The organism is Nonomuraea endophytica (genome assembly GCF_014203235.1).
Taxonomy (GTDB): domain Bacteria; phylum Actinomycetota; class Actinomycetes; order Streptosporangiales; family Streptosporangiaceae; genus Nonomuraea; species Nonomuraea endophytica.
Genome location: NZ_JACHIN010000016.1, coordinates 114330 through 170679, shown reverse-complemented (window position 1 = coordinate 170679; position 56350 = coordinate 114330). Strand labels below are relative to the sequence as shown.

50 protein-coding genes (2 of these 50 only partly in view) are annotated in these 56350 nt (G+C 71.0%); 31 read left to right on the top strand and 19 right to left on the bottom strand.

Features of this window, described 5'->3' with window-relative positions:
- The 5 genes from HNR40_RS43415 to HNR40_RS43390 form a co-directional block, all read right to left on the bottom strand.
- Positions 1–20, bottom strand: partial view of a potassium-transporting ATPase subunit C gene (locus tag HNR40_RS43415; RefSeq protein WP_184972251.1) — the beginning only. 835 nt of this gene lie to the left of the window's left edge; only the first 20 of its 855 coding nucleotides appear in the window; its start codon is at positions 18–20; its stop codon lies beyond the left edge, outside the window.
- Complete coding sequence (gene kdpB, locus HNR40_RS43410; protein WP_184972249.1) at positions 21–2126, bottom strand: potassium-transporting ATPase subunit KdpB; 2106 nt, start codon at positions 2124–2126, stop codon at positions 21–23. It lies immediately after the preceding gene.
- Positions 2123–3769: a potassium-transporting ATPase subunit KdpA gene (gene kdpA, locus HNR40_RS43405; protein WP_184972247.1), complete on the bottom strand. Its 1647-nt coding sequence runs from the start codon at positions 3767–3769 to the stop codon at positions 2123–2125. The genes kdpB and kdpA overlap by 4 nt, the downstream gene beginning before the upstream one ends.
- The gene (gene kdpF / locus HNR40_RS57615) at positions 3769–3858 is read right to left on the bottom strand and encodes a K(+)-transporting ATPase subunit F (protein ID WP_184972245.1); all 90 of its coding nucleotides are present in this window, start codon (positions 3856–3858) and stop codon (positions 3769–3771) included. The genes kdpA and kdpF overlap by 1 nt, the downstream gene beginning before the upstream one ends.
- Before the next feature lie 328 nt (positions 3859–4186).
- Positions 4187–5131, bottom strand: a complete 945-nt coding sequence (locus HNR40_RS43390) for a slipin family protein (protein ID WP_184972243.1) — start codon at positions 5129–5131, stop codon at positions 4187–4189.
- Between the two features lie 332 nt (positions 5132–5463).
- Between HNR40_RS43390 and HNR40_RS43385 the strand changes: the two genes are divergently transcribed.
- The 5 genes from HNR40_RS43385 (at position 5464) to HNR40_RS43365 (ending at position 12217) form a co-directional block, all read left to right on the top strand.
- Positions 5464–6441, top strand: coding sequence for an endonuclease/exonuclease/phosphatase family protein (locus HNR40_RS43385; protein WP_246510301.1), 978 nt, complete (start codon positions 5464–5466; stop codon positions 6439–6441).
- A 70-nt stretch (positions 6442–6511) separates the two neighbouring features.
- A complete protein-coding gene (locus HNR40_RS43380; protein WP_184972242.1) occupies positions 6512–8143 on the top strand; it encodes a dynamin family protein in 1632 nt (543 codons plus the stop codon).
- A 50-nt stretch (positions 8144–8193) separates the two neighbouring features.
- Positions 8194–8685 carry a hypothetical protein gene (locus HNR40_RS43375; protein ID WP_184972239.1) on the top strand — a complete coding sequence of 164 codons (492 nt, stop codon included), beginning with the start codon at positions 8194–8196 and terminating at the stop codon, positions 8683–8685.
- The gene (locus tag HNR40_RS43370) at positions 8682–10514 is read left to right on the top strand and encodes a dynamin family protein (RefSeq protein WP_184972237.1); all 1833 of its coding nucleotides are present in this window, start codon (positions 8682–8684) and stop codon (positions 10512–10514) included. The genes HNR40_RS43375 and HNR40_RS43370 overlap by 4 nt, the downstream gene beginning before the upstream one ends.
- 17 nt (positions 10515–10531) lie before the next feature.
- The gene (locus HNR40_RS43365) at positions 10532–12217 is read left to right on the top strand and encodes an Hsp70 family protein (RefSeq protein ID WP_184972235.1); all 1686 of its coding nucleotides are present in this window, start codon (positions 10532–10534) and stop codon (positions 12215–12217) included.
- Here the strand turns inward: HNR40_RS43365 and HNR40_RS43360 are convergent.
- Entirely contained in the window at positions 12168–13097 is a 930-nt protein-coding gene (locus HNR40_RS43360) for a GNAT family N-acetyltransferase (protein WP_184972233.1), read from the bottom strand. The genes HNR40_RS43365 and HNR40_RS43360 overlap by 50 nt on opposite strands.
- Before the next feature lie 35 nt (positions 13098–13132).
- Here HNR40_RS43360 and HNR40_RS43355 point away from each other — a divergent pair, with 35 nt between their 5' ends.
- The 4 genes from HNR40_RS43355 (at position 13133) to HNR40_RS43340 (ending at position 17773) form a co-directional block, all read left to right on the top strand.
- Complete coding sequence (locus HNR40_RS43355; protein ID WP_184972232.1) at positions 13133–14587, top strand: class I adenylate-forming enzyme family protein; 1455 nt, start codon at positions 13133–13135, stop codon at positions 14585–14587.
- Positions 14571–15794, top strand: coding sequence for a DUF4437 domain-containing protein (locus HNR40_RS43350; RefSeq protein ID WP_184972230.1), 1224 nt, complete (start codon positions 14571–14573; stop codon positions 15792–15794). Before HNR40_RS43355 ends, HNR40_RS43350 begins: the two co-directional genes overlap by 17 nt.
- Before the next feature lie 74 nt (positions 15795–15868).
- Positions 15869–16483, top strand: a complete 615-nt coding sequence (locus tag HNR40_RS43345; RefSeq protein WP_221341542.1) for a bifunctional 4-hydroxy-2-oxoglutarate aldolase/2-dehydro-3-deoxy-phosphogluconate aldolase — start codon at positions 15869–15871, stop codon at positions 16481–16483.
- 558 nt (positions 16484–17041) lie between these two features.
- Entirely contained in the window at positions 17042–17773 is a 732-nt protein-coding gene (locus tag HNR40_RS43340) for an SDR family oxidoreductase (protein ID WP_184972228.1), read from the top strand.
- Between the two features lie 49 nt (positions 17774–17822).
- Here HNR40_RS43340 and HNR40_RS43335 read toward each other — a convergent pair whose 3' ends face one another.
- The 3 genes from HNR40_RS43335 to HNR40_RS43325 form a co-directional block, all read right to left on the bottom strand.
- Positions 17823–19337: a M28 family peptidase gene (locus HNR40_RS43335; RefSeq protein ID WP_184972226.1), complete on the bottom strand. Its 1515-nt coding sequence runs from the start codon at positions 19335–19337 to the stop codon at positions 17823–17825.
- A gap of 81 nt (positions 19338–19418) precedes the next feature.
- Positions 19419–19886 (bottom strand): glycine cleavage T C-terminal barrel domain-containing protein, encoded by a 468-nt coding sequence (locus tag HNR40_RS43330; RefSeq protein ID WP_246510358.1) that lies wholly within the window; start codon positions 19884–19886, stop codon positions 19419–19421.
- Positions 19887–19952: 66 nt separating this feature from the next.
- Positions 19953–20699, bottom strand: coding sequence for a GntR family transcriptional regulator (locus HNR40_RS43325; protein WP_184972222.1), 747 nt, complete (start codon positions 20697–20699; stop codon positions 19953–19955).
- Positions 20700–20953: 254 nt separating this feature from the next.
- Between HNR40_RS43325 and HNR40_RS43320 the strand changes: the two genes are divergently transcribed.
- Genes HNR40_RS43320 through HNR40_RS43310 form a run of 3 tightly spaced genes read left to right on the top strand, consistent with a single transcriptional unit; the run spans position 20954 to position 22163 of the window.
- Complete coding sequence (locus HNR40_RS43320) at positions 20954–21541, top strand: hypothetical protein (protein ID WP_184972220.1); 588 nt, start codon at positions 20954–20956, stop codon at positions 21539–21541.
- Positions 21542–21563: 22 nt separating this feature from the next.
- Positions 21564–21911: a YybH family protein gene (locus HNR40_RS43315; RefSeq protein WP_184972218.1), complete on the top strand. Its 348-nt coding sequence runs from the start codon at positions 21564–21566 to the stop codon at positions 21909–21911.
- Between the two features lie 39 nt (positions 21912–21950).
- Positions 21951–22163, top strand: coding sequence for a hypothetical protein (locus HNR40_RS43310; RefSeq protein WP_184972216.1), 213 nt, complete (start codon positions 21951–21953; stop codon positions 22161–22163).
- 288 nt (positions 22164–22451) lie between these two features.
- Here the strand turns inward: HNR40_RS43310 and HNR40_RS43305 are convergent, their stop codons facing one another.
- Complete coding sequence (locus tag HNR40_RS43305; protein ID WP_221341540.1) at positions 22452–23042, bottom strand: TetR/AcrR family transcriptional regulator; 591 nt, start codon at positions 23040–23042, stop codon at positions 22452–22454.
- A gap of 65 nt (positions 23043–23107) precedes the next feature.
- Between HNR40_RS43305 and HNR40_RS43300 the strand changes: the two genes are divergently transcribed.
- From HNR40_RS43300 to HNR40_RS43280, 5 genes are read left to right on the top strand one after another with little or no spacing between them, the layout of a single operon-like run.
- Positions 23108–24364: an FAD-dependent oxidoreductase gene (locus tag HNR40_RS43300; RefSeq protein WP_221341539.1), complete on the top strand. Its 1257-nt coding sequence runs from the start codon at positions 23108–23110 to the stop codon at positions 24362–24364.
- A 43-nt stretch (positions 24365–24407) separates the two neighbouring features.
- A complete protein-coding gene (locus HNR40_RS43295; protein ID WP_184972212.1) occupies positions 24408–24968 on the top strand; it encodes an RNA polymerase sigma factor in 561 nt (186 codons plus the stop codon).
- Entirely contained in the window at positions 24961–25953 is a 993-nt protein-coding gene (locus HNR40_RS43290; RefSeq protein WP_184972210.1) for a CU044_5270 family protein, read from the top strand. The genes HNR40_RS43295 and HNR40_RS43290 overlap by 8 nt, the downstream gene beginning before the upstream one ends.
- Positions 25954–25997: 44 nt before the next feature.
- Entirely contained in the window at positions 25998–27143 is a 1146-nt protein-coding gene (locus HNR40_RS43285; protein WP_184972208.1) for an amidohydrolase family protein, read from the top strand.
- Positions 27144–27152: 9 nt separating this feature from the next.
- Complete coding sequence (locus HNR40_RS43280) at positions 27153–29984, top strand: ATP-binding protein (RefSeq protein ID WP_184972206.1); 2832 nt, start codon at positions 27153–27155, stop codon at positions 29982–29984.
- Here the strand turns inward: HNR40_RS43280 and HNR40_RS43275 are convergent.
- Positions 29909–31195, bottom strand: a complete 1287-nt coding sequence (locus HNR40_RS43275; RefSeq protein ID WP_184972205.1) for an FAD-dependent monooxygenase — start codon at positions 31193–31195, stop codon at positions 29909–29911. The two genes, HNR40_RS43280 and HNR40_RS43275, sit on opposite strands and share 76 nt — an antisense overlap.
- A 99-nt stretch (positions 31196–31294) precedes the next feature.
- On the opposite strand from HNR40_RS43275, the gene HNR40_RS43270 reads away from it, so the two are divergent.
- The 4 genes from HNR40_RS43270 to HNR40_RS43255 all read left to right on the top strand — a co-directional run bounded on the left by HNR40_RS43270 (position 31295) and on the right by HNR40_RS43255 (position 35253).
- Entirely contained in the window at positions 31295–32458 is a 1164-nt protein-coding gene (locus tag HNR40_RS43270) for a low temperature requirement protein A (protein WP_184972203.1), read from the top strand.
- Between the two features lie 82 nt (positions 32459–32540).
- Positions 32541–32870: a YciI family protein gene (locus HNR40_RS43265; RefSeq protein ID WP_184972201.1), complete on the top strand. Its 330-nt coding sequence runs from the start codon at positions 32541–32543 to the stop codon at positions 32868–32870.
- Positions 32870–34075, top strand: coding sequence for an RNA polymerase sigma factor (locus tag HNR40_RS43260; RefSeq protein WP_184972199.1), 1206 nt, complete (start codon positions 32870–32872; stop codon positions 34073–34075). Before HNR40_RS43265 ends, HNR40_RS43260 begins: the two co-directional genes overlap by 1 nt.
- A gap of 146 nt (positions 34076–34221) precedes the next feature.
- A complete protein-coding gene (locus HNR40_RS43255) occupies positions 34222–35253 on the top strand; it encodes a fatty acid desaturase family protein (protein WP_184972197.1) in 1032 nt (343 codons plus the stop codon).
- Positions 35254–35538: 285 nt separating this feature from the next.
- Here HNR40_RS43255 and HNR40_RS43250 read toward each other — a convergent pair whose 3' ends face one another.
- A complete protein-coding gene (locus tag HNR40_RS43250) occupies positions 35539–35757 on the bottom strand; it encodes a hypothetical protein (RefSeq protein ID WP_184972196.1) in 219 nt (72 codons plus the stop codon).
- Between the two features lie 46 nt (positions 35758–35803).
- Between HNR40_RS43250 and HNR40_RS43245 the strand changes: the two genes are divergently transcribed.
- The 5 genes from HNR40_RS43245 to HNR40_RS43225 all read left to right on the top strand — a co-directional run bounded on the left by HNR40_RS43245 (position 35804) and on the right by HNR40_RS43225 (position 40136).
- Positions 35804–36976, top strand: a complete 1173-nt coding sequence (locus tag HNR40_RS43245; RefSeq protein WP_184972194.1) for a sensor histidine kinase — start codon at positions 35804–35806, stop codon at positions 36974–36976.
- Complete coding sequence (locus tag HNR40_RS43240) at positions 36973–37641, top strand: response regulator (protein ID WP_184972192.1); 669 nt, start codon at positions 36973–36975, stop codon at positions 37639–37641. Before HNR40_RS43245 ends, HNR40_RS43240 begins: the two co-directional genes overlap by 4 nt.
- A gap of 98 nt (positions 37642–37739) precedes the next feature.
- Positions 37740–38993 (top strand): cytochrome ubiquinol oxidase subunit I, encoded by a 1254-nt coding sequence (locus tag HNR40_RS43235; protein ID WP_184972190.1) that lies wholly within the window; start codon positions 37740–37742, stop codon positions 38991–38993.
- A 12-nt stretch (positions 38994–39005) separates the two neighbouring features.
- A complete protein-coding gene (locus HNR40_RS43230) occupies positions 39006–39743 on the top strand; it encodes a cytochrome d ubiquinol oxidase subunit II (RefSeq protein WP_184972188.1) in 738 nt (245 codons plus the stop codon).
- 3 nt (positions 39744–39746) lie between these two features.
- A complete protein-coding gene (locus HNR40_RS43225; protein WP_184972186.1) occupies positions 39747–40136 on the top strand; it encodes a VOC family protein in 390 nt (129 codons plus the stop codon).
- A 53-nt stretch (positions 40137–40189) separates the two neighbouring features.
- On the opposite strand, the gene HNR40_RS43220 is transcribed toward HNR40_RS43225, so the two are convergent.
- On the bottom strand, positions 40190–40693 hold the full coding sequence (locus tag HNR40_RS43220; protein ID WP_184972184.1) for a hypothetical protein: 504 nt from the start codon (positions 40691–40693) through the stop codon (positions 40190–40192).
- Positions 40694–40741: 48 nt separating this feature from the next.
- A complete protein-coding gene (locus tag HNR40_RS43215) occupies positions 40742–42403 on the bottom strand; it encodes an alpha-amylase family protein (protein WP_184972182.1) in 1662 nt (553 codons plus the stop codon).
- Between the two features lie 37 nt (positions 42404–42440).
- Between HNR40_RS43215 and HNR40_RS43210 the strand changes: the two genes are divergently transcribed.
- Both HNR40_RS43210 and secD read left to right on the top strand, forming a co-directional pair.
- Positions 42441–42782: a hypothetical protein gene (locus HNR40_RS43210; protein WP_184972181.1), complete on the top strand. Its 342-nt coding sequence runs from the start codon at positions 42441–42443 to the stop codon at positions 42780–42782.
- Positions 42783–42847: 65 nt separating this feature from the next.
- Complete coding sequence (secD, locus tag HNR40_RS43205; protein ID WP_184972179.1) at positions 42848–45097, top strand: protein translocase subunit SecD; 2250 nt, start codon at positions 42848–42850, stop codon at positions 45095–45097.
- 10 nt (positions 45098–45107) lie between these two features.
- On the opposite strand, the gene HNR40_RS43200 is transcribed toward secD, so the two are convergent.
- Positions 45108–47336: an alpha-L-rhamnosidase-related protein gene (locus tag HNR40_RS43200; RefSeq protein ID WP_184972176.1), complete on the bottom strand. Its 2229-nt coding sequence runs from the start codon at positions 47334–47336 to the stop codon at positions 45108–45110.
- On the bottom strand, positions 47317–48657 hold the full coding sequence (locus tag HNR40_RS43195; RefSeq protein WP_184972174.1) for an MFS transporter: 1341 nt from the start codon (positions 48655–48657) through the stop codon (positions 47317–47319). Before HNR40_RS43195 ends, HNR40_RS43200 begins: the two co-directional genes overlap by 20 nt.
- 60 nt (positions 48658–48717) lie before the next feature.
- On the opposite strand from HNR40_RS43195, the gene HNR40_RS57610 reads away from it, so the two are divergent.
- Positions 48718–49863 carry a PucR family transcriptional regulator gene (locus HNR40_RS57610; protein WP_184972172.1) on the top strand — a complete coding sequence of 382 codons (1146 nt, stop codon included), beginning with the start codon at positions 48718–48720 and terminating at the stop codon, positions 49861–49863.
- 62 nt (positions 49864–49925) lie between these two features.
- On the opposite strand, the gene HNR40_RS43185 is transcribed toward HNR40_RS57610, so the two are convergent.
- A complete protein-coding gene (locus tag HNR40_RS43185; RefSeq protein WP_184972170.1) occupies positions 49926–50696 on the bottom strand; it encodes a tyrosine-protein phosphatase in 771 nt (256 codons plus the stop codon).
- A gap of 290 nt (positions 50697–50986) precedes the next feature.
- On the opposite strand from HNR40_RS43185, the gene HNR40_RS43180 reads away from it, so the two are divergent.
- Positions 50987–51187: an EF-hand domain-containing protein gene (locus HNR40_RS43180; RefSeq protein ID WP_184972168.1), complete on the top strand. Its 201-nt coding sequence runs from the start codon at positions 50987–50989 to the stop codon at positions 51185–51187.
- 63 nt (positions 51188–51250) lie between these two features.
- The gene (locus tag HNR40_RS43175; protein WP_221341537.1) at positions 51251–52417 is read left to right on the top strand and encodes a PucR family transcriptional regulator; all 1167 of its coding nucleotides are present in this window, start codon (positions 51251–51253) and stop codon (positions 52415–52417) included.
- On the opposite strand, the gene ccrA is transcribed toward HNR40_RS43175, so the two are convergent.
- Together ccrA and HNR40_RS43165 are read right to left on the bottom strand one after the other, a co-directional pair.
- Positions 52383–53720 (bottom strand): crotonyl-CoA carboxylase/reductase, encoded by a 1338-nt coding sequence (gene ccrA, locus HNR40_RS43170; RefSeq protein WP_184972165.1) that lies wholly within the window; start codon positions 53718–53720, stop codon positions 52383–52385. The two genes, HNR40_RS43175 and ccrA, sit on opposite strands and share 35 nt — an antisense overlap.
- Positions 53717–56350: the 3' portion of a polyketide synthase gene (locus tag HNR40_RS43165; RefSeq protein WP_312896747.1), read on the bottom strand. The gene runs 2991 nt beyond the window's last position; 2634 of the gene's 5625 nt are visible here — the last part of the coding sequence; its start codon lies off the right edge, out of view — the gene reads right to left on this strand; its stop codon occupies positions 53717–53719. The genes ccrA and HNR40_RS43165 overlap by 4 nt, the downstream gene beginning before the upstream one ends.

Below are 56350 nucleotides of genomic sequence, written 5' to 3'. Positions count from 1 at the left end.
CAGCTGGGCAGACGTTCCATTTATGACATCCCCGGAAGGAACTGGATGAGGAGATCAATGATCTTGATCCCGATGAAGGGGGCGACGATGCCGCCCAGGCCGTAGACGTAGAGGTTGCGGCTGAGCAGCTTGGACGCGCTGGACGGCCGGTAGCGGACGCCACGCAGGGCCAGCGGGATCAGCGCCACGATGATGATCGCGTTGAAGATGACCGCGGACAGGATCGCCGATTGCGGGCTGGCCAGGCGCATGATGTTCAGCGTGTCCAGGCCCGGATAGACCGCCGCGAACATCGCGGGAATGATCGCGAAGTACTTGGCGATGTCGTTGGCGATCGAGAACGTGGTCAGCGCGCCTCGGGTGATGAGGAGCTGCTTGCCGATCTCGACGATCTCGATGAGCTTGGTCGGGTTGGAGTCGAGGTCGACCATGTTGCCGGCTTCCTTGGCGGCACTGGTCCCGGTGTTCATGGCCACGCCGACGTCCGACTGCGCGAGCGCGGGGGCGTCGTTGGTGCCGTCACCGGTCATGGCGACCAGCCGGCCGCCCTCCTGTTCCTTCTTGATCAGCGCGAGCTTGTCCTCGGGCGTCGCCTCCGCCAGGAAGTCGTCCACGCCGGCCTCGTCCGCGATCGCCTTGGCGGTCAGCGGGTTGTCGCCGGTGATCATGACGGTGCGGATGCCCATGCGGCGCATCTCGTCGAAACGCTCGCGCATGCCCGACTTGACGACGTCCTTGAGGTGGATGACGCCCAGGACGCGGCCCTTCTCGGCCACCACCAGCGGGGTGCCGCCGCTGGCCGAGATGCCGTCCACGATGTGGCCGACCTCGTCGGTCGGGTGACCGCCGCCGTCGCGTACCCACTTCATGACCGCGGTTGCCGCGCCCTTGCGGACCTCCCGGCCGACAGAGCCCGATACGCCCGGGTCCGGCGCCATGTCGACGCCGGACATGCGGGTCTGGGCGGTGAACGGCACCCAGGCCGCGTTGTGCACGTCCCGCTCGCGCAGGCCGTACCTCTCCTTGGCGAAGACCACGATGGAACGGCCCTCAGGCGTCTCGTCGGCGAGGCTGGACAGCTGCGCCGCCTCGGCCAGGTCCTGCTCGGTGACGCCGGCGACCGGGACGAACTCCGACGCCTGCCGGTTGCCCAGCGTGATCGTGCCCGTCTTGTCCAGCAGCAGCGTGGACACGTCGCCCGCGGCCTCGACCGCACGGCCCGACATGGCCAGCACGTTGCGCTGGACCAGGCGGTCCATTCCGGCGATGCCGATCGCCGACAGCAGCGCGCCGATCGTGGTCGGGATGAGGCAGACCAGCAGCGAGACCAGCACGATTCCGCTGACGCCGTCGCCGGTCAGGGCGAGGGAGTCGGGGATGCCGGGGTTCTGGCCCTTGGCCCAGATCGCCATCGGCTGCATGGTGATGGTCGCGACCAGGAAGATGATCGTGAGCGCGGCCAGCAGGATGTTCAGCGCGATCTCGTTGGGCGTCTTCTGCCGGTTGGCGCCCTCGACGAGGGCGATCATCCGGTCGATGAAGCTCTCGCCGGGCTTCTGGGTGATCTGGACGACGATCCGGTCCGACAGCACCTTGGTGCCGCCGGTGACCGCCGAGCGGTCGCCGCCGGACTCGCGGATGACCGGGGCGGACTCGCCGGTGATGGCCGACTCGTCCACCGAGGCGATGCCCTCGATCACGTCGCCGTCGCCGGGGATGATCTCCCCGGCCTCGACGACCACGACGTCACCCTGCTGGAGCTGTGTCGCCGGGACCGTCTCGCCCGACCGCCTGCGCGCCACCGTGTCGGTCTTGGCCTTGCGCAGCGTGGCCGCCTGGGCCTTGCCACGTCCCTCCGCGACCGCCTCGGCCAGGTTGGCGAAGACCACCGTCAGCCAGAGCCACACCACGATCGCCCAGGCGAAGAAGGAAGGCTCCAGGACCGCCAGGACCGTCGTGAAGACCGCGCCGATCTCCACGATCAGCATCACCGGGTTACGCCACAGCGTGACCGGGTTCAGCTTCTTCAACGCGTCCGGCAGGGACCGCACCATCTGCTGGGGATCGAGCAGGCCCCCACCGACCCTGCCGGTGCTCTTGGGGGTCTCGACCGTCTGGGTCGTCATGACAGGAGTCCTTCTGCGAGCGGCCCCAGCGCGAGCGCCGGGAGGAAAGTCAGGGCGACGAGGATGATCGTCACGCCGACGACCATGCCGACGAACTGCGGACGGTGCGTCGGCAGCGTGCCGGCCGTCTCCGGAACCGGCGTCTGCTTGGCCAGCGAACCGGCCAGGGCCAGCACGAAGACGATCGGCAGGAAGCGGCCGAACAGCATGCACAGGCCGAGCGCCACGTCATACCACGGGGTGTTGACGGTGACGCCGCCGAAGGCCGAGCCGTTGTTGTTCGAGGCGCTGGTGAAGGCGTAGAGGATCTCCGAGAAGCCGTGCGGCCCGCTGTTCAGCATCGCCGCCAGGCCCGCCTCGTTGCCCATGGCCAGCGCGGTGCCGACCAGCACGAGGATCGGGGTGACCAGGAAGTACATCGAGGCCAGCTTGATCTCGCGGGCGCCGATCTTCTTGCCCAGGTACTCGGGCGTGCGCCCCACCATCAGGCCGGCCACGAACACGGTGATCACCGCGAGGATGAGCATGCCGTACAGGCCCGCGCCGACGCCGCCGGGGGCGACCTCGCCGAGCATCATGTTGAACAGCGTCATCATGCCGCCGAACGGCGTGTAGGAGTCGTGGAAGGAGTCCACGGCGCCGGTGCTGGTCAGCGTGGTGGCCGCGCCGAACGTGGCGGAGTTGGCGACGCCGAACCTGACGTCCTTGCCCTCCAGCGCCGCGCCGATCGCCTGCGGGACGGTGGCGTCGCCGGCCAGCTCGAAGACGTTGGTCAGCGTGACGCTGAACAGCGCGATGACGCCCATGACGGCGAGGATCGCGTAGCCCTGGCGGATCTGGCCGACCATCTTGCCGAAGGTGCGCGGGAGCGCGAACGGGATCAGCAGGATGAGGAAGATCTCGAACCAGTTGGTCCAGCCGGTGGCGTTCTCGAACGGGTGCGCCGAGTTGGTGTTGTAGAAACCGCCGCCGTTGGTGCCGAGCTCCTTGATGACCTCCTGGCTGGCCACGGGGCCGCCGGTCATGTTCGTCGGACCGGTCAGGCCGGCGATCTCGTGCGGGCCGATGAAGTTCTGCACCAGGCCGCCGGCCACCAGGACGAGCGCGCCGACGAAGGCGATCGGCAGCAGGATGCGGATGGTGCCGCGCACCAGGTCCACCCAGAAGTTGCCGAGGGTGTCGGTGCCCCTGCGGGCGAACCCGCGGACCAGCGTGATCGCGACGGCCATGCCGACCGCGGCCGAGACGAAGTTCTGCACGGCCAGGCCGGACATCTGGACCAGGTGGCCCATCGTCGACTCGCCTGAGTACGCCTGCCAGTTCGTGTTGGTGACGAAGCTGACGGCGGTGTTCCAGGCGATGTGGTCGGGGACCGGGTCGAAGCCCAGGCTCAGGAAGAGCTTGTCCTGGAGGCGCTGCAGGCCGTACAGCACAAGGAGGGAGATGACCGAGAACGCGAGAAGGCTGCGCGCGTAGACGGCCCAGCGCATTTCGGAGTCCGCCTGGACGCCGAGCAGCCTGTAGATGAAACGCTCGACCACGTTGTGCTTGACGCTCGTGTACACGCGGTACATGTAGTCGCCCAGCGGCTTGTGCGTGATGACGAGCGCGAGGACGAGGGAGGCGATGAAGATCCAGCCCACTAGAACCGCTCCGGGAACAGCAGGGCCGCGACCATGAAGATCACCAGGCCGACGGCCACGACAAGGCCGGTGGCATTGATCGCGCTCACAGGCGCTCCACCGCCTTCACCACTAGCCCCAGGATCACGAACAACGCGATCGTCAGGGCGACGAAGATGACGTCGGCCATCCCCACTCCTCAGCTCCGGAAAGTTGCTTGCTCCGTAAGCAAAGCGGGGGATTTATGCGTTTTTGCCGTTCTTGACGGGTTCCATACGCCCACAAGCCGCCTTTTGACACGATCCCGACGACCGCGCTCCAAGACGCCGTATTAACCCCCCGTCACCGCGCCTCTTCCCCTTACTGCCAACCACCCCACGGCGCCGTTACGGCAGGCCTCCGCCCCCACCCCCCGCCGATCCGGGTGCCGCCCGATCGTCAGGCGCTTCTCACGTCGGACGTGGTTCTCGCCGCCACGACGTCCGGCTGGCCGGTTCCCGCGGCCTCGGGCGCGCGCCGCGGTCCCTCGTCGAGCGCGGGCCGCTCGCTCTCGCCGACCGCCCGGGGTCCCTCGGCCGCGTTCTCCGGCTCCTTGGCTGTGTCCTGCTGCGCCGCAGGTGTCGCGGTCTGGGCGGCCTTGTCGAAGAAGCGGAGCAGTTCCACCGGCAGCGGCATGATCAGCGTGGAGTTCTTCTCCGCCGCCACCTCCACCACCGTCTGCAGCAGGCGCAACTGCAGCGCGCCCGGCGTCTGGGACATGATGCCCGAGGCGTCGGCCAGCTTCTGGGCTGCCTGCAGTTCACCGTCGGCCACGATCACCCGGGACCGCCGTTCGCGTTCGGCCTCGGCCTGGCGCGACATCGAGCGCTTCATCGACTCCGGCAGCTGAACGTCCTTGATCTCCACCCGGTCGATGTGGATGCCCCACCCCAGCGCCGGGCTGTCGATCATCAGGGCCAGGCCCCGGTGCAGTTCCTCGCGGTTGGACAGCAGGTCGTCCAGTTCGCTCTTGCCGATGATGTTGCGCAGCGAGGTCTGGGCCACCTGCTCGATCGCGAACAGGTAGTTCTGCACCTCGATCGAGGCCCGCATCGGGTCCTGGACGCGGAAGTAGACGACGGCGTCCACGCGGACCGAGACGTTGTCGCGGGTGATGCCCTCCTGCGTCGGGATGGGCATCGTGACGATCTGGACGTTGACCTTCGTCATCCTGTCCACGAGCGGGATCAGGACCCTGAGCCCCGGCTGCCGTACCCTCGGCTGCGCCCGGCCGAGGCGGAAGACCACCCCGCGTTCCACCTGGTTGACGACCCTGAACCCGGTCACCAGGAGCAGCATGACGATGAACGCGGCGAGCCCCAGCAGGATGATGGTGGTTTCCATGGCAGTGTCCCTTCCTCTTCGAGGCTAGATCCGTCTTCGCGCCACGGAAAGAGCCACGACCAGGGCACCCAGCAGGAGCGGACCGGCCATCACACCCTCCTCACCCGATTCGGCGGCCGAGGCGGCTCGGTCGACCGGTCCCCGGGTGTCTGGCCTCCGGGTGCCTGGTCGATTGGGGGTTGCCCGACGGGCCGGGGTCGGAGGGTCCGCCGGGCTCAGAGGGAGTAATGGTTGTCCGTATATCGCAATTGTGTAACGGGAAATAATGTCCGGATGGGGACGGGTCAACGGCTGCGCTGCTGCGCCGGGACAGTTTAAGGTTCAGGCAAACCTTGAGAACTGACGGGCGGGTGGCCTTGGACACGACCACGGAGCCGGTGACGAAGAAGCGGCGCCCGCGCCTGATGTCGTGGCTGGTGGCGGGGCTTCTGGCGGGCTGGGCGCTGGTCCGGCTGACGGGTCTGGAGGCGGGCTGGCCGCTCACCCAGCTGATGACGCTGACCCACTTCGGGGCGGTGCTGGCGCTGCTCTCGGCGACGGTCCTGTTCTTCCGCGACCGGCTGGCCGCGCTGGTCGCCCTGGTCGCCGCCGCCGCGATGGTCGCCGTGATCGTGCCCAGGGTCGTGTCGGATCCGGCTGCGGACGGCGGGACCGCGCTGCGCGTGCTGTCGTCGAACCTGTTCGGACGGGCCGACCCCGCGGCGGTCGTGGACATGGTCACGCGCCTTGACGTGGACGTGCTCAGCGCACTGGAGCTCCGACCCGGCCAGGTCGCCCTGCTGGAGGCGGCGGGGCTGGGGCGGCTGCTGCCGTACACGGTGCTGGAGGAGGCGGAGGGGCCGGCCGGCAGTGGCATCTACTCGCGCTACCCACTGACCAAGATCGACGGGTTGTTCACTCCGGTCGGGCACAACATGCCGGCGGCCAGGGTGGCGCTGCCGTCCGGGCCGGTCGAGGTGGTGGCGGTGCATCCGAATCCGCCGCTGCCCCGCCTCTACGACGAATGGAACGTTTCACTGGCGGCGCTGCCCGATGCCGCGCCGGGGCGGATCCTCGCGGGCGACTTCAACGCCAGCCTCGACCACCACGCCTTCCGCGCCCTGCTGGACCGGGGCTATACCGACGCCGCCGCCCAGGTGGGCAAGGGGCTGGTGCCGACATGGCCGCGCGGCCGGGCGATCCCGCCGATCATCACGATCGACCACATCCTGGTCGATCGTTCTATCGGCGTGCGCCGGGTGGAGGTCCTCGACGTGCCCGGCACGGACCACCGGGCGGTCTTCGCGGAACTTCGGATCGGACGACCGTAACCCCTAGTTTCACGTGTCCTTTCACGGGAGAGGTGGACGGAGTCACTCTCGGTCGCTAAACATGCGCCTGATGATGCCCCCCGAACATCTGCTCGTGCCCGCGGTCGCGCGCGCGGGCACGATCCTGCGCGAATGCGCGCTCCAAGCGGACGAAACCCCCGAACTCTCCACGCTGGCCGACGCCCTGCGCACCGCCGCGGCCCGGCTCGCCGAGCCCATGCGGCTGGCCGTAGCGGGCCAGATCAAACGCGGCAAGTCCACGCTGGTCAACGCGCTGCTCGGCGAACAGGTGGCGGTGACCGGCCGCGAGGAGCTGACGTTCAACGTGAACGAGCTGGTCCACGCAGCGAGCCCGACGCTGACCGTGCACTTCCGCGACGGCCCGGCGCGACAGGTCGCGCCGTCGATGTTCGCGCGCTGGACCGTCCGCGACGAGGCGCACCTGGCCGACCTCGTCCGCGTCCGCAAGGTCGAGTACGGCCTGCCCAACCCCTTCCTCAACGACTTCCACCTCGTCGACACCCCCGGCCTGGGCAGCGTCTACGGCCGGGACTCCGCCAACACCCTGGCCACGATGGGCGTCCAGGACCCCGGCGTGCTGGAGCTCCTGGGCCGCGACCCGCAGACCCTCCACCAGGAGAGCGTCGACGAGCTCGACCGGGCCGACGCCGTCCTCTACCTGTTCAGCCGCGACGTCAGCAACCAGGACGTGGCCGCGGTCTCCGCCTTCCTCGGTGACCGGGCCGGCATGCTGACGCCGTTCAAGGCGTTCGGCGTGCTCAGCAGGTGCGACCAGAGCTGGCCGCCGGTGTTCGGGGACCCGCTGGCCTTCCATCCGCTGCGCGACGGCGCGAGCCAGGTCATCGACGTCTACCGGGGCGCCACCGACCTGAGCCGCCTGTTCTACCTGGTGGTTCCGGTCGCGGCGAAGGTCGCCGCGGGCGCGCAGGCGATGGGGGAACACCATCTCGGGTGGCTGCGTGAGCTGGCCGCCGTCCCGGCCGCCGAGCTGGCCGGCGAGCTGGGCGACCTGCGCGAGTTCCAGGACGCCGCCGGTCCGCTGCGGCCGGCGTACCGGAAAGAGCTTGTGGAGCTTCTTGGCGCCTGGGGCGTGCATCTGGCGTGCGGCGCGCTGCGCGACGGCCTCGACCCCGGAGACCTCGCCGGCCACCTGGTCGAGGAGAGCGGGGTGGGCGGGCTGCGCCGGCTGATCGGCGGGCACTTCGGCAACCGTGCCGGGCTCATCAAACTGGACCAGGCCATGATCTCGGTGAGGGCGGCGCTGGCGAGCTGCCGCGAGGGCCTGCCGCCGGGCAGCGCCGCCAAGACGGCCGCCGACGAGGTGGCGAAGCGGATCGAGCGGTTCCAGCGCTCCGAGCACGGCTTCGCGGAGCTGACCGCGCTCGCCGCCCACTACCAGGGCGCCACCAGCCTGCGACCGGCGGAGGCGGAGCAACTCCTGCAGGTCACCGGCGAGAAGGGCACCTCATGCGCGGCCCGTCTCGGCTTCGAGGACGACGAGCCGGTCAGCCGGATGATGCGACGAGCGAAGGAGCGAGCGCACCAATGGAACACCCGGATGAACGATCCCCTCACCGGCAGGGTGGACAAGCAGACGGCCCACACGATGGTGCGCAGCTACGAGCGGATCATGGATCGCCTCCAGGTCGCCCAGCGCCTGCTCGACCCAGAGACCTGCTGAGCAGGCTGGTAGACCCCCTGGTCAAACCCCGCAAGCTCGCCGAGCAGCTCATGGTACGGCTGGCCGCCCTCGCCGGCCGCCGCCCGGACCCACCCGACCTCGGCACCGCCACCCTGCTGGAGCAGGCGCTGGCCGATGTGGAGACCCTCGAACGGACCCAACGCGAGCCGCGCGGAGAACTCGACCGCCACGCGAAAGGCGCCGACGATCCCCCGAGCATGGTGAGCGCGCTGGTGGACCTCGCCGAACGCCTGGACGAGCTGCGCGGCCACGACCTGGCCACCGGCCCGGAATCGCCCGCCGACCTGGTCGGCTGGGTCGCCGACCAGCTCACGCTGATGCTGCGCGAGGGCGAGGTGGAGCCGCTGGACGACAGCGGCGACCTGGTCCCCGAGCGGCACCAGGTCGTGGGCGTGCGCCCCACGGCCGAGCCCGGCCTGCCGGGCACGATCGCCGAGACCGTCCGCCCCGGCTACCAGTGGCGCGGGCTGGTCCTGCGACCCCAGCAGGTGCTGGCCTACGTCGAGGAGCCGGCGCGATGAGCCACGAGGAACTGGCAGGTGTCCGCGCCGAGGTCCTCGCCCTGCACGAGCGCCTGGTCGCGGGCATGGAACTCACCGAGGCGCTGAGGGCCAAGCTCGAAGAGAGCGTCCAGCGGGTCCAGAGCGGGACGTACCAGGTCGTCGTCATGGGCGAGTTCAGCCGTGGCAAGTCCAGCCTGATCAACGCCCTGCTCGGCCGCGGGCGCCTCCTGCCGGTGAACTCCGCCGTGACCACCTGCGTCGTCACCGTCCTGCGCTGGGGGTCGCGGGAGGCCGCGTACGTCCAGGACAGCTCGGGCGAGCGGCGCGAGATCCCGCTCGGCGAGCTCGACCGGCACGTCGCCGACGAGAAGAACGTCGACCACCTCGTCACCGTCGAAACGCCGGCCGAACTGCTGCGCGACGGGCTGGTCCTGATCGACACCCCGGGCATCGGCGGCGTGAACAACGCCCACACCGACGCCACCTACGCCTCCCTGTCGCGGGCGGACGCGATCCTCTACGTCGGCAGCAGCGAGGAGACGCTGAGCGTCAACGAACTGGCGCACGTCGAGAAGGCGTTCGCCGCCTGCCCGGTCGTGGTCACCGCGATCACCAAGGCGGAGTCGGTCTTCGACCCGGACCTCGAGGTCGGCGCCGCCCGCCGGAAGATCGCCGCGATGACGGGGCGGCCTCCAGAGGACCTCGTCGTGCTGCCCGTCTCCGCCCACCGCAGGCTGCGGGCGCTACAGCAGGGCCGCGCCGAGTCGCCCGGCGAGACCGGCCTGCCGGAGCTGGAACGGCAGTTGCGCGACCGCCTGGCCGCGACCTGCGGCGCCGGCTACCTGGAGCGCGCACTCGACCTCCTGGACGAGGTGCGGGCGGCGGCCGAGGCCCCCGTCACCAACGAACTGGCCGCGCTGGAGGCCGGCGAGGAACTGGAGCGGATCGCCACCGAGCTGCGGCGGAACCGCAGGCGGGCCGAAGAGCTGCTGGCCAGCCGGGCCGTCTGGCGCGAGGCGCTGGTGGCCTCGTTCGACGCCGCCGCCGCGCCGGTCGCCGAACGGCTGGCCGCGCGCAACCTGGCGATCCGCGACCGCTTCCTCGGCCACATCCACTCACGCGCGGTCGTCGACGACGCCGGGGGCCTCATCAACGCCACCACGCGGGCACTGGCCGACGCCCTGGACACCGCCCGCGCCGACCTCCAGGCCGCTGTCGACCGCGCCGGCGAGGAGACCACCGCGGCCACCCTGCTGCCGATCGGCGTGCTCAACGCGGAGGTGCCCGGCTACCAGCCGAGGCTGGACGTCCCCGACATCATGCTGCGCAAGCACGCCAGGGAGGGGCGGCTGTCGTCGGTCAACTCCGGCGTCACCGTGGCCGGCGCCGTCGGGACCGCGATCTTCACCGGCGCCGGCGCGCTGCTTCCCGGCATCGGCATCGCGATCGGCGCGGTCGCGGCGGTCGCGCTCGGCGCCCTCGGCGTCATGGCCGGGTTGCAGGAACACCGGCACCGCGTGCTCACACAGGTCAAACTGGAGCGGTCGGCGCAGTTCAGCCAGGCCGTGCTGCCCATGGTCGAGCGGAACGCCGCGAAGGCGGAGAAAGACCTCGCCGAGGCGGTCGAGGACTGCAAGGCGCTCCTGCTGGAGCACTTCGACGACGTGCTGCGCCAGACGCGCGACGCGCTCGACCGGTCGATCGAACGGCTGGCCGTACTGCGGGAGGCGAGCGCGCGGGACCGGAAGCGGCGGATGGCGGAGCTCACGATCACGGTGGGGCAGTACGAGCGGGTGCGAGAGGAGCTGACCGCGGCGCGCGAGCGCGTGCGGCGGCTCGGCCACTGACGGAGGGATCAGCAGCGGTGGGAGTGGTTTACGGCATCGACTTCGGCACGTCCAACTCCTCGATCATGGTGGGGCTGGCGGACGGGCGGGTCGTCGTGGTGCCCGATCCGGAGACGCGGGGCGCGGCCGAGATCCCGACGGCGGTGCTCGCGACCCGGGGCAAGCTGTACGTGGGCACGGCCGCGAAACGGCTCGGGCCCGCCTACATCCAGAACTACCGGACCGAGTTCAAGCGTGACTTCGGCGACGACGCGCCCGTCCACCTCGACGGCCGCCGCTACCAGGTGCACGAGCTGGTCGCCGAGGTCCTGCGGCACCTGCGCGCGCAGGCGCGGCGGGCGGTGCCGGGCGAGCCCGACGCGGTCGTCATCACCGTGCCGGTCAGCTGGGACGCCGGCAACCACGACCTGATGAAGCAGGCCGCCGAGCTGGCGGGGTTCGACCCGGCGACGGTCACGCTGGTGTCCGAGCCCGTCGCGGGGGTACGCGGCGCCGTCACCGGGCAGCGCTTCTTCGACGAGCAGACGATCCTGCTCTACGACCTGGGCGGCGGCACCTTCGACTGCGCCCTGACCAAGGGCACCACGGACGCGGGCTTCCGCGACGTGGGCCGGCCGGGCGGCATCCCCACGCTGGGCGGGATCGACTTCGACCGGGAGATCCTCACCGCGATCAGGGCTCGCCACCCCGAGCAGGTGGACGCGCTCTTCGCCGACCCCGAGCCGGACGTGCCCGTGCTGCGCAGGCGGCTCGGCCTCAGGGACACCTGCGAGAAGATCAAGCACGCGCTGTCGCAGCGGGAGGAGCATCGGGCGCTGCTGTCCGAGCTCGACCCGCCGGTCCTGTTCACCATGACGCGCGACGAACTGGCCGAACTCCTCGACAAGCCGCTGGCCGAGACCATGGACGAGTGCGACCGGCTGCTCGGCGACCAGGAGCTGGCCTGGGACGAGGTGACCAAGGTGATCCCGGTGGGCGGGAGCAGCCGGTTGCCGATGGTGCACGCGCAGATCTCGCGCCGCTCGGGGGTGACGGTGCTGAAGGTCGAGGAGCCGGAACTGGCCGTGGTACGCGGCGCGGCGCACCTCGCGATGGAGATCCGGGACGCGCAGGCGGTAATGGAGGAGGCCCCAGCGCCCGCGCCGCCCGTACCGCCCGTACCGCGGGTGCGGGTGCCGAAGACGCGGGCGGTGGCCGCGGGGCAGCTGGTCGTGCTCGGCTTCGCCTGGATATTGAGCGCGGTCATCTACCTGGCCGGCGCCCGCCTCAGCGGTGGCTGGCAGATCGTGCTGTTGATCGTCCTGTTCCTCCTGGCGCTGGTGGCGGCGCTCGGGCTGGCGGTGGACGCGCTCGACCGGAGGGACCCCGAGCCGGGCCTGCTCATGGCGAGCATCACGGCGATCGGGCCCGTCGTGGCCGCGATCGTCGCGGAGACCCGGCCCGCGGCGGACGCGAACGTGGTCATGGTCGGCGGGACGTTCCTCGCCGCAGCGTCCTGCTGGTGGGGTGCGCGGTTCGTCCGTGGCGGCGAGCGGTTCAGCATGATCGCGGGCGGCGCCTTCATCGCGATGGGCGGGGGCGGCTACTGGCTGACCGAGGGATCGGATGCCGTGGGATGGGTGACCGTCAGCTCGATGGTGGGCCTGTTCATAGCTATCGCCGGGTCCGGCGGCGATAGCCATACGTCTCGTGGGTCTTCTTGAAGCCGAGCGCCGCGTAGAGCTTTCTGGCCGGGACGTTCTCCGCGTCGTGGTTGACGGTGACGGTGGTCAGGCCGAGTGCGCGCATCCGGTGCATGGCGTGCAGCATGGTCGCCCTGGCCAGGCCCAGGCGGTGGAAGTCGGTGTGGGTGCCGACCGGTTCGAAGTGGCCGATGGCGTTGCGCCGGTCCACCCAGTACACGAGGAACGAGGCGATCCGGCCGTCCGGCGACTCGGCGACGATCTCGCGGCCGACGTCGTAGCCGGGCTTGAGCATGACCTCGTCGCGGTACTGCGCGCCGGTCCATTCTGAGTCGAAGGCGCTGTTGCGGGCGCGGGCCAGTTCGTCGGCGTCGGCCAGCCGGGCGGCGCGCAGCGTGAAGCCCGCGGGCGGGCTCGGCTCGGGCAGGTCGGCGAGTGCGGCCTCGTTGACGTCGTCCCAGGTACGGAACCGGGTGAAGCCCAGGCGCTCCAGGACCTCGATCCTGGCGGTGTCGCAGTCGAAGACGTCGGTCAGCACCTCGTCCTCGCCCCGGCCGGTGGTCTCGCAGGCGGCCTCGATCATGTCGGCCTCGGCCCGGGTGCCGCGCAGGTCCGGGGCGGTGAAGACGTCGAAGGCGTTCTCGAAGCGGGTGTTGACCGTCAGACCGGCCAGGCGGCCGTCGTCCTCCCAGACGTGCACGACCTCTCCGGTCGGTCGGCGGCCCCTGATGTTCTCGTAGATGCGGTGGGGCAGCTCACCGATGTGGTCGTAGGCGCAGCGGCCCGCGCCGGCGATCCACTCCGCGACGGTCTCCTGGATCCAGGGCAGGTCGGCGTCCGTGTAGGGGCGCATGGTCAGCATCTGCCCATTGTCGTTGACGTTGCCGAGGGCGGGGATCATGCTATGTATTGGAAAGGCGTTTCACTATGCGAAACATGCAGCTCTCGATCGCCGGTGGCGTGCGTGAGTTCGCCGCGGCGACGCCTGCCGCCCCGGCGGTGTCCGACGGCGGGCGGGAGCTGACCTTTCGCGCTCTGGACGATCGGTCGAGCAGGCTGGCCAACGCCCTGCTCAAGGCCGGGTTACGCACCGGCGAACGGGTCGCCGTGCTGATGGGCAACCGGCTGGAGTACCCGGAGGTGGCCTGCGGGATCGCCAAGGCCGGGCTGGTCATGGTGCCGATGAATCCCCGGCAGACGGCCGCCGAGAGCGCGTACATCCTCGATCATTCGCAGGCTCGGGCCATCGTGCTCGACGACGCCTTCGCCGGGGCCGTGGACCGGTTGCCGCGTACCGTCCTGTCGCTCGGGCCGTCGTACGAGGCGGTGCTGGCCACCTCGCCGGGCACCGATCCTCGGGTGGAGGTGGACGAGCGGGAGCCGTTCTGCGTCGCCTACACCTCGGGCACCACCGGGCGGCCCAAAGGCGTGCTCATCAGCCACCGCTCGCGTGCCCTCACCTTCTACGCCGCCGCCCTGGAGTGGGGGCTCGGGCCCGGACGCAGGACGATCGCGGTCGCGCCCATGTACCACGGCGCGGGCTTCGCCTTCGGGTACGCGCCGGTCCACACCGGCGGCACCGTCGCGATGCTCAGGGCCTGGGACCCCGGGCGCCTGCTCGCCATGATCGCCGAGACGCGGGCGCAGTCGGTGTTCCTGGTCCCGGCGCACGCCCACATGCTGCGCGCGCACGGGCTCGGCGGGCACGACCTGTCCTCGCTGGACACGCTGTTCTTCAACGCCGCCGCCCTGCCGCGCCCGCTCAAGGAGTGGGTGCTGGACGCCTTTCCCGGGGTCGGGGTGCACGAGCTCTACGGCTCGACCGAGGCGGGCATCATCAGCGACTGCCGCCCGGCCGACGCCCGGCGCAAGATCGGGTCCGTGGGGACGCCCTGGTTCATGACCGAGGTCAGGATCGTCGAGGGTGAGCTGTTCTCGCGCTCGCCGTACCTCATGAACGGTTATCTCGGCGACCCCGCCGCGACCGCGGCGTGCACCACCGAAGACGGCTTCCTGACCAGCGGCGACGTCGTCGAGCGCGACGACGAGGGCTTCCTCTACATCGTGGACCGCAAGAAGGACATGATCATCTCGGGCGGCGTCAACGTCGCGCCGCGCGAGGTCGAGGAGGCGCTGGCCGCCTTTCCCGGCGTGGCCGAGGCCGCCGTCGTCGGGCTGCCGGACGAGCGGTGGGGCGAGCGGGTGACGGCGTTCGTGGTCACGGCGCCGGGCGCGGCGGTCGAGTCTGCGCGGCTGGTCGAGCACTGCCGCGGGCTGCTGTCGGGCGCCAAGCTGCCGCGGCAGATCGAGTTCGTGCCCGCGCTGCCACGGAACGCGGCGGGCAAGATCCTCAAGCGCGAGCTGAAGGAGTGGCATGCGTCCCCACGTTGAAGTGATCCTGGAAGACGACTACATCTGGCACGCGGCCGAACTCGTCGGCGGCGAGGGGCGGGCCAGCGAGCGCCGCCTGTCCGTGGACGAGGAGGACGGCTCGTCGTCGCTGCGCGTCGACTTCCACACCGGCTGGGGGCGCGGGCCGGGCGTGCATCACGCCGACAGCGAGTTCTACGTGCTCGAAGGCTCCATGACGTACGGCGGGCGGCGCCTCGGCCAGGGCGGCTACGTCTACGCGCCGAAGGGCGTGCCGGTCGAGGCGATCACGTTCGAGGAGGGGACGCGGATCCTCCACTATCGCGAGTACGGCGACGCCGGATTCGACACCGGTGCCGCGCGCTGGGCGGAGGCCCGGGAGGACGTCATCGTGATCGACTCGGCGGCGATGGAGTGGGACGCGGTGCCGAACCCCGGCCCCATGCCCGGACTCTTTATCAAATACCTCCATGTGGACCCTTTGACGGGCTTCTACACCCGGCTGGTGCACGCGCAGGAAGGCTGGGCCGACCACCGGCTGGCCCACCATCCCTGCTACGAGGAGGCGTACACGCTGCAGGGGCACATGGAGTACAACTTCGGGACGCTCGACCTCGGCACGTACTTCTTCCGGCCCGCCCGGGTGAAGCACGGGCACTTCACCTCGATGGAGGGCGGGGCCACGTGGTTGCTGCGGTCGGACGGGGAGTTGTTCAACTGGTACACGCAGAACGAGTGGGTTCGGTGGGGCGGCGAGGCCCTGAACTACGGGCCTGCCGGGCGGTGGTCGCAGTCCAGCCACGATCTGGGGGTGGGGCTGCGCACGCCCGAAGAGCTGGCGATGTTGCGGGCGTCGCTGGACTACTCGCGGCAGACGGGCGGCACGGACGCCGACTACGTCCCACACGGCCAGGGAACCGACCACAGCCTGCTCGCCATCGCCAAGGCCCGCGACACCGCCCGCCTGCAGGGCGGCCACGAGGGGCCTCACGACGGGCACTCGCACCACGCCGAAGATCATGATGGCGCCCCGCACCACGCGGAGGCGTTGGACTGGGGTGCTGATCCGGCCTCGCTGGAGCATCCGGACGAGCGGACGGACGCGGGCGCGCACAACTGGGGCACCGGGCGGGCATGGAAGCCGGGCGACCCGATCCCGGCGCCGATCGTCTCCAGCCTGCCCGTCCGCTCCCGCTCCCGAGGCCGCTGGGACGGCGACGGAATGTAAGGGAGCCCACCGAATGCCCCACGCCCGGACCGGGGATGATTAACCGGATTTCCTTGGGGCGCATGGGTGGAGAGATGAGCATGTATCGCTGGCAGGTCATGAACAGGATCGCCGAACGCCGCGTCGTCGGCATCGTCCGCGCCATCAACGCCGAAGCGGCGGTACAGGCGGCACTCACCACCGTGGACACCGGTCTGGACGTCGTCGAGGTGTCCCTGACCACGCCGGGCGCCCTCGACGCCATCGCCGAGATCGCCCGGTCCCGTCCGGAGGCGGTGATCGGCGCCGGCACCGTCCTGGACGAACCGACCGCCCGGCTCGCCGCGCTGGCCGGGGCCCGTTTCCTGGTCTCTCCGTCGTTGCACTGGCAGGTTTTGTCCACCGGTCACCGGTACGGCCTGGCCGTACTGCCTGGCGTGGCCACGGCGACCGAGATCGTGACCGCGTTGGAGTCGGGGGCGGACGCCGTGAAGCTCTTTCCCGCCCGCGCCTCCTCCCCCGACGTCCTGCGCGACCTCCTCCAGGCCCTCCCGCAGGCTCCGGTGGTCCCGACCGGCGGCATCACGGTGGAGAACGCCCCGGCCTGGATCGCCGCCGGCGCCGTGGCCTGCGGCATAGGCAGCGCCATCACCTCCGGCGACACCACCACGGTCAAAACCCTCCTGACCACCCTGAACCCCACCCCATGACCCCCCTGGCCCACGCGCCCTCGTCACGCCGGACCGCGGCCGCCTCCTCACCCGCTCGCGCCTTTGCGCCCCGGACCGTGTGCCCGCAGCCCGAGAGCCGCAGGGCTTGGAGGCCGAGGTCGCGAGACCGAGAGGTCCGTGGCCCGGGGTCTATGGCCCGTGGCCCGAGGCCCGGGGTCCGAGGCCCGAGGCCCGCAGCCCGGGGTCTGTGGTCCGCGGCCCGCAGCCCGGGGTCTGTGGTCCGCGGCCCGGGGCCGCCCGTGGCCCATGGTCCGGGGTCCGGGGTCCGGGGTCCGGGTCCGGGGTCCGGGGTCCGGGTCCGGAGTCCGGGGTCCGGGGTCCTCGGCCCATGGTCCGGGGTCCTCGGCCCGGGGTCTGTGGCCCGGGGTCTGTGCCTCTGGGTCTGTGGCCCTGGGCGCAGGACAGGGAGCCAGGGGATGGAGGCAGTGCCGGGGTCGAGAGCTTGGGGGCCGGCGGGCGTGTGGGGTGGTCAGGCAGGTGGCGGTGGTCTTGTGGGTGCTGGGCCGATGGCGTGGCTAGTGAAAGGTGGGTTGGGTGATGGGTGGGCGGCTTGAGGGGGAGGTGGTGCTGGTTACCGGGGGTGCTCGGGGGATCGGGGCTGCCGTGGTGGAGGTGGCTGCGAGGGAAGGGGCTCGGGTCGGGGTGGTGGATGTGCTGGCGGCCGAGCGTGGCTTTGCCGTACAGGCGGACATCACGTCGGGTGAGCAGGTGAGGTCGGCGGTCGCCGAGATCGCGCACGAGCTGGGGACGATCTCCGTGCTGGTCAACAATGCGGGGCGCAACGCCTACTACGACCCGGTCGAGATGACGGAGGCCGAGTGGGACGAGGTGTTCGCGATCGATCTGAAGGCCGCGTGGATGATGTCGCAGGCCGTGCTGCCGGGGATGAAGGCGGCCGGGCGTGGGGCGATCGTCAACGTCGCGTCCATCCACGCCCGGCTGACCACGCGCGGGATGTTTCCCTACGCGGCGGCCAAGTCCGGGCTGGTCGGGCTGACGCGGAGTCTCGCCTTGGAGGTCGGGCCGCATGGTGTGCGGGTCAACGCGGTCAGCCCCGGCTGGACCGCCACCCGGCTGGTCGAGGATTACCTGGACAGACATCCCGATCCGGGTGAGCGGGCCAGGGTGGAAGGACTGCATCCGATGGGGCGGATGGGGTCGCCGCACCAGGTCGCCGAGGTGATCTGCTTCCTCGCCTCGGACGCCGCCGGTTTCGTCACGGGGGCGGAGTGGGCGGTGGACGGCGGGATGAGCGCTCGTTTTCCCTGACGCGATGAGAGGCCCGGACTGCGGTGAGTCCGGACCTCTCACATGTGGCTCAGCCGGCGGTGGTGGCCGCCACCGGCGCGGCGGCAGCGGCGCTGTGCTGCGGGATGCCGTTCAGGTTGAACGCGTACCGGGCGGTGGAGTCGGCGATGGCGTCGGCGTCCACGTCCAGCGCGGTCATGTTGATGTTGGCGATGGTGTCGCAGGCCAGGTGGTAGCAGACGTCATAGGCGACGCCCGCCTGCCCGCCGAACAGCGCGGCCTCGGCCGGGGTCTTGATGCCTTCGGCCCCGGTGAAGATGCCGCCGGACGGGATGCCTACAGCGATGAACGGTCCGTAGTCGGAGCGCCCGTCGAAGTCGGTGCCGACCGTGGACAGGTTGCGGGACTGGAAGAACTTGTTGAGCTGCTTCTCGATGTGGGCGCTGCCGGGAGGGCCGGCGGGCGAGCCCGTGGCGTCGGAGTCGTCGCCGTCGTAGAGCTTGAAGGCGTAGTTGGGCGAGCCCACCATGTCGAAGTTCAGGTACACCCTGATCCGCTTGCGCTCGGCCGCGCTCAGTCGTTCGACGTACTGGTCGGAGCCGAGCAGCCCGATCTCCTCGCTGGTCCAGAAGGCGAAGCGGACCTTGTTCTTGACCGGGAAGTGCGCGAGCTGCAGCGCGGTCTCCAGGATGGCGGCGCTGCCGGAGCCGTTGTCGTTGATGCCGGGCCCGGCCTCGACGCTGTCGAGGTGCGCGCCGACCATGACGACGTTGCGCGGGTCGCCGCCGCGGGTCTCGGCGATGACGTTGTCGCTCTTGCCGAGCGTGAGCGTGGCGTCGACCTTCAGGCGTACGGTGGCGCCGGGGGTGGCGGCCAGTTCGTTGCCGACGGCGAAGTCGGCGAAGACCATGGGCACGCCGCCGCGCCACTCGCCGATGTCCAGCGGGAAGGCGTCGGTGCGTCCCGGCTGGCCCTCGTTGAAGACGATGATGCCGGCGGCGCCGGCCCGGCCGGCGTTGCGGATCTTCTGGGCGAAGGCGCAGGTGCCGCGCTGGATGAGGGCGATCCGGCCGGCGACGAAGCCGGTAAAGTCAGCCGCTTCGCAGCCGCTGGTGGAGGTGGGGGTCGGCGTGGGCGGGAGCGTGAGGTCGACGCCCTGGACCTGCGCGGTCACGTCGCCGGGGGGCGACGGCTGGAAGGTGAAGAAGTCCTCGTTAGGCACGTAGGTCTTCTGGCTGGGCGCGGTCAGGTTGAGGGTGGGCGCGCTGTTCTCCACCCAGCCTTCGACGAAGTCGGTCGGCTGGAGGGTGACCTTGTAGCCGGCCTTGCGCAGTTTGTTGGCCACGTAGTCGCGCGATGCCGGGTATCCGGGTGTGCCGGTGGCGCGGGTGCCGCCGTTGGCGGTGGCGATGGCCTGTAGTGCGTCCAGGTGCTTCTTGACGTTCGTGCCCTTGACCTTTTTCACCATCACTTTGGCGATGATGTCGTCCAAACCACCCCCGGCTTGGGCCGGGGTGGCAAGGGCCACCGGCAGGGTGATCACCGCGATGATCGCGGTGATCCCTCTGCGCAGGGAGGTACGCATACGGGACTCCTAGGTTTTGTCTGAGAATTTCCCCGATGGTGCGCGTCGCCCTCGGAACGTAACAGGTGATGATCGACCCGCCTAGGCACGGATTGTTACACCTTGCGGGTCGTAAGGGGGTGCGGTGTGATGCCGGACAGGGTGCCGGTTTCCCATAATTTCCACCACGAACTCGGAAGATGCGGCCACCTCTGCCGGAACGTAGGCACAGAAGATGTTCTCCCCCACCGTGTGTCCAAAACCGGCACTTTTCACAGGAGTCAACCTGCCGTCAGGAAGAACGAGCAATTCGCCACCGTGCATGACCACGTCGGCACTGGCGGTGAACCACGACAGCCGCCGCGCGGGCCCCCGATCACGGATCGTGCGCAGGGCGGGTCCGGCCAACAGTTCCGGCTTGTCGGGCCTGGTGTGGAGGGCGAGGCCCGCCTCGTAGGGGTCGTCGTCGGCGGTGATGTCGGCCGCCCAGGCCAGGTAGTGCTTCTCCAGCCGCAGCGACTGGACCGCCCGGTAGCCCACGTCGACCGCGCCGAACCCGGCCTGCTGCAGCCGATCACGCCGCCGCCGATGATCACGATCTCGTGGTGGGTCACGGCGACCGAGGCTAATGGTTTCCTACCTTTCGGACAATCCCCACACCACCATGCGTGTTCTATCGCCGCGATAGACATCTCTGCCGAACTCCACCGGCCGGTCGGCGTCGTCGTAGGCGATCCGCTCGATGTACATCAGCGGGGCGCCCTCCTCGACGCCCAGCGCCGCCGTCTCCTCCGGGCCGGCCAGGATCGGCTCCAGGTACTCCACCGCCCTTACCGGGGTGTGCCCGTAGACCGCTCTGAGCAGCTCGTATATCGAGCCGTCGAGTGGGTGGTCGAGCAGGCCGGGGAACAGGGCGAGCGCGTAGTAGGTGTGCTCCAGGGCTACCGGGCGGTCGTCGGCCAGCCGTACGCGGACGATCTCGTGAACCGGCTCGCCCGGCTCGACACCGAGCGCGGCGGCGATGGCCGGGCTGGCCGAGCGGCCCCGGGCCGACAACACCCGGGCCGCGGGCTTCATGTCCTGCTCGCGCAGCTCGTCGGCCAGACCGGAGTAGCGCGACAGGTTCCGCCGAACCTTGGGCTCGGCGACGAACGTGCCGCCGCCCCTTCCCACGGTACGCACCACGTGGCCGTGCCGCTGCAGTTCCCGCAGGGCCTGGCGCAGGGTGTCGCGGCTGACGCCGATCTCCCTGGCCAGATCGCGCTCCGCCGGCAGCCGGTCACCGGGATTCAACCGGCCCTGGGCGACGGCGGTCACCACGGCGTCGACGATCTGCATGTAGAGGGCGCCGCCGTCCTCGTCGAGGTCTATCCGCCCGAGCATCCGACCAGGATAACCAAAGGACCGTACCTTTCGAGCGCCCCGGGATCCCCACGCACGGGTCCTGGGTCCGGATCCCCGAACAACGGTCTTGGGTCCGGATCCCGTGCAAGGCTCCTGGGTTCGGATCCACGCGCAGGAAGAGGGTCGGATCTCCCTCGTGCGAGGGAGAGGTGTGCGGATCCCCCGCGCGAGGGAGGAGGGAGATCGCTCGCACCGGCGATCACTTTCGGGGCCAGAAATTTCAGGATAGAGGCATGAACCTGCGCACCGCGTACATCGCCACCCCGCTCCTCGTCCTCGCCTACGGTGTCATCCGCATCCTCGACGGCCTCGACGGTTCCCGGGGCCCCGGGATCGCCTGGACGACCGGTCACCTGGCCTTCATCGCCGCCCTAGCCCTCTTTGTCCCGATTTTTCTGGACATGAGGCGCAGGCTGGGCGGCGGCGTCCTGCCCACCGTGACGGTCGTCGCCGGGATCGCCGGGATCGCCTGCGCCATGGCCCAGTTCGTCATCGACGTCGTCGTCGGCTTCCTGGCCGATGACAACGCCGGGATGAGCGTGCTGTTCGACCGGGTCCAGGAGGTGCCCGGCGTCGAGCTGCTGGTCTACCAGGGCGGGCCGTTCCTCTTCTACATCGCCCAGTTCGTGCTGGTCACCCACCTGGCCGTCGTCAAGCAGGTCAAGTACTGGACGCCCGTGCTGGTCATGCTCGACTTCATGCTGCCCCTGATGAACAAGGACCTCATGCCGCTCGGCGCCCTGTGCCTGCTGGTGTCGTTCGTCCAGCTGGCCCGCACCGCCGCCACGCCGGTCCAGGGCCGCCACATCCTCGCCGCCTGACGCGGTCTACCCTTGGTAGGACATGAACCTCGAACAGTGGATCGCCGACTATGTCCGGGCGTGGAACACCAACGACCCGGCCGGCATAGCCGCGCTCTTCACCGAGGACGCGTCCTACTACACCGAACCCCACGCACAGCCATGGCACGGCCGCGACGCGATCGTGGCCGGCTGGCTCGCCAACCAGGACGAGCCCGGCCAGACCTCCTTCACCTGGCAACCGCTGACGGTGACCGGAGACCTGGCGATCGTGCAGGGCACGACGGTGTATCCGGACCGGACGTTCAGCAATCTCTGGGTGATCAGATTTGGCCAGGACGGCCAATGCCGGGAATTCACCGAATGGTGGATGGAACACCACCCCAGATGATGCAATGAGCCTCTGCCGCCACCATGCCGAGGAGCCCCGTTGACTGACAACCTCGACCTCGCCGCCAGTGCCCAGGAACTCGCCGACAACGCGCCCGCCGGTTCGGTGAGCCGCGCGGCGGCCTCGTCCGTGGCCATCACGCTGGCCACGACCCGCGACACGATCCACGCCAGGAACACCCTCGACGGCCTCGCCCCCGCAGAGGTACGGCAGGCCGCCCTAGACCTCTTCGAACGCCTCGTCACCAGATAGCCCCGCCGGTCACCCCGGGAACAGGGGGCTCCCGGGGACCCCGAAACACCCACCACAGACAGAAAGCCGCCCCAGGCGAAAGCCCGCCACAGACGGGCCGGACAAGCCGCCGAAGGCGGAGACGCCGCCACAAACCAGGTCGGACAGGCCACCACAAGCGGAGAGGCCACCACAGACCAGGGCCGAAGGAGCGCCACGCGCGAAAGGCCCACCACAGGCGGAAGGGCCGCAGACGGGCCGGACAGACCGCCGCACGCGGACGAAGCGCCGAAGCGCCGAGGCGGGGGGTCAGGGTCGGAGGCGGTCGACGATCAGGGCGACCTGTTCGGCGTAACGCTCCCCGAACTCCGCGGAGGCTGGGTCGAGCCCCGTGGCCGCCTGGACGAGCTGCGGAAAAGACACCCCCGCCGCCGCCATCGCGAAGCAGGCCACCAGCAACATCCCCGGATCCACCTCCCCGGGAAACTCCCCTTGGCCGCCCCGCCGCCCCAGCTCGGCCACGTTGCGCCGCACGTCCTCGACGAAGGCGGGATCGGCCGGCACCCCCTCGGTGAGCCCCTCCCAGACCATGAGCTTCCCCAGGTCCCGGTGGGCCGAGTTGGCCCTGACATACCCGGCGACAAGCTCCGCCAAGGAAGCGGCCCGGTCGGCGAACGCGCTCTCCTCACCCTGCCACCGCCCGGTGAGCTCCTTGTAGAGCCCTTCCTTCCCCCCGAAGTAGTAAGAGATCAGCTGCTTGTTGACTCCGGCGCGCGCGGCGATCTCACTCACCCTGGCCCCGGCGAACCCCTTGGCCCCGAACTCCGCCACGGCAGCGTCGAGGATGCGCGCCCTGGTGCGCTCGGGGTCGCGCTGCTTCTCCTCCGGTGCACGTCTCATGCACGGCACACTATCATCCATCCGGATGGTTGACAGAATCATCCATGCGGTTGATAGTGAGCGGCATGACGACGAAGAAGCACGTGGCGATCATCGGCGGCGGCATCGGCGGGCTCTGCCTGGCCCAGGGGCTGCACAAGGCCGGAGTCCAGGTCACCGTCTACGAACGGGACCGCACACCCGCCGCCCGCCTCCAGGGCTACCGGGTGCACATCGACCCGCACGGCGCCCACGCCCTGCACGACTGCCTGCCGCCCGAGCTGTGGCGGGCCTTCCTCGACACCACCGGCACCAGCGGCCAGGACTTCGGCTTCCTGACCGAACAACTCGACGTGCTGGCGCTGATCGAGACGCCCGAGGCCGCCGACCCCGCCGACGACCACCACTCGGTCAGCCGCATCACGCTCCGGCAGGTCCTGCTGGCCGACCTGGAGGACGTGGTGCGGTTCGGCAAGACCTACGAGCGTTACGAACGGCTGCCCGACGGCCGGGTCCGCCTCCACTTCGCCGACGGCGACACCGCCGTGGCCGACATCGTGGTCGCGGCCGACGGCGGCAACTCACGGGTGCGCAAGCAGTACCTCCCGCACGCGGAACGCGTCGACACCGGCATCACCACCGTGGCCGGGAAGTTCCTGCTGACCGACGAGACCCGCGGCCTGCTCGCCCGCCGGCTCACCGACGGCCCGAACAACGTCATCCCGCCCCAGGGCATCGGCCTGTTCTGCGCGCCGCACGACCTCGACGGCGCCGCCCCGGCCGAGGGCATCGGCGCCACCGAGCAGGACGGCGCGCTCATGGACAACACCGCGAGCTACATCCTGTGGGCCGTCGGCGCCGCCGAAGGCCGCTTCCCCGCCGACGTCGCCGACCTGCCGGGCCCGGAGCTCCAGGCAGCGGTCAGCGACATGATCTCCGGCTGGCACCCCGACCTGCGCACCATGATCGAACGTTCCCACCCCGACACCGTCTCCCTGCTCCCGATCCGCACCTCGATCCCGATCGAGGCCTGGCCGGCGAGCAACATCACCCTGCTCGGCGACGCCATCCACAGCATGACCCCGATGCGCGGCATCGGCGCCAACACCGCGCTGCGTGACGCCCGCCTGCTCTGCCTCGCGCTGACCGGCGACGGTGACGAGCTCGCCGCCATCGCCACATACGAGAAGCAGATGCGCGGGTACGGCTTCGCCGCCGTGCGCGACTCGCTCAAGGCGGCCAAGCAGTTCGTCGGCGGCAACCGGCTGGCCAGAACGGGATTCAAGACCTTCCTGCGCACGGTCCAGCGCTTCCCCGCACTGAAGTCCCGCGTATTCTCCTGAAGCCACAAGGGAAAGCGATCCCGCACATCGGGTGATACTCAGCATGGCAGCCACTCACGTCGAAAAACCGCCCGAGGCGTCGCTGGACGACTTCGACGCGGTCTTCGACACCTACTTCCCCGAGATACACCGCTACGTGGCCCAGCGGCTCGGCCCCGACCATGCCGACGACGTGGTCGCCGAGACGTTCCTGACCGCCTTCCGCAAGCGGGCCCGCTTCGACCCGGGCCGGGCGGCCCTGCGCTCCTGGCTGTACGGCATCGCCACCAACCTGGTGGGCAAGCACCGCCGTACCGAGATCAGAGCCCTTCGCGCCCTCAACCGCCACGGCGCCGCACCCGACTCCCCAGGCCATGAGGAGCGCGTGACCTCCTCGGTCAGCGCCCAGAGTCTGCGGCCCGCGCTCGCCGCGGCCATCGCCGCGCTCGGCAGGGGCGAGCGCGACGTGCTGCTGCTGGTCGCGCTGGCCGGGCTCACCCACCAGGAGGTCGCCGACGCGCTCGGCGTCTCCTACGGCACGGTCGGCTCGCGGCTGAGCCGTGCCCGCACCAAGCTCCGCGCCGTGCTGGGCGGCGCCAACCCGATGGAGGGCGACCATGGATGACCTGACGCGGGTGCGCGAGCTGTATGGCGAACCGCACTCCGACCCGTTCGCCAAGGCCAGGGTGGCCGCGCGCCTGCGGGCGGGGGCCCGGCGCAGGGTTCCCTGGAAGCTCGGGCTGGCGGCGCTCGCGGTGGCCACCGGCGCGGTGGTGGTGGCGCCGGGCATGCTGCCCGCCGAGCCGGGCAAGGCGCCGACGGTAATGGGACAGCCAGTGCTGCTGGCCGCGGCCGCGCAGGCGGAGAAGGCGCCCGACGGCCGGTTCTGGCACGTCAAGCGGAAGTACACGATGCGCTGGGCCAAGGAGTACGGCAAGCCTGGCAGCCGCTACCGCCTGGAGTCCTCGAACATCTCCGAGACCTGGACCGACAAGGAGGGCCAGAGCTGGCACGGCTCCGTCAGGCTGCCCGTCCGGCCGTTGGACGAGGCGGCCTGGAAGGAGAACGGCTCCCCCACCTCATGGGGCTTCCCGCCGCCGGACAAGCCCACGCTGGTCAAGGGCAAGGGCCCGCGGACGTTCTACGTGGCGGACGGCAAGGTGAGCCTCGCCGAACTGGAGAAGCTGCCCACCGACCCGGGGCAGCTCACCGCGTGGATGAACGAGCGCTTCCTGGCCAACGTCAACCGCCCGGCCGACGGCGATCGGCCGGCGGACGTGACCCGCGTCGAGGACGGCACCGCCGCCGCCTTGCTGGTGTCGCTCCTGTACGAGCTGCCGGTCTCGCCGGACGTCCGCGCCACCGCCTACCGGGCGCTGGCCGGCATGCCGCACGTGAAGATCGTGGAAGGCGTCGAGAACTCGGGGACCGCGATCGAGTTCCGCCTGCAGGACTCCCAGCCCACCCAGGTCCGGGTGATCATCGACCCGGACACCTCGATGGTGAAGTCGTACCAGGTCACCGGCATGCCGGGCAAGGGCGACCGGATCGAGAACGTGCTCGCCTCCGGCTGGACCGACGAGAAGCCGGCGCCGCCGACGGTTGAGTAAGGGGTACTCAGGTCAGGCGGCGTGCGCGGTGCCATGGTGACGGCATGTTCACCATGCGTGCGCGCCGCCTGTTCGATGGCCAGGACCTGTACGAAGACCGGGTGGTCACCATCCACGACGGCCGGATCGCCGCGATCACCGGCCCCGGGCCCGCCGACCTCGACCTCGGCCCGGCCACGCTGCTGCCGGGGTTGATCGACTGCCACGTCCACCTGGCCTTCGACGCCAGCACGGACCCCGTCGCGCACCTCGACCGGCCCGACCTGGCCGCCCGCATGCGCCAGGCCGCCCGTCAGCACCTGGCCGCCGGCGTCACGACCGTGCGCGACCTCGGCGACCGCGACTACCTGGCGCTCGGCCTCGGCCTGACCAGCACGGAAGGCCCGGAGATCCTGGCCTCAGGCCCGCCCATCACCACCTCCGGCGGCCACTGCTGGTGGCTCGGCGGCCAGGCCGACGGCGAGGCCGCGATCCGCGCCGCCGTACGCGAGCGGGCCGCGCGCGGCGCCCATGTGATCAAGGTGATGGTCACCGGCGGCCAGCTGACCGAGGGCTCGGCACCCCACCTCATGCAGTACGGCCCCGCCGAGCTGAAGGCCGCCGTGGACGAGGCCCACGCCTTCGGCCTGCCCGTCGCCGCCCACGCCCACAGCCCGCAGGGCATCGCCGAGGCGCTGCAGGCCGGCTTCGACACGATCGAGCACTGCGGCTTCTGGACCGAGAACGGCGTCGAGCCCGATCCGCGCCTCATCGCCGCGCTGGCCGACTCGCCGGTCGTGGTCTCGCTGACCGCCGGCATCGTGCCGGTGCCCGGCGTGGCCCCGCCGCCCGAGATCCTGGCCCGCCTGCCGAAGATGATCGAGGTGCTCAGGACCATGTACGCGGCCGGGGTGACGTTCGTGATCGGCAGCGACGCGGGCATCGCCCCGATCAAGCCGCACGGCCTGGTGCCGCACGGCGTGCAGATGCTGGTCGACGCCGGGTACGCGCCGCTGGACGTGCTGCGCGCCGTCACCTCGGTGGCGGCCGGCGTCTGCCGGGTCGGCGCCAGGAAGGGCCGGATCGCGCCCGGGTTCGACGCCGACCTGCTGGTCGTGGCGGGCGACCCGCTGGCCGACGTCACCACGCTCTGCCGCCCGCTGGCCGTCTACCGCATGGGGCAGAAGGTCATGGATTCGCCTGATCGCTAAAGTGGGCGGGTGCGGATCGCGATGCTCGGGCCGCTGCTGGTGTCCGGGGCCGAGGTCGGCGGCGCGCGGGTGCGGTCGCTGATCGTCAGGCTGGCGCTCGACCCGGGCCGCGTGGTGAGCGCCGACCGGCTCGCCGCCGACCTGTGGCCGGACGACCCGCCCGCGCACCCGCAGGCCGCGCTGCAGTCGCTGGTCTCCCGCGCCCGCCGCGAGGCGCCCGGCCTGATCGCCTCCCACCCGTCCGGCTACCTGCTCGACCTGCCCGCCGACCAGGTGGACGTGTGGGTCTTCGAGCGCCTCGTCCGCACCGGCCAGGCCCGCGCCGCGCTCGGCCTCTGGCGCGGCCGCCCCCTCGCCGCCGCCGAGGGCCTGCCGTTCGCCACCCCACCCACCGCCCGCCTGGACGAACTCCGCCTGCAAGCCCTGGCCACCCGCATCGCCGACGACCTGACAGAAGACACCGCGGACGTGCTGGCCGAGCTGGAAGGGCTGGTCGCCGCGCATCCGCTGCGCGAGCCGTTCCACGCCCTGCTGGTACGCGCCCTGGCCGGCCGGGGCCGCCGGGCCGAGGCGCTGGCCGCCTACGAGCGCGTCAAAACCCTGCTGGACGAGACGCTCGGCGCCGACCCCGGGCCCGAGCTCAAGGAAGCGCACCTGGCGGCCCTGCGGGACACCGAGCCCGGCGAGGAACAACACCTGCCGACCCCACTGACCGGCTTCGTCGGCCGCGCGGAGGACCTCGAACGGCTGCGCGCGCTGCTGGCGGGCGGGCACCGGCTGGTGACGCTGACCGGCCCCGGCGGCGTCGGCAAGACCCGGCTGGCGCTGGAGACGGCATCGGGGTTCCGGCGCGTACGGCTGGTCGAACTCGCGACCCCCGGCTCAGATGTGCGGGCCGCTCTGGGGCGGGCGTTGAAGACCGCCGACCCGGTCACCGCCTTGCGCGGCACCGGATCGGTGCTCGTGCTGGACAACTGCGAGCACGTGGTCGAGGAGGCCGCGCGGGTCGCGGAATGGCTGCTCACCGAGGTGCCCGACCTGCGGATCATCGCCACCAGCCGCGAGCCCTTGGACATCTCCGGAGAGAGCACCCATCCCGTCGCGCCCCTGGACGACCAAGCCGCGGTCGCGCTGTTCGGCGAGCGGGCCGCCGCGGCCAGGCCGGGCGCCATCGGTCCCGGCGACCGGACCGACGTCGCGCGCATCTGCGCCGAGCTGGACGGCATCCCGCTGGCGATCGAGCTGGCCGCCGCCCGGCTGCGGACGATGCCGGTCTCGGTGCTGGTCGGGCAGCTGGGCGATCGGCTGAGCTTCCGCGGCGGGCGTACCGCGCAGCCTCGGCACCGCACGCTCCGCGCGGTGATCGACTGGAGCTGGGAACTGCTCGACGAGCCCGAGCGGGAGCTGCTGCGCGGGCTGTCGGTGTTCGCCGGAGGAGCCACGCTGGAGGCGGCGCTGCGGGTGTGCGGGGCTGACGTCGCGACGCTGTCGTCACTGGTGGACAAGTCGCTGGTGGGGCTGTCCGGTGAGCGTTACACGATGCTGGAGACGATCAGGCGCTACGCCGGGGAGAGCGGCGAGCCGCCCCTGGACGCGCATGCTTGCTACTACACCGAGCTGGCCGAGCGCTGCGAGCCGTACCTCAGGACGGGTGAGCAGGTGAGCACGCTGGCGGTGCTCGACGCCGAGCAGGCCAACCTGGACGCCGCGCTGGAGCACACCCGGGAGCCGCTGCGGCTGTTCCTGGCCCGGGTGTGGCCGTGGGTGATGCGCGGGCGGCGGCGCGAGGCCCGCGAACGCGCCGCCGAGGTGCTGCGCCGCAGCAGCCCCGCCGACGGCGAGCTGGCGTACGGGCTGGCCGAGGTGATCGCCGGGCGGCCGCCCTCCGCCGTGGTGCGGGCCGCCGACCATCCCGCGGCGCTGGCCGCGTGGGCGCTGACCGACCGGCTCGGCCCGCCGGGCGGCGTGGTCGAGCTGGCCGAGTCGGCCGTGGCGCGCCTGTCCGGCCATCCCGATCCGTGGACGCGGGCGGCGGCGCGGCTCATGGCCGGAATCGTGCGCTTCGAGTACGGCCGGTCGGGCCAGGCGGAGGAGCTCCTGGTGCCCGCGCTGGACGGTTTCCGCGCCGTGGGTGACCGCTGGGGGCTGGCGTTCGCGCTCTACTGGCTCTCGCTGGCCGCGGAGAACCGCGGCGACTACGCGGCCGCGCTGGAGTTCGCCGAGCGCTCCGAGCGGCCCGCCGCCGAGATCGGCGGGCTGGAGGCGCTGCCCGGCCCCCTCATGTTCCTGGTACGGCTCGCCCAGCTCCGGGCCCGTTCCGGCGACCTCGACGGTGCCGCCGCCGTGGCCGACCGGGCGTGGGAGGCGGCGCACAAGGCTGACGACCCGCTCGGCATCGTCCGTGTCCTGCACGCCAAGGGCGAGCTGGCCAGGCTTTCCGGCGACGACGCGCGGGCCCGCGCCCTGCTGCGCGAGGCGCTCGCGCTGGCCGCGACCACGCCGGTGCCGCCGCAGCTGGAGGCGCTGGTCAACGTCGAGCTGGCCCGGGTCGCCGAGCCGGGACCGCCGCTACGCCGGGCGCTGGAGCTCATGGAGGGCGGCGACGACCGGCCGGTGCGGGCGACCGTCCTGGAGGCCGCCGCTCGCGCGCTGTCGGCCACCGCCGAGCCCGGGGTCGTCGCCCGGATCGCCGGTGCCGCCGGTGCGCTGCGTGACATCCCGGCCGTCACGCGGCGGCTGCTCGCCGAGCTCGGCCTGTCCGGCCGTCACGAGGAGGCGGCGGCGGGCGCGGCGATGCCGAACCCCGAGAGGTACGCGCTGAGCCCGCTCTCCTCCCCGTGATAGCCGACGTATCCATCGGGGCGGACCAGGATCACGCCTTCCTGTCCCTCCTGGGGCGGGTGGACGCGGACGGCTTCGCCGTACCCCTGACTGGTGTTGGCGAGCAGCAGGAAGTGCGGCCCGCGCTGCTCCTCGAACAGCGCGCCGAACCGTTCGCCGCCGCGCGGCCCGCGCGAGAGCGGCGAGTCGAGGTAGGCCAGGTTGAGCTGCTGGGTCTCCTCGTCGCGCTTGAGGTCGCCGGTGCGCAGCAGCCTGGTGCTGAGCCCGAGCACGTGCTCGGCGACGGCCATCCGCTCGAACGCGTAGGTGTCGAGCAGGGCGTCGTCGCCGACGGCGAGCTTCCAGCCGAGGTTGTAGGCGTCCTGGACGCCGGTGTTGAGCCCCTGGCCGCCCGCCGGGGAGTGCACGTGTGCCGCGTCGCCCGCCAGGAACACCCGGCCCACGCGGAAGCGCTCGGCCATCCTGATGTTGACGCGGTACTCCGACTGCCAGAGCACCTCCTCGACGATCTCGGGAAACTCCGTCGCGCCCGGCGCGGTGAACTGGAAGACGTCGGTGCCGGGAATCGGGCACAGGCTGTAGTTCAGCACCTTCTTCGTTATGTCCCCCCAGACATGCCAGTGCTCGCCATCCATGCCTTTCGCGCGGACGTCGGCCACCAGCATCCGCTCGCTGTCGAACGTCTCCCCCGCGAAGCCGACGCCGAGGTGCCCTCGCACGAAGCTCTTGCCCCCGTCCGCGCCCACCAGGTAGCCGAACCGCTCCCGCTCGCCCCCGCCCAGCGTGGCCGTCACGCCCTCCTCGTCCTGCTCGAACCCGACCAGCTCGGTGCCCAGCTCGACCTCGTGCCCGAACTGGGCCAGCCGCTCGCGCAGGATCCGCTCCGTCCGCCACTGCGGCTGCATGATCAGGTTCGGGTACGGCACCGCCGCCGAAGCCTGCCTGATCTCGCTCATCCGCCCCTCCCAGACCACCTCCCCATCGGCCCAGCTGCGGATCGGCGGATAGGTGGAACCGCTGGCCAGGACCTCCTCGACCACCCCGAGATCGTCGAAGACCTCCAGGGTCCGCGGCTGCAGCCCCTTCCCCCGCACCCCGGCCGGATGGGCGGCCGACTTCTCGACGATGCGGAAGTCCAGCCCGCGGCGGGCCAGCTCGACGGCCAGGGTCAGTCCCGTCGGCCCGGCGCCCACGATCAGTACGTTTCTCATGCCGGACACCCTCCCGCGGCCCTCTGTCATGGCTCTGTCAGCCGCTGTCACTAAGGTGTCCCGCATGTTCCCGCTGTTCACTGCTGTGGAAGGCCCGTGATGAGAGCCATCAGGAACCACGGCGCCGAGGGCCCCAGGGTCGCCCCCTTCGAGCTCTTCTTCGACCTCGTCTTCGTCTTCGCCATCACCCAGCTGTCGCACCTGCTGCTGGCCCACCCGACGTTCGGCAGCGCCGCGCAGGCGCTGTTCCTGACGCTCGCGGTGTGGTGGGCCTGGATGTACACGACGTGGACCACCAACTACTGCGACCCCAACCACCCGGTCATCCGCATCATGCTCGCCGGGCTCATGCTGGCCAGCCTGATCATGGCCGCGTCGGTGCCCGAGGCGTTCGGGGACCGGGCGATGTGGTTCGCGCTGGCCTATGTGGCGATCCAGTGCGGCAGGACGGCCGTGGTCATCTGGGCCACCGCGGGCCACCGGCTCCAGAAGGTCTTCATCGGGGTCTGTTTCTGGTTCCTGATCTCCGCGGTGTTCTGGATCACCGGCGCCTGGCTGGGCGGGGCCGCCCAGGTGGCGCTGTGGATCATCGCGCTGCTGCTCGACTACGGCGCGCCGATGATCCGCTTCCCCACCCCGGTCATCGGCCGCTCGTCCACCCACGACTGGCAGATCAACGGCGCGCACATGGCCGAGCGGTGCCAGCTGTTCATCATCATCGCCCTCGGCGAGTCGATCCTGGTCACCGGCGCCACGCTGGCCCGGGCCACGCCGGACGCGCTGACGCTGGCCGCGTTCACGATCTGCCTGCTGGGCAGCGTCGCCATGTGGTGGGTGTACTTCGACACGGCCGCCGACCTGGCCGCCGAACGCATCGAGTCCTCCGACGATCCGGGCAGGCTGGGCCGGTCCGCCTATACCTACGCGCACATCCCGATGGTGCTCGGGATCATCGTCTCGGCCGTCGGCGACGAACTGGTCATCGCCCATCCCGGTGGCCACGCCGAGGTGGTGACCGTGCTGACGGCGCTGGGCGGGCCCGCCCTTTACCTCGCCGGTCACACCTGGTTCAAGTACATCGTCTTCGGGACGTTCTCGCTGCCCCGCCTGACGGCGATCGGCGCGCTGTGCGTGTTGGCCGTGCTGGCCATCCTGGTGCCCGTCGTGCCGCCGCTGCTCCTGAGCACCGGCTCCCTGGTCATCCTGATCGTGGTCGCCATCTGGGACACCCATCACTACCGCCGGCTGCAGGCCGCGGCGTGAAAGAAGAGAATCTTCCCGCCCCTTGTCCGGTACGGCTGCCGCCGATCGTCACCATGGTGAAGTCACACCAAGGAGGCCAACGATGAAGTACATGATGTTCGTCTGCAGCGACACCGAGCCCGACACCGACACCACCCCCGAGCCCGACATCGAGGTGTGGGTGGCGGAGAACGACGGGGCCGGACGGCGCCTGGACGGCTCCGCGCTCGCGCCGCCGGCCAGCGCGACCACCGTGCGGGTGCGCGACGGGCAGCTGCTGGTCTCCGACGGGCCGTTCGCCGAGACCAAGGAGGTCATCGTCGGGTTCGACCTGCTGGAGTGCGCCGATCTCGACGAGGCGATCGAGGTCGCCCGCGCCCACCCGATGGCACGCAACGGCCGCCTGGAGATCCGGCCGCTGATCGACCTCTGATGGACGACGCCGCCGCTCGCGCCGCTTCGGAGGCCGCCGTCGAGGCGTACCCGCGGATCGTCGCGGCGCTGATCCGGATCACCGGCGACTGGACTCTGGCCGAGGACAGTGCGCAGGAGGCGCTGGCCATGGCGTTGGGGCGCTGGCCCAGTGAGGGCGTACCCGACAATCCTGGCGGCTGGCTGATGACGGTGGCCCGCAACCGCGCGCTGGACGTGCTGCGGCGGGCCACCGTCGAACGCCGCAAGCTGCGGGAGCTGGCGGTGCTCGCGCTGACCGCCGCCACCGACGAGCCTCAGGAGGAGGTCGTGGACGACCGGTTGCGGCTGATCTTCACCTGCTGCCATCCGGCGCTGGCGCTGGAGGCGCGGGTGGCGCTGACGCTGCGGACGATCTGCGCGGTGCCGACGGGCGACATCGCGCGGGCCTTCCTGGTCGGCGAGTCGACCATGACCAGACGGCTGACCAGGGCGAAGACCAAGATCTCGGAGGCGGGCATCCCCTATCGGGTGCCCACGGGGGCGGCGTTGGGCGAGCGGCTGCCCGGAGTGCTCGCGGTGCTCTACCTGCTGTTCACGCAGGGCTACAACGCCGACGGGGAACCGGCCTTCGCCGAGGAGGCGATCCGGCTGGCCCGGCTGCTGACCGGCCTGATGCCGGAACAACCGGAGGCGGCGGCGCTGCTCGCGCTGTTCCTCCTGCAGCACTCGCGGCGCACCGTCCGCCGCGACCGGGAAGGCCGCCTCGTCCCCCTCGACCGGCAGGACCGCACCCGCTGGGACCACCTCGCGATCCACGAGGCCACCGACATCCTGTCCAGGCTCCGGCACCAGGGCCCCTACACGCTGCAGGCCCGGATCGCCGCCTGCCACGCCACGGCCCCGTCCCTCGACGAGACCGACTGGCCGCTGATCGCCGCCTGCTATGACGATCTGGTACGACTGCGGCCGAGCCCGGTCATCGAGCTCAACCGGGCGGTGGCGCACGGATACGCCTTCGGGCCGGAGGCTGGCCTGGCCCTGCTGGCCGGGCTGCGGTCGGGAGGGGCGCTGGCCGACTACCCGCTGCTGGTCGCGGCCGAGGCCGACCTGACGGCGCGCGCGGGCGACCGGGAACGCGCGGCCGTACTGTTCCGGCAGGCCGCGGAGAGCACCCACAGCGAGTCGGAACGGCTCGCCCTCCTGGCCCGCGCCGATGAGCTCTGACCCCGTCTCAGGCCGGTCGATTTCACCCGCCACCGCCGCGAAAACATACGACCGCCAACGCGCGCGCATCGGAACTCTAGCTGCGGAAACACGGTCCGACCGGCGATGATCTTCCCTATGTGCCGTGAATAGGACACTGTTGGGGCGTGACTACAGAGATCAGAGGAAGCGACTTCGCGCGCTTGGCTCGCAAGATCACGGAAGCCGGTCTGCTCGACCGTCGACTCGTGTACTACGCCGTACGGGGCAGCCTGGTGGGCATCGCCTTTTTCGGCGGGTGGGCCCTGTTCGTTTGGGTCGGCGACTCATGGTGGCAGATGGGAGTAGCCGTCCTGCTCGCGCTGGTCTTCACCCAGATCGGGTTCCTGGCCCATGACCTGGGGCACCGGCAGGTGTTCAGGACCAGGAAGCCCAGCGAGATCGCCGGACGGCTGATCGGCAACCTCGGCGTCGGCCTCGGCTGGGCGTGGTGGACCGACAAACACAACCGGCACCACGCCAACCCCAACCACGAGGACCACGATCCCGACGTCTCGCCCGCGGTGATCGTCTGGTCGACGGAGCAAGTGGAACGCAGCAGCGGCTTGCCCCGTTTTATCGCGAAGTATCAGGCTTACTGGTTCTTTCCGCTGCTCACGCTGGAGGCCTGGCACCTCCACATCGCCAGCTTCAAGGCGCTGACCAAGCCCGGGATGCGCAACCGCGCCATGGAGCTGACGCTGCTCCTGGCCCACTGCGCCTGGTACCTCGGCCTGATCTTCACCATCCTGCCGGTCGGCAAGGCCCTGCTCTTCCTCGTGATCCACCAGGGCGTCTTCGGCATCTACCTCGGCTGCACCTTCGCCCCCAACCACAAGGGCATGCCGATCCTGACCAGCGACGACAAGCTCGACTTTCTGCGCAAGCAGGTGCTGACCTCCCGCAACGTCCACGGCGGCTGGTTCACCGACATCGCGACCGGCCAGCTCAACTACCAGATCGAGCACCACCTCTTCCCGAACATGCCGGCGGTCAACCTGCGGCACGCCCAGCCCATCGTCGAGCGCTACTGCGCCGAGATCGGCGTGGACTACCTGACGACCGGCCTCGTCGAGTCCTACGGCCAGGCCCTCCGCCACCTGCACGAGGTCGGCGCCCCCCTCCGCAACCCCCACGCCGAGGCCCCCGTCCACCCGTAACCCGCCCCCTGAACCGGCCCGCCCCAGCTCCCACAAGCGGGCCAACCCCCAGCCCAGCCGCCCCTCCCCTTGCTGCCCTGACCTCGCCCCCGGCCCCCTCCTGCCCCTGACCTGGCCTTGCCGCCAGGTCCTCCGGCATGCCCTGCCCTGGCTCCCCCAGCCCTCGCCGCCTGCTGCCCCGACCTGGCCTTGCCGCCAGGTCCTGTGGCGTGCGCTGCCCCCTTACCCGGCCTCTGGGGCGGTTTTCCGGTGGGCTGGTCCCGGGCTGGTGGAGTGGTGGGCGTTCTAGCTTGTCTCCTGTTGCAGGCGGCGGGCGAGATCGTCGCGTCGTCCCTGCAGTTCCACGATCAGCCGGTCCTGGCCGTCGGCCATCTCCAGCAGCTGGGAGCGCTCGACCTGGTCGGTCGCTCCCATGTCCCCGATCTGCTCCCGCAGTTCCAGCGCCGTCTGGCGCAACTTGGCCAGATCATCGTCTACCTGCTGGAGTTCATCCTTGATGGTCATTCCCCTCACTTACCCACCAGACGGCGAAGCCGTACACAATGGGCGTATGCCCAGGTTGCAGCCGAGTACGTGGTCGTCGATCGCGGTGATCGCGGCGCTGATCGCGGGGACCGTGCTCACCGGCCGCATGCGTCCCGAGGTGGCGCCCAACGCGCTCGACCTGGTGCTGCCCGCGATCGCCTGCGGCGCCCTGCTGCTGCGGCGCCGCTTCCCGGTGGCCGCGCTGCTGGTGACCGCGGTGTGCACGGCGCTCTACTATCCGTACGCCCGCCTCGACGGCCCGCTGCTGCTGATCTTCCTGGTCGCTCTGTACAGCGCGGCCGACCAGGGGCACCTGATCGCGGCGATAGCCACCGGCGCCGCCTCCGTGCTCGGGATGGGGATCGGGGAGCTGGGCGAGTCCCGGCACGTGGACGACTCGCAGTTCGTGATGATCGGCGGCTGGGTGGTGGCGGCCATCGCGTTCGGCGGGGTGACCAAGAACCGGCGGGCCTTCCAGCAGGAGGCCGAGCAACGCGCCCTCGACGCCGAGCACACCAAGGAAGAAGAGGCCAGGCGCCGCGAGACCGAGGAACGCCTGCGCATCGCCCGTGAGCTCCACGACGTCCTGGGACACAACATCTCCCTGATCAACGTGCAGGCCGGGGCGGCGCTCCACGGGCTGAAGAAGCGGCCGGAGGACGCCGAGAGCGCGCTGCGCACGATCAAGGACACCAGCAAGGACACGCTCAGGCAGCTCAGAACCACGCTGGGGGTCCTGCGGCAGGTGGACGAGCAGGCCCCCACCGCCCCGGCCGACAGCCTGGACCGCCTTGACGAGCTGGTGAAACGTTCGGGGCTGAAGGTGGTGGCGACGGTCTCGGGCGAGGTGTCGGGGCTGCCCGCGCAGGTGGATCTGGCCGCCACCCGCATCATCCAGGAGTCGCTGACCAACGTCACCCGCCATTCCGGGACAGACCAGGCGACCCTCACCATCACCCGCACCTCCGGAAACATCGTGGTCAAGGTGGAGGACGACGGACCGGGCGCCGTCTACACAGACGGCGGCGGCTTCGGCGTGCAGGGCATGCGCGAGCGCGCCACCGCACTGGGCGGCACCCTGGACGTCGGCCCCCGCCCAGGCCGCGGCTTCGCGGTCGTCGCCACCCTCCCCATCACCACCCCACCTCAGCGGAACGGCTCCGCCCAGGACACTCACGCACAGGACGGAAAGCGATGATCCGCGCACTGCTCGCCGATGACCAGAACCTGGTCAGGGCCGGGTTCCGGTCGATTCTGACCGACGAGGACGACATCGAGGTGGTCGGCGAGGCGGCGAACGGCACGCACGCCGTCGCCAAGGCCCGCGAGCTGCGCCCCGACGTCGTGCTCATGGACATCCGCATGCCCGAGCTCGACGGCCTGGAGGCCACCAGCCAGATCGTCTCCGACCCCCGGCTGGACGGCGTGAAGGTGATCATCCTGACCACGTTCGACCTGGACGACTACGTCTACGGCGCGCTCAAGGCCGGCGCCAGCGGCTTCCTGGTCAAGGACACGGAACCGGCCGAGCTCATCCACGCGGTCAGGGTCGTGGCCAGGGGTGACGCGCTCATCGCGCCGTCGGTCACACGCCGGTTGATCGCCGAGTTCGCCGGGCGGGTCAAGCGTCCCGAGCCGGGTCCCGAGCTCAACGCGCTGACCGAGCGGGAGCGCGAGGTGATGGTGCTGGTGGCCGCGGGCCTGTCCAACGACGAGATCGCCGAGAAGCTGGTGCTCAGCCCGGCGACCGCGAAGACGCACGTCAGCCGCATCATGACCAAGCTGCGCCTGCGCGACCGCGCCCAGCTCGTGGTGCTGGCCTACGAGGCGGGCATGATCACGCCGGGGTGGCTTACTCCCTGAGATGTACGCCGGTGCCCGGCGGGACGGTGAAAGTTGCGGGTCAGGTGCCCGCCGGAGCATGACGCCGGGACGGTGACCGTACCGGGATCGTCCTTGGCATGGACACCGTTGAGCTCGCCCGGCTGCAGTTCGCCCTCACGGCAGGGGCGCATTTCCTGTTCGTCGCCCTGACACTCGGCCTGGCCACGCTGGTGGCGGTGATCCAGACCAGGGCGACGCTGACGCGCAGCCCGGTCCACATGCGGATGACGCGGTTCTGGGGCCAGCTCTACATCATCAACTACGCGATGGGCATCGTCACCGGCATCGTGATGGAGTTCCAGTTCGGCCTGTCGTGGAGCGGGCTGACGGACTTCGCCGGCAACGTGTTCGGCGCCTCGCTGGCGATCGAGACGCTGGTGGCGTTCTTCATCGAGTCGACGTTCCTGGGGCTGTGGATCTTCGGCTGGAACCGGCTGAACCGCTGGGCGCACCTGGCGCTGATCTGGGTGGTGACGCTGACCGCGTACGCGTCGGCGTTCTGGATCCTGATCACCAACGGCTTCCTGCAGAACCCGGTCGGCTACCGGATGACCGGCGGCGTGATGGAGCTGGCCGACTTCGGCGCGCTGGTGGCCAACCCGGCGGCCCTGGTGGCGTTCGGGCACGTGCTGGGCGGGGCGATGGTCGTGGGCGGGTTCTTCATGGCCGGGGTGAGCGCCTACCACCTGCGGCGGCGTACCACCGAGCAGGACTTCTTCCGCAAGTCGCTGCGGATCGGCGTCGCGGTGGCGCTGCCCGCGACGCTGTTCACCGCGATCTTCGGCGGGCTGGGCTTCGAGACGCTGCAGCCGGCGAAGGCGGCCGTCTGGTCGGGTTCGGCCGAGAACATGGCCCGCGCGCAGGCCGACATGGTCGCGCGGTTCGGGCCCGGCGACTATCTGCCGCCGATCGGGTGGGTGCAGGGAGCGGGCATGACGATGATGATCCTGTTCGCGGTGATGTTGTTCTTCTCTGCGGCGAGCTTCCTGTTCATGCTGATCCGGCCGGTGGTACGCGGGTTCCGGCTCTGGCACTGGATGCTGACGCTGATGATCCCGGTGCCGTTCGTCACGATGATCGCCGGGTGGATCTTCCGCGAGATGGGACGGCAGCCGTGGGCCGTGTACGGGCTGCTGAAGACCTCGGACGCGGTCTCGCCGGTGAGCGCGGGGCAGATGCTCACTTCGCTGATCGTGTTCACGAGCCTGTTCGGGGTGCTGATCCTGCTCAACTACTGGCTGCTGGCCCGTCAGGCCCGCCGGGGGCCGGACGCCGCCGCGCTCGGGGCCGTCGAGCAGGCTCCCGTGGTCCAGCCCGCCCTGACCTTCTGAGAGGACGCGATCATGGAGATCTTCATTCTGGGCTTCTTCGCCATCGGCTACCTGATCCTGGCCGGGGCCGACATCGGGGTCGGGATGCTGCTGCCGTACCTGGGAAGGGACCTCGGAGAGCGGCGTGAGGTGATCGCCGCGATCGCGCCCTTCTTCCTCGGCAACGAGGTGTGGCTGGTGGCGACGGGCGGCGTGCTGGCGGGCCTGTTCCCGCACGTGGAGGGCGAGCTGATGGGCGGGCCCGGCTTCCTGGCGGTGGTGGGGCTGCTGACCGCGTGGATCGTCCGCGACATGGGCCTGTGGCTGCGCGGACGGGTGCCGGGGGCCCGCTGGCAGGCGTTCTGGGACGGCGCGATCGTGGCGGGGAGCTGGGGACTGGCGCTGGCCTGGGGCACGCTGCTGAGCGGGCTGCTGCTGAACATCTCCTGGCCGGCCGCGATCCTGCCCGCGCTGGCGGTGGCGGCGCTGTTCGGCACGCACGGGCTGGCCTTCGCCTCGCTGCGGCTGACGGGCACGCTGCGGGATCGGGCCAGGGTGCTCTCCCCCGGTGACGGCGAGCTGCGCACGTACGCGCTGACCGCCGGCGCGCTGGCGACGATCGGCATCCTGGCCGGTTCCGGCCTGCATCTGGAGGCGGCGAACGCCTGGCTGACGCCGGTGATCCTGGTCCTGATCCCGTTCCTGGTGGGCTCGCAGGCGTGGGTGTGGTGGACCTTCCGCCACCGGGTGACCGGTCCGTCTTACCTTTGACCCATGAAGGTACGTGAATTGCGACTTGTCGTGACCGCCGAGGACTACGAGGAAGCGGTGCGTTTCTACCGCGACGCGCTCGGCCTGCCCGAACGCGCCGCCTACTCCTCACCGGACGGCCGCGTGACCATCCTGGAGGCCGGCCGCGCCACACTGGAGATCGCCGACCCCGCCCAGGCGGACTTCATCGACCAGGTCGAGGTGGGCAAGCGGGTGGCCGGGCACATCAGGGTCGCCTTCGAGGTGGACGACTCGACGGCCGTCACCCGCGAGCTGACCGACGCCGGCGCCACACTCATCGCCGAACCGACCAGAACCCCCTGGGAATCCCTGAACTCCCGCCTGGAGGGCCCCGCCGGACTACAGCTGACCCTTTTCGAAGAACTCTCCTAGCCGGTACGGCCGGGCGGCCCCCTCCTCCGCCGCCCGGCCGCACCCCAGGCCGGTCAGACCACCACGTGCACGCAGATGTCGATGTGCGACGTGCCGAAGGCGGCCATCTCCTGGGCCATCGCCGACACCTGGTCGGCGAGCTCGGGAGCCTCACCCGCCAGGTCGTCGCTGACCGCCTGGTAGACGATGGCGGCCTCCACGTAGTCGGCGGGCTCCAGCCGCATCTTGCGTATCTCGACGAGCGTCGGCTGGGACAGCGAGGGCAGGCCGGTGACCGGCCACGGGATCGGCGGGAACTTGATCCTCGGCGGGGTGCCGCACCAGTCGTCGATGATCTCCGTCACGTACGCGGACACCTCGGCCATGGCCTCTTTGCGGTCCTCGGCGAACATGACCCGGTTGACGATGTAGGCCGCGTTGGCCTCGGTGACCATCTTGGCCAGGGTGGGGCTCGGGTCGGGACCATAAGCCTCGGCGAACATCTTTCGTGCGGGCGCGTACTCGTCGCGCCGGCGCAGAAGGCGCAGGAATTCCTTGCTCACGGACATCTTTGCCATGCCTGGAGCTTGCGCCCGGAACGCCAACCCCGCATGAGTAGCCCCTACTCATTGCGCCATGACCGAGGCGTCCTCCGGCGGGACCTCGCGCGGCGCGGCGCGGAACCACCGGCACCCGTGCGGGTCCATGGGGATCTCCGCCAGCCCCTTGCCGGAGACCTCCAGCGTGCCGTCCGTCAGGAGGTCGGTGAGCAGGTAGTTCTCCAGCCCGTCGAGCTGGAGCCGGATGTCGGCGGCGCTGTCGCAGAGGTTGTGGGCGACCACGACCGTGGCGTCGTCGGCGTCGCAGCGGTGCGCGAAGACCGCCGCATGCCCGGACTCCAGCACCGTGCACTCGCCCCAGGCAAGTTCCGGGCACTCCCGGTAGCGCTCGATGAGCAGCTGGATCCAGCGCAGCAGCGACCCGGCGTCGCGCTTCTGGTCGGCCACGTTGACGCGCTCCGGTCTGAACGCGCCGTCGGGGATCTCGCGCACCGGCTCGGCGGGCGAGAAGCCGCCCTCGGCCGACCACTGCATCGGGGTGCGCACCGCCATCCTGCCCTCGGCCGCGAGGTCCTCCCCCATGCCGATCTCCTCGCCGTAGAAGAGCACCGGCGTGCCGGGCAGGGAGAACATCAGGCTGTAGGCCATCTTGATCCGGCGCATGTCGCCGCCGAGCATGGCCGGCAGCCGCCGTCGCAGGCCGCGGCCGAAGATCTGCATGTCCTCGTCGGGGCCGAACGCCGCGAAGACCTCCTGCCGCTCGTCCTCGGTCAGCTTGTCGAGGGTCAGCTCGTCGTGGTTGCGCAGGAACACCGACCACTGGCAGTCCTTGGGCGGCCGGGGACGCTCGCGCAGCGCCTCGGCGATGGGCGCGGCCTCGGATCTGGCCAGCGCCAGCCAGGTCCGCTGCATGCCGATGAAGTCGAAGCACATCGTCAGCTGGTCGCCCAGGCCCGACCCGAAGTAGGGCACCAGCTCGGGGTAGGGCACGTTGACCTCGCCGAGCAGGATCGAGCCGCCCTCCCTGCGGCTCATGAAGGCCCGCAGGTCGGCCAGGAACTCGTGCGGATCGGCCAGCTTGGGCGCGACGTTCTCGATCACGAACGGCACCGCGTCCACCCGGAACCCCGACAGCCCGAGCTCCATCCAGAAACCGAGCACCCGCACGATCTCGTCGCGCACCTCCGGGTTGGCCACGTTCAGGTCCGGCTGGTGGCGGTAGAAGCTGTGCAGGTAGTACTGCCCGGAGCCCTCGTCCCACTCCCAGACGCTGTCCTCCTTGTCCGGGAAGACGATCTGCTTCGGGTCGTCGGGCTCGGGCTCGTCCGACCAGACGTACCAGTCGCGCAGGCGCGCGTCCCGGCCCGAGCGCGAGTCGGCGAACCAGGGATGCTGATCCGAGGTGTGGTTGATCACGAGGTCGGCGATGACCCGCAGGCCGCGGTCCTTGGCCGTGCGCATGAACTCCACGAAGTCGCCGAGCGTCCCCAGCCGGGGATCGACGGTGTAGAAGTCGGTCACGTCGTAGCCGTCGTCCCGGTTCGGCGTCGGGAAGAACGGCATCAGCCACAGGCACGTCACCCCGAGCCCGGCCAGGTAGTCGATCTGCTGGGTGAGCCCGCGGAAGTCGCCCACGCCGTCGCCGTTCCCGTCCTTGAACGTCTCCACGTCCAGGCAGTAGATGACCGCGTTCTTGTACCAGAGGTCGCTCGTGTAAGTCAGTCTCACGGGCTCCCCGCTACCCGGTCCGGGGTACGGTGAACGCATGAGGAGCCGGTTGTCCGCCGCCGTCCTCCTTGTGCTGTCCACGCTCTTCCTGGGTGGCGGCCTGCCGGCGCAGCACACGCTGGCCATCTCCGCCCAGGTCACCGCCGCCCCGCCCGACCAGAGCGGCCACCGGCAGGCGGTGCCCCAGCCGGGCAAGCCGAAGGTCACCGCCGACACCGGTTCGCATCATGGGTCCGGCGGGCTGGCCGTACCTCCGTCCAGAGCTCATGAGGTACGGCTCGCGCGCGGCCTCGCCCGCACCGGCGGCGACCACCACGTGCCCGCGGCCGAGCGCCCGCGCGCCAATCCCGCCCGCGCCCCGCCACTCCACAGCGCCTGACCTTTCCTTTTCCCGGCCGAGGGGCCCTGTAGCGCCGTCTCGGTGTCAAGCCTGTGGAGGCTCCCATGTCACGTGCGCCCTTGTGGCGCGCGGTGGCGGCGCTGGCCGTCATCGCGACCTCTTTGTTCCTGGCGTTCACCATGTCGCCGCGGCTCGGGCTCGACCTGCGCGGCGGCACTCAGCTCGTGTTCGAGGCGAGGGACTCGCCGACCGTCAAGGCGGACGCCGCCGCCACCGACCGGGCGGCGCAGGTGTTGCAACGCCGTGCCGACGCGCTCGGCGTGGTCGATCCGACGATGGTCCGCTCGGGTGAGAAACGGATCATCGTCGAGCTGCCCGGCGTGCTCGATCCGCGCAAGGCCGCCGACGTGATCGGGCGGACGGCGCAGCTTTCCTTCCACGCGGTGCAGGGGCTCGACACGACCGGTAAGGGGCTGCCGGACGAGTCGGGGCAGAAGCTCACGCTCGGGCCCGCGGTCATCACCGGTGAGGGGGTGTCGGACGCCGGGGCCCGTACCGATCCGCAGCAGGGACCGGGCTGGTTCGTCACCGTCGACTTCCGCGAGCCGGGGCCCTGGCAGCAGCTCACCGGGGCCGCCGCCTGCGAGCCCATGGGCGACCCCAAGCGCCGGGTCGCGATCGTGCTCGACAACAAGATCATCTCCTCGCCCGAGGTGGTCCAGGAGACGCAGTGCCGGGTCGGCATGCCCGGCGGGCGTACCTCGATCACCGGCAACTTCACCCCCCAGGAGGCCACCGACCTGTCCGTGCTGATCAAGGGCGGCTCGCTGCCGGTGCCGCTGACGATCGTCGAGCAGCGGACGGTCGGCCCCACGCTGGGCGCCGACGCCATCGCGGCCAGCGCCAAGGCGGGCGTGGTCGGCGTGGCGCTCACCGCGCTGTTCATCATCGTGATCTACCGCCTGGTCGGCCTGCTGGCGGCGCTCGCCCTGGCCGCCTACGCGCTGATCTCCTACGCCGCCCTCGTCGCGCTCGGCGCGACGCTCACGCTGCCCGGCCTCGCCGGGTTCGTGCTCGCGATCGGCATGGCCGTCGACGCCAACGTGCTGGTCTTCGAAAGAGCCAGGGAGGAGTACGGCGCCGCCGGCGCCACCCGCGTCAAGGGCCCCAGAGCCGGCGGCCTGGGCCAGGCGCTCAACCGGGGCTTCAAGAACGCCTGGAGCGCCATCGCCGACTCCAACGTCACCACCTTGCTGGCGGCCGGGCTGCTGTTCTGGCTGGCCTCGGGCCCGGTGAAGGGGTTCGGCGTGACGCTGTCGATCGGCGTACTGGCCTCGCTGGTCTCCGCCATGCTGATCACCCGCGTGCTCGCCCACTGGATCATCGACCGGGTGCCGCCCAAGGTCTCCGGGCTCGGCTCGGTCGGCCGGATCCGGATATGGCTCACCGCGCGTAACCCCGACCTGATGGGCCGGCGCAGGCTCTGGACGGCGGTCGCGGGCGGGCTGCTGGTGCTGGCGTTCGCCGGGCTGGCCGTACGCGGGCTGAACTTCGGCGTGGAGTTCACCGGCGGGCGGATCATGGAGTTCGCCACGAGCAAGCCGGTCGGCGCGGACGCCGCCAGGCAACTCGTCGCCAACGCGGGCTTCCCCCATGCGGTCGTGCAGACCTCGAACGACGCCATCTCCGTGCGTACCGGACAGATCTCCGCGGACGACGCGGCGAAGATCCAGGAGGCGCTGGGCGAGGTCACCAAGCAGCGTGACGAGCTGATCGGGCCATCGCTCGGCGAGGAGCTGCGGCGCAACGCGCTGATCGCGCTCGGCGTGGCGCTGGCCGCGCAGCTCGTCTACCTGGCGGTGCGCTTCCGCTGGACGTTCGGTGCCGCTGCGGTGGGCGCGCTGTTCGTGGACGCCGTCGTGGTGCTCGGCGCGTTCGCCTGGCTGGGCAAGCCGATCGACGGGGTGTTCCTGGCGGCGATGCTCACCATCGTCGGCTACTCGGTCAACGACAAGGTGGTGGTCTTCGACCGGGTCAGGGAGATATGGACCGCCCAGCCGAAGACGTCCTTCGCCACCGTGGTGAACAGCGCGATCCTGCAGACCGTGCCACGCACCGTGAACACCGGGCTCGGGGCGCTGTTCATCCTCTCGGCGCTGGCCGTGTTCGGCGGCGACTCGCTGCGTGACTTCGCGATCGCGCTCCTCATCGGCATCGTGGTGGGCACGCTGTCGTCGTCGTTCGTGGCCGGGCCCACCGCCATCGCGCTGGAGCGCCGCAGCAGGCAGCCGCCACCGCAGCCGCCCCAGCCGCGCGCCCGCCGTACCCGCGAAGGCTCGGGCGCGGTGGTCTAGGGCGCGGTGGCTAGGGCCGCACGATCTCCACCGGCACGGGGGCGTCCACCTTGATCTCCGTGCCGTGGACCTCGACCACGATCAGACCGTGCGGCGAGGGTACGGCCCCGCGCGCCCAGGCCAGCTCGCCCAGCCTGGGCGCCACCCGCACCTTGGCGTAGCCGGGCTCGGCCGGCGTGATCCCCAGGGTGTGGACGAGCAGGTCGCGCGCGGGCGTGGCGGACCAGCCGTGGCAGTAGGAGCCGCCGTCCCAGCACTCGCGGAACGTCCCGGCCTCGGTCAGAGCGGTCCAGTCCCGGCAGAGCCCGGCGATCCGGTCGGCAGCGCCCAGCAGGGCCAGCGCGTCGTGCACGACGTAGCGGAAGAACGGCTGCGCCCCCACGACCTGATGGTCCACGTCCCAGTCGGGGGCCGGGCGCAGGCTGACCGGATCGGTGGCGACCGGGCCGTCCCGGTCGGCGCCGCGTGCGCCCATCGGGCTGCGGGTGAACATGGCTCGCCGGTCCAGGAGCAGCTCACGGACCGCCGGCTGGCGCGAGGTTGGCACGAGCCCGGCGCAGACCGCCGCGGCGGCCGTATGCTCGCTGACCGACCCGGTGAGCAGGTGGTCGCGGTAGGCGCCGCGCCGTACGTCCCAGAAGACCTCGAAGCCGAGGGCCAGCGCGGCGTGCAGGCCGCGCGCCCACGACGCGCGGCCGAGGTCGCCGAGCCACTCGGACATCTCCGCGAAGTCGGCCAGCGCCCGGCCCCACAGGGCGTTCAGCGCGGCGCTGGTCCCGCGCACCTGGACGGGCGACCAGTCGATCAGCACCCAGCCGGTGACGTCGTGCAGCAGCCCGTCGTCGCCGCGGAAGGGCAGGAACCAGCGCAGCACGCCTTCTGCACTGGCCAGCAGGTCCGCGACGAGCGAGCGGTCTCCCGTGTAGCGGTAGAGGTTGTGCACGGACCTGATCCAGTGCAGCGACCAGTCGGGGATCGTCGGCAGATCCTGGGCGGCGAAGTCGCCGGCGACCACCATCGGCAACATCCCGTCCGGGCGGGGCTGCGCGGCCAGCGCCGGGTGGTGGCGGGCGAGGCTCCAGTCGGGGTTGGCGACCAGGTCCACGGACTGGTGCACGACCGAGTCGCCGGTCCAGGCCCGCTGCTCGCGGGTGGGACAGTCGATGTAGGCGTCGTGGGAGGTCAGGTCCACGGTACGCAGCGCCGCCCGGAACACGGCGTCCAGCTCGGGGTCTGAGCAGGCGAAGTACGGCCCCTCCTGGCGCGGGCGCAGCCTCTCGACCACCTCGACCGAGGCCACCTCGGCGCCGCCGGTGACCTCCAGCACCGCGTACCGTCCGCCGACCGGGTCGGTCATCTCGAAGACGTCGTCGTGGCCGCGCAACGTGTAGGCGAACCGGTTGGCGATCTCCAGCCCGGCCGGGGTCACGACCTCGGCGACCGCGCCGCTGACCGTCGCCCCCGCCTGCCCGCGCGCTGCCAGCCGCAGCGTTCCGCTGACCACCTGCCCGAAGTCGGCCACCAGGTCGGGGCCGAGTTCGGCCTGCCGTACCGAGGAGGTTAGCGGCGGGATCGGCCGGAGTTGCAGCGCGCCGAACGGGTCGGAGGGCGGATGTGCGTCAGGGTTGCCACCGACGACCGCCCGCGCCTCGATGACCCGGACGGGCTGCCAGAAGCCGTCGTCGTGGTTGGGGAGGGTCCAGGTCGGGTCGAGTTTTCTGGCGTCGAAGACCTCGGGTAGTTGCGAGAGCAGGTGGTGTCTGGGTTCAGCGGGGGTCCAGGCGGTGGGTTCGTGGCACGACCAGGTCTCGTCGGTGACCAGCCACTCCTCGCCCAGCCGCAGCTCGGCGACCAGGCAGCCGCCGCCGAGTGTGAAGGTCGGCGGCGACGGTTCCCACCAGGGGGTGGCGTGGCCGTAGAAGCGGGCGAAGATGGCCACCGCGTTGCGGCCGAGGCGCAGCGCGGGCGCGGCGTCGCCGGTGTCGTAGTGCAGCGTGCGCGGACCGTGGCGGACCGGTCCGCGAGCCAGTTCCGCCCCGTTGACGTAGAGCACGTACCGGGAGTCGGCCGTCACCCGGAAGGGGGCGGTTTCGGGGACCTCGTCCAGCGTGAACACACGGCGGAACAGCACCCGCCGGTCGTACGCCTCCGGCAGCAGCGAACCGCGGGCGGCGGGGCGGATCGTGGGGCTGGGCGACCAGATCCACTGGCCGCGCCACCTACCGGGCGGAAACCGCATCGGACTCCCTCCGCTGGGCCAGCTCGCCGGCCACGCGCGCGGCCAGTTGCCGGGAGATGGGGTAGAGCGCGAACAGCACGGCGGCCAGCAGCGCCAGGCCGCCGGGCAGCAGTGACTGGGCCAGCACGATGCCGCGCAGCCCTTCGGCGGTCTGCTCCTGCCCGGCGAGGTAACCGGTCATCGCGAGCGTGTAGCCGGTCAGCGCCGCGCCGATCCCGCCACCGGCCTTGGCGGCGAACGAGCCGAGCGAGGCCATCGCGCCCTCGACGCGGTAGCCGTGCCGCCATTCGACGTAGTCCACGAGCTCGGCGACGATCACGTAGATCATGGTGAGCGCGCCGCCGCCGCCGAACGCGGTCACGCCGAGCGCGACCAGGGCCAGCGGCCAGCCCGTGGCGGGCACGACCAGCAGGCCGCCGATCGCGACCGCCTCCAACACCAGGGCGCCGACGAAGGTGGCCTTGTAGCCGAAGAAGCGCGCCAGCCAGGGGAAGACGATCGTGCCGAGGGCCGTCGGCAGGACCGTGGCCAGCGCGGCCACGGCGATCAGGCCGCGATCGCCGACGAAGTAGGTGAAGTAATAGGCCATCCCGGCGCTGCGCGCCCCGCCGGCCGCGGTCAGGGCGATGACGGTGCCGAGCAGGATGATCACCGCCTTGTTGGCCAGCAACATTCTGGCCAGGTCGCGCCAGCCGTACCTGTCCTGGCGGACGGGAGTGACGCGCTCGCGCACCCTGGTCGCGGCGAGCGAGGTGAGCAGGAGCGAGACCACCGCCAGCCCGATCACGAACGCCGGCCAGCCGATCCGGTCGGCCAGCGGCAACGCCGCCGCGGTCACCACCGCGCCGCCGAACAGATACGAGAACGCCTTGATGCCGGAGAGCTGGCGGCGGTCACCGGGATGTGTGGCCATGGCCGGGATCAGAGAGTTGAGCGGGATGTCCATGAGGTCGAAGGCGAACCCCCACAGCAGGTACGCCACCCAGACCGCCACCAGCGGCGCCGGGGACAACGCCGGAGCCAGGAACAGCGCGACGAAGCTGAAGGCGCCGATCGCCCCACCGACCAGCAGGTAGGTGCGGAACCTGCCCCACCGGGTCACCGGCAGATGGTCGACCACGTAACCCATCACCGGGTCGCTGATGCCGTCCACGATGCGCGCGACAAGGAACAGCGTGCCCACCGCGGCGGCGGCCAGCCCGATCTCGTCGGTCAGGTAGATCAGCAGAAACGAGTTGATCGTCGTGCTGAACACGATGTTGCCCACGTTGCCGGCGAAGAAGCCGGCCTTCTCCGCGAGGCCTACCCTGGGCGTTGTCATGCGTTACATAGTTGAATGGGCGGACCGAGGAATCTATTGGAGCGATTCGCAGAGTTCATTGTGACCCATGACAAAGAGCTGACGATCGGCGGCGTGAGCGTGCACCGCTGGCTCGCGCACGAGCGGACCCGGCTGGCCCGCGTGCTCGTGGCGCGGATGCTGGCCGACGTCGCGCACTACCGCGACCTGCCCGCCGGGGAAGTGGCCCACGACATCGTCACGCTCGTCGAGGAGAACCTCCTCGCGCTGTCCCAGGCACTGCGCGAGCGTAGGGTGCCCGCCGAGCCGGGCGGCCGGGTCGCCGAGACCGCGATCAGGGGCGCCGAGCAGGGCATGCCGCCCGGCGCGCTCATCGAGGCCTACCACCTGGCCTTCGCCGAGACCTGGCGGACGCTGACCTCCCGGGCCGAACCCGGCGACCTGGCCGACGTGCTGGCCTGCACCGAGCTGATCCTCGCCTACACGCGGCGGGTCACCGAGGTGGTCACCTCCACCTACTTCGACGAGCGCAGCCGCCTGTCGGCCGAGGAGCGCGACGAACGGCACCGCCTGCTGTCGGCCCTGCTCAACGGCGAGCACGTGGACGGCCTGGCCCCCGCCTACACCGTCCTGTCGCTGTCGGCCGGGGAAGGCGGCGCGGTCGCCACGCGACGCAAGCTGCACCGGATCGAGCGCGAGCTGGAGGCGTTCGCGCCCGGCACGCTCTTCGACCGGCCCGCCGGCGCCGCGCTGCTGCCCTGGTCGGGGCCGTGGGAGCGGCTGGAACTCCTGGTGGTACGGCTGGCGGAGGCGGGCCGCGGGCCGGTGACCGCCGCCGCTGCCCAGGCCACGCCAGCCGAGGTGCCCGAGCAGATGCGGCAGACCCGGGAGGTGCTGGACGTCGTGGGCTGGTTCGGCCGCGGGCCGGGTCTTTACCGGTTGACGGACGTGCTGCTGGAGTACCAGCTCACCCGGCCCACTGCTGCCTCCCGCGAGCTGGCCGCGCTGCTCGATCCGCTGGACGCGCACCCGGAGCTGCTGCGCACGCTTGAGGCCCACCTGCGCCACGGACGATCCCGCCGGGCCACGGCCGAGGCGCTGCACCTGCATCCCAACACCGTGGACTACCGGCTGCGGCGGGTGGCGGCGCTGACCGGGCTGGATCCGGCCGGGGACGCGCATGTGCAGCGGGTGGGTGCGGCACTGGCGGCCAGAATGAGCCGTTAGCGGACGTACTGAGTTTGGGTCGCTCGTGGAGGTGCCGGGCGAGTCGCTAGTGGAGGTAGTCGCTAGTGGAGGTAGAGGTCGCGGAGGGCTTGGAGGTCGATCTCGGTTAGGCCGAGGCCATGCCGTACATAACCCGAAATATCGCCGTATGTGGCTTCTACCTGGTCGAAAGCCGCGTTGAGGTAGCTCTCGCGGACCTCCAGCAGCGGGCGGACCAGCTCGCGGTCGATGCCGTGCTGGGCGGCGAGGTCGTAGAGGCCCACGGCTATGGCTTCCAGGTGGGCATTGCTGGCCAGGTAGTCGGCCATGACGGTCTCGCGGTCCACGCCCAGCAGGGTGAGGAGCAGGGCGGCGGCCCAGCCGGTGCGGTCCTTGCCGGCGGTGCAGTGGAAGAGGGTGCCGGGCTTGGCGAGGGCGCGCAGGAGGTCGGCGTAGGCCTCGTGGGCCTCCTGGGTGGTGATGAAGGAGCGGTAGACCTCGAGGATGAAGTTCTCCGCGGCCCGTGGTGAGCGCAGCGCCTTCGCCTGGTCCGGCGAGGTGAACAGGGCGGCGATGTCGGCCCCGTGACCGCCGCCGCGCTGCACGTCCAGCACGAGGTAGGGGGTGCCGTCGGCCAGGCGGTCGGGCTGCTCGGAGCGTTCCGTGGAGGTACGCAGGTCGCACACCAGCCGCACGCCGACGTCGTGCAGGCGGCGCTGGTCCTGCTCGTCGAGCCGGTCGAGAACGCCCGCCCGGAAGGCCAGGCCGGTGCGCACCTTCCTGCCGTCCCTGGTGACCTGGCCGCCTACGTCGCGCAGGTTGGGCGCGGAATGGATCACGAGATTTTCCCCCATGAGATCTGACCCTAGCCGGATGTTTCCGGCCTGCGCCCGTGATTTTTATCCGGACATATCCGGCTTGCGACCCACCCAATCAGAGCGTCGCGTCCGAGTGGAGGGTGAGGGCGGGCGGAGGGGTGAGGGCGGGTGGAGGGCAGGGGTGGGTTCGAAGGGGGGATTGGTGGGGTAGGTGGGGGCCTCGTGCCAGACGGCGGTGTGTCGACAAACGCCAGCAAGTCATGGCATTTCTCGACTCGCTCCGATGATTCGCCACTAAGGTCTGACCCGACACAGGAGGAACATCAATGAACGACTACGAGGCGACCTTCAAGCTGATCGACGCCGACAACGACGGGCTCATCTCGCCCGAGGAGTTCGTGCGGCTGATGGAGATCATGGGCCAGCCGGTCACGCTCGAGCGCGCCGAAGAGGCCGTCAAGCAGCTGGACCTGGACGGCGACGGGCTGATCAACGTGCGGGAGCTCGGCAACTTTCTCGAACGGTGACAAAAACAAGCACTTGCTACCCACTCTTCTGGCGCATAAGTCACAATGGCGTCGGGAGGGACCATGGCCATCAGGAGCGACACCCGGACGCCCGCGGACGTCGTGACGACACTCCGGCAAGGCATCGGCCGGGTCTCCACCGAGGTGATCGAGGAGATCCAGGCCCGCATCCCCGAGTACGCCCGACCGTCGGACGAGGTGTACATCAAGGTCATCCGGATGGCCGTGGAGCAGGCCATCTACGGCTTCCTCGACCGCATCGAGAACCCTGACGCCGCCTGGGACCCCGAGCCGTTCCGCATGATCGGCCGGGGCGAGGCCGCCGAGGGACGTAACCTCGAACCCCTGCAGACCGCGCTGCGCCTCGGCGCCCGGGTGGGCTGGCGGCGGCTCACGGAGATCGCCGAGCCGCTCGGCCTGTCGCCCCAGTCGCTCTACGACCTGGGCGAGGCCATCTTCGTCTACCTCGACCAGCTCGCCGACGCCGCCGCCGAAGGCTTCGACGAGGCGAAGGCGCACGCCGCCGGAGAGATCGAACGCCGCCGCACCCGCCTGCTCGACCTGCTGCTCAGCCAGCCGCCCGCCGGTCAGGAGGCCATCGCCGACCTGGCCAAGGCGGCCGGCTGGCGGCTGCCCAAGACCGTGGCCTGTGTGGCGCTGGGCGACCAGCACGGCGCGTACCGCCGGCCCGCGCTGCCGCCCGACGTGCTGACCGGGCTGGAGCGTGCCCATCCGTGCCTGCTCGTGCCCGATCCGCGTGGGCAGGGCCAGGCGATGGACGTCGCGCTGCGGGGGTTGAAGGCGGCGATCGGGCCTGCGGTACCCCTTGCCGCGGCTTCGACGTCGCTGCGGTGGGCCGGCGAGGCGCTGGAGCTGTCCGCGCGCGGCGTGCTGCCGCGCGGGCTGCTCAGGTGCGCCGACCACATGGCGACGCTGGTGGTGTTCAAGGACGAGGAGCTGATCGGCGCGCTGGCCGAGACGCGGCTCGCGCCGCTGGCGCACCTGCGGCCCACCCAGCAGGACCGCCTCGCCGAGACGTTGCTGGCCTGGTTGCGTCACGGCAGGGGCGCCGGCGAGGTGGCCGCGCGGCTGCACGTGCACCCGCAGACCGTCCGCTACCGGCTGCGCCAGCTGGAGGAGCTCTACGGCGACCAGCTCGCCGACCCCGACATCCGCTTCGAGCTGGAGATCGTGCTCAGGGCGCGGCAGGCGCTCGGCGGAACAACCTGAGCCGTTCCTCCCCGATCCGCTCACGCAGCGCGTGGTCCTCGACCCCGAGGTCCTCCCCGGGCGCGAGCGCGAGCACCCCGACCTTCCCGACGTGCCGGTTCGTCTGTACGGCCCGTGCCGCCTCACCCGCCTGATCCAGCGGATAGACGCGCGACAGCGTCGGATGCACCATCCCCAGCGAGATCAGCCGGTTGACCTCGTGGCACTCCTGGTAGTTCGCCCCGTGGGAGCCGATGATCCGCTTGAGCTTCATCCACAGGTGCCGGTTGTCGTAGGCGTGGTCGTAGCCGCTCGACGACCCGCAGGTCACCACCGCGCCGCCGCGCTTGGCCACGTAGACCGAGGCCCCGAACGTCTCGCGGCCCGTGTGCTCGAACACGATCCCCGGATCCTCGCCCACCAGCCTGCGTACCTCGGCCCCGAGCCGCCGCCAGTCCTTCTCGTCGGCCAGATCCTCGAACCCCGACCGGTCGATCACATGCTCACACCCCATCGCGCGCAGCAGTTCGCCCTTCTCCGGCGAACTCACCACCCCGACCGGAATGCCGCCCCCGTTCTTCACGAGCTGCACGCCGTACCCGCCGAGCCCGCCCGTCGCCCCCCACAGCAGCACGACGTCGCCCTGCCGCATCCGCGCGCCGCGCTCCCCCACCAGCATCCGGTACGCGGTCGCGGCGCACAGCAGGTTGCAGGCCGCCTCCTCCCAGCTCAGATGCCTCGGCTTGGCCAGCAACTGGGTCGCCTTGACCACCGCGAAGTCCGCCAGCCCGCCGAAGTTGGTCTCGAACCCCCACGCCCGGAGGTCCGCGGCCAGCATCCCGTCGTGCTGGGCGATCGGGTCCTCGCCGTCCACGTACGCGGGCCCGGTCACCACCCGGTCGCCGGCCTTCCACCGGCGTACGGCCGCGCCCGTGCGCACGACCACCCCCGCGGCGTCCGAGCCGAGGACATGCGTGGACAGGTCGTGGCGGGGGTCGGTGCGGCCCAGCCGTTCCAGGAAGGCGAAGGTCGGGATCGGCTCGAACATCGCCGACCACACCGTGTTGTAGTTGATCGCGCTGGCCATGACCGCGACCAGCACCTCGTCGGGGGCCAGCTCCGGCATCGGCACCTGGCCGACGTGCAGCGACAGCCGTACGTCCTTGTCGGTGCCTGTGTCTGTGCCTGTGTCGGTGTCTGTGTCCGTCTTGAACATGCCGACCTCGTCGCGGTGGACGTAGGCGGCGCGGTAGGTGGGGGGCACGTCCAGGCGGGCCAGTTCCTCGGGCGGCGCTCCGGCGACCACGGCCTGTGCCAGGTTCATAGCAGGTCCTCCAGGTGGGCGGCGACGAACTCGACGTGGGGCGGGTCCAGCAGGTTGAGGTGGTGCGAGCCCGGCACCTCGACGATCTCCAGGCCGGGGCTGAACGGGGCGAAGCCTCTGGCCGGGTCGTCGTGGTGCAGGTAGCGCGGATCCTCGACGGTCCAGGGGGTGGGTTCGGTGCTGCGGTAGAGGATCACGCGGCCGGTGTGGATTTCCGGGCGGTAGCGCTCGATGGCTCTGGTGTCCTCGTGGGAGGTGATCTGGTGGCGGAGGATGGCCGGGCTGAGCATGCTCAGGACGCCTGATTCGGCGATGCGGGCCTCCGCCAGGTCCAGCTGGCCCTGCTCGTCCAGCGAGGCCAGCTCGTCCCGGTCAAGCCGCACCCGCACCCCATACGTCTTCCCCAGATATCCCGCGAAGTCCGCATATCTCCGGGCATGGAGCAGCCGCCGATCCTCCTCCGGCACTACCTCGGGCAGCCCGGAGTCGATCATCACCACGACCTCGCAGTCCTCGCCCAGCAACCGCCCCGTCTCAAAGGCCAGAATCCCCCCGAACGACCACCCTCCCAGCCGGTACGGCCCCGCCCCCGTGCGCCGGATCTGCTCGGCATACCGGGCCGCCCGCTCAGGAATCCCCAGCTCAGGATCGTCGATCCGCTCCAGCCCGAAGACCGGCAGCCCCAGCCGAGCGGCCAGCAACGTGTAGACCCCAGTCGTCCCACCGGCCGGATGCCCCAAGAACAACGCCCCCCGCATGGCCGGCACAAGGCGTTCTGCTCCCTCGTCGTCCGTGGCCGTGTTCCGGGTTGCCGGGTAGTTGGGGCGGGTTCGGGCGAGGTGGTTGAGGGGGCGGAGGAGGGCGCGTTCCGCCTCTATCTCTTCCACCGCCCTGATGGCGTCGGCCAGGTCGCAGATCCGCGCCTCGGGGGTGCCGACGGTGACGACCCGGCTGCCGACCTCGCGTCCCAGCACGTCCAGCGCGACCGGCACCACCTCGGGCGGGACGGAGTCGGTGACCGAAGGCTCGTACCCCATCAACTCGGCCAGCACCCGCACCACCTGCCGCTCGGCCGCGTCCCGGGGCCCGATCACCCGGCCGGGCACGCCGGTCACCGCCGCGACCAGTTCGCCGAGCGTCCCCCCGTTGAGCAGGGGCGCCACCGGCACCACCACCCCGAAGTCGTACTCGATCAGCCCCCGCAGCCGCGTGGCCGCCAGCGAGTCCAGCCCCGCCTCGGTGAGCACACTCCCGTCGTCGAGCCGCCCCGGATCAACCCCCAGCACCGCCGCCACCCGCCCCCGGACCCGCGCGGACACATCCCCGCCCGCGTCCGCCTCCCCCTCGACCACCTCCGAGAAGTACGGCAAGCGCCCAACCCCGGGAAACGCCGCCACCGCCGCCCCGGCATCCAGCTTGACCACCCCGGCCGAACACCCCCGCCCCACAAGCGCCTCCAGCGCCTCAAGCCCTTCGTCCAAGGTGAGCGCCTCAACAGCGGGCAAGGCAGCGGCCCCTGCCCAAGTCCCCCAGTTGACGGCGACAGCCGCCGGGCGCACCTGGCAGAGCGCGTCCAGCCAGGCGTTGGCGGCGGCGTAGGCGGCCTGTCCGGGCGAACCGAGCAACGCGGCCGCCGAGGAGAACGCCACCCACCAGTCCGCCTCCCGAGTGGCCTCGTGCAGCCGGAGTCCGCCGAGCACCTTCCCCGTCCACACCCTGTGGAGACTGTCGGCGTCAAGATCGGCTACCAGCCGGTCGTCGAGCACCCCGGCCGCGTGCACCACCCCGCGCAGCCGTAGCCCACCCTCGGTGGCCGCCTCGACCAGCCGCTCCGCCGTACCGTCCGCGGCCAGATCCCCCACGACCACCACCGCGCCATCCGGCAGCGGGCCCTCGGGCGCCGAGCGGCCGTTCAACACGATCCGCGTGGCGCCCCGCCCGGCCAGCCACCGCGCGACCGCCAGCCCAAGCCGACCGAACCCACCCGTCACCACGTACGCCCCCGGCCCCACCACCTCAGCACCCCTGTGCCCTGGGGCGGCGGGCAGGACCATGCGCCTGAGCCGGGCCGCGTATCGGGTGCCGTCCCGCCAGGCCACCTCGTCCTCGGCGTCGTCGCAGAGCCGTTCCCGGTCCAGAGCGGCGAGGTCGTCCACGTCCACCAGCATGGCCCGCGACTCGGGACGTTCCAGGGCCAGCACCCTGACCAGCCCCCGCAACGACGCGGGCCCAGGATCAGGCTTCTCCCCTTCGAGTACGGCCTGCGCCCGCCGGGTCACGATCGTCAGCCGTTCGCCCGGGGACGCCTCGCGGGCGATGCGCAGAATCAGCTCCTGCGTGCCCAGAGGGTCCAGCCCCCGTGGCACCACGACCACGGACCGAGCCCCCGACCCCGCCTTCCCAGGAGCCGACTCGACCCAGACCCGCTCGACCAGCTTGTCCTCCAGCCGAGCCGGAACCTGCGGAACATCCCGGAGCTCCACCCCCTCCACCGTCCCGTCCGCCCGCACCCGCCGGACGCTCTCCAAGCCCTCTGCCGTCGGGCCGGGCGTGAGCGCGGCGGTGCCGTACACCTTCCAGATCCCGGCTGCGTCCTTGGCACTGACCCGGACGACCCCGTCGGACAGCGT

What these genes read in the sequence shown, in the direction of transcription:
- HNR40_RS43340 (WP_184972228.1), top strand. Translation starts at nt 17,042, where the DNA reads ATGGGTGGGCGGCTTGAGGGGGAGGTGGTGCTGGTTACCGGGGGTGCT.
- HNR40_RS43300 (WP_221341539.1), top strand. Translation starts at nt 23,108, where the DNA reads ATGACGACGAAGAAGCACGTGGCGATCATCGGCGGCGGCATCGGCGGG.
- HNR40_RS43180 (WP_184972168.1), top strand. Translation starts at nt 50,987, where the DNA reads ATGAACGACTACGAGGCGACCTTCAAGCTGATCGACGCCGACAACGAC.
- ccrA (WP_184972165.1), bottom strand. Translation starts at nt 53,720, where the DNA reads ATGAACCTGGCACAGGCCGTGGTCGCCGGAGCGCCGCCCGAGGAACTG.
- HNR40_RS43370 (WP_184972237.1), top strand. Translation starts at nt 8,682, where the DNA reads ATGAGCCACGAGGAACTGGCAGGTGTCCGCGCCGAGGTCCTCGCCCTG.
- secD (WP_184972179.1), top strand. Translation starts at nt 42,848, where the DNA reads ATGTCACGTGCGCCCTTGTGGCGCGCGGTGGCGGCGCTGGCCGTCATC.
- HNR40_RS43285 (WP_184972208.1), top strand. Translation starts at nt 25,998, where the DNA reads ATGTTCACCATGCGTGCGCGCCGCCTGTTCGATGGCCAGGACCTGTAC.
- HNR40_RS43345 (WP_221341542.1), top strand. Translation starts at nt 15,869, where the DNA reads ATGAGCATGTATCGCTGGCAGGTCATGAACAGGATCGCCGAACGCCGC.
- HNR40_RS43380 (WP_184972242.1), top strand. Translation starts at nt 6,512, where the DNA reads ATGATGCCCCCCGAACATCTGCTCGTGCCCGCGGTCGCGCGCGCGGGC.
- HNR40_RS43260 (WP_184972199.1), top strand. Translation starts at nt 32,870, where the DNA reads ATGGACGACGCCGCCGCTCGCGCCGCTTCGGAGGCCGCCGTCGAGGCG.
- HNR40_RS43305 (WP_221341540.1), bottom strand. Translation starts at nt 23,042, where the DNA reads ATGAGACGTGCACCGGAGGAGAAGCAGCGCGACCCCGAGCGCACCAGG.
- HNR40_RS43220 (WP_184972184.1), bottom strand. Translation starts at nt 40,693, where the DNA reads ATGGCAAAGATGTCCGTGAGCAAGGAATTCCTGCGCCTTCTGCGCCGG.
- HNR40_RS43235 (WP_184972190.1), top strand. Translation starts at nt 37,740, where the DNA reads ATGGACACCGTTGAGCTCGCCCGGCTGCAGTTCGCCCTCACGGCAGGG.
- HNR40_RS43250 (WP_184972196.1), bottom strand. Translation starts at nt 35,757, where the DNA reads ATGACCATCAAGGATGAACTCCAGCAGGTAGACGATGATCTGGCCAAG.
- HNR40_RS43210 (WP_184972181.1), top strand. Translation starts at nt 42,441, where the DNA reads ATGAGGAGCCGGTTGTCCGCCGCCGTCCTCCTTGTGCTGTCCACGCTC.
- HNR40_RS43195 (WP_184972174.1), bottom strand. Translation starts at nt 48,657, where the DNA reads ATGACAACGCCCAGGGTAGGCCTCGCGGAGAAGGCCGGCTTCTTCGCC.
- HNR40_RS43175 (WP_221341537.1), top strand. Translation starts at nt 51,251, where the DNA reads ATGGCCATCAGGAGCGACACCCGGACGCCCGCGGACGTCGTGACGACA.
- HNR40_RS43200 (WP_184972176.1), bottom strand. Translation starts at nt 47,336, where the DNA reads ATGCGGTTTCCGCCCGGTAGGTGGCGCGGCCAGTGGATCTGGTCGCCC.
- HNR40_RS43360 (WP_184972233.1), bottom strand. Translation starts at nt 13,097, where the DNA reads ATGATCCCCGCCCTCGGCAACGTCAACGACAATGGGCAGATGCTGACC.
- HNR40_RS43230 (WP_184972188.1), top strand. Translation starts at nt 39,006, where the DNA reads ATGGAGATCTTCATTCTGGGCTTCTTCGCCATCGGCTACCTGATCCTG.
- HNR40_RS43320 (WP_184972220.1), top strand. Translation starts at nt 20,954, where the DNA reads ATGAACCTGCGCACCGCGTACATCGCCACCCCGCTCCTCGTCCTCGCC.
- HNR40_RS43240 (WP_184972192.1), top strand. Translation starts at nt 36,973, where the DNA reads ATGATCCGCGCACTGCTCGCCGATGACCAGAACCTGGTCAGGGCCGGG.
- HNR40_RS43295 (WP_184972212.1), top strand. Translation starts at nt 24,408, where the DNA reads ATGGCAGCCACTCACGTCGAAAAACCGCCCGAGGCGTCGCTGGACGAC.
- HNR40_RS43335 (WP_184972226.1), bottom strand. Translation starts at nt 19,337, where the DNA reads ATGCGTACCTCCCTGCGCAGAGGGATCACCGCGATCATCGCGGTGATC.
- HNR40_RS43325 (WP_184972222.1), bottom strand. Translation starts at nt 20,699, where the DNA reads ATGCTCGGGCGGATAGACCTCGACGAGGACGGCGGCGCCCTCTACATG.
- HNR40_RS43225 (WP_184972186.1), top strand. Translation starts at nt 39,747, where the DNA reads ATGAAGGTACGTGAATTGCGACTTGTCGTGACCGCCGAGGACTACGAG.
- HNR40_RS43185 (WP_184972170.1), bottom strand. Translation starts at nt 50,696, where the DNA reads ATGGGGGAAAATCTCGTGATCCATTCCGCGCCCAACCTGCGCGACGTA.
- HNR40_RS43375 (WP_184972239.1), top strand. Translation starts at nt 8,194, where the DNA reads ATGGTACGGCTGGCCGCCCTCGCCGGCCGCCGCCCGGACCCACCCGAC.
- HNR40_RS43290 (WP_184972210.1), top strand. Translation starts at nt 24,961, where the DNA reads ATGGATGACCTGACGCGGGTGCGCGAGCTGTATGGCGAACCGCACTCC.
- HNR40_RS43275 (WP_184972205.1), bottom strand. Translation starts at nt 31,195, where the DNA reads ATGAGAAACGTACTGATCGTGGGCGCCGGGCCGACGGGACTGACCCTG.
- HNR40_RS43350 (WP_184972230.1), top strand. Translation starts at nt 14,571, where the DNA reads ATGCGTCCCCACGTTGAAGTGATCCTGGAAGACGACTACATCTGGCAC.
- HNR40_RS43265 (WP_184972201.1), top strand. Translation starts at nt 32,541, where the DNA reads ATGAAGTACATGATGTTCGTCTGCAGCGACACCGAGCCCGACACCGAC.
- HNR40_RS43270 (WP_184972203.1), top strand. Translation starts at nt 31,295, where the DNA reads ATGAGAGCCATCAGGAACCACGGCGCCGAGGGCCCCAGGGTCGCCCCC.
- HNR40_RS43355 (WP_184972232.1), top strand. Translation starts at nt 13,133, where the DNA reads ATGCAGCTCTCGATCGCCGGTGGCGTGCGTGAGTTCGCCGCGGCGACG.
- HNR40_RS43245 (WP_184972194.1), top strand. Translation starts at nt 35,804, where the DNA reads ATGCCCAGGTTGCAGCCGAGTACGTGGTCGTCGATCGCGGTGATCGCG.
- HNR40_RS43390 (WP_184972243.1), bottom strand. Translation starts at nt 5,131, where the DNA reads ATGGAAACCACCATCATCCTGCTGGGGCTCGCCGCGTTCATCGTCATG.
- kdpB (WP_184972249.1), bottom strand. Translation starts at nt 2,126, where the DNA reads ATGACGACCCAGACGGTCGAGACCCCCAAGAGCACCGGCAGGGTCGGT.
- HNR40_RS43315 (WP_184972218.1), top strand. Translation starts at nt 21,564, where the DNA reads ATGAACCTCGAACAGTGGATCGCCGACTATGTCCGGGCGTGGAACACC.